Consider the following 57671-nt stretch of genomic DNA (forward strand, 5'->3'; position numbering starts at 1 on the left):
CGCGATATCATATTGCCATATTGCGCGCTGCGTATGTCGCCGGGCTGAGCGAATTACCGTACATCTTGCTAAAGAAAGTCCTGTTGATGAAAAGGTGACCATTTATCTAAATCGCCTGAGTGACTATTTATTTACACTTGCCCGCAAAGTCGGCCATGAAAATAATATACCAGAGAATAAATGGATGCCAAGGGGGGAGTAGGTGAGTGGTTGATTAAGAGAGTGGTTTATTAAGTTTAAAATGTCATTTTTACTGTGAACTACGAACCATTAACCATTAACTGCAACTAAATGAAAAAAAATATTGATAATCGAATAAAAAATATTATACTTTTGCGAAAATGTTAATTTACCGATAAAATAAATTATATAGAATATGTATTGGACACTAGAACTGGCATCACACCTTGAAGATGCACCCTGGCCTGCAACAAAAGATGAATTGATTGACTACGCCATCCGTTCCGGAGCACCTGTTGAGGTTATTGAAAACTTACAGGCATTAGAGGATGATGGTGAGCCGTACGAAAATATTGAAGAGATATGGCCTGATTACCCTACAAAAGATGACTTCTTTTTTAACGAAGACGAGTACTAAAACACCTGTAACTCATAAAAAACCCTGATAAACAGGGTTTTTTTATTTTTACTCTTTTTTGGAATGGGTTTTGGTATTGATGAGCGGTAACATTTATCAACTAAAACTTTACAAAAAATGAGAAGTATTCTTTATTTAATCGCCGTTGTCCTGGTAATCTTGTGGATACTGGGATTTGCCAACAATTATGGTGGCGGCCTGATCCACATTCTTTTAGTAATTGCTGTTATTGCAGTCCTTTTAGGAATTATTAGAAGAGCATAAGTTAGCTAAGAGTCGATAGACCCGGTACCGTAGTTTGATTTCATTATCGAGCATGGTCTATGGTCTATCGGCTTTTCAAAATCGCTTCTGCAATGGCAATATCTTCCGGAAAGGTTATCTTAATGTTTTGGTGGCTTCCTTCAAATAAATTAATTTTTACGCCCGTTTCTTCAACTACACTCGCATCGTCGGTAAATTTTGAGTCAAAGACTTGCTCATAAGCCTTTTTTATTTGTGCCGACTGAAATGTTTGTGGTGTTTGCACCAGGTAGACGTCATCTCGCACCAAACTTCGCGATATACTTACTTCTATCAATCTTACAGAATCCCTGCTTTTAACGGCCGTAACGGCATTGCCATGTTCTGCGGCATATTGATACGTGTTTTCAATTATCGTGCGGCTAATGAGCGGCCTTACAGCGTCGTGCACGGTTATAACAGCATCTGTGTCCGTTATTAAATCAAGACCATTTTTTACTGAATGAAACCGTGTTTCGCCGCCTGTTATCAATTGATGCGGTACTTTAAAGTGATATTCAGCGCATAGCTCTTTCCAATAGGTATGATAGTCGGCCGACAGAACTAAAATAATCGCGGGGTTAGCTGCTGAAGAGTGAAAAGCTTCGATGGTGTGCATTAAAACCGGTTTGCCTGCAAGCAGCAAAAACTGCTTCGGCACGGTGGCCTGCATACGGGTGCCGGTGCCGCCGGCAACTATTATCGCAAAAAACTTAGGGGTTACCGTCATTGTCATCCAAAGCTATAAATCAATCTGCATTAAAAATAAAAAAGCCCCTTTAAATTTTAAAGGAGCCTTGTTTTTTAAATCCGGAATCGAAAATCGAATTTCGAAATTAAATTATCAGCATGGCATCGCCGTAGCTGTAAAAACGATATTTTTCCTTAACTGCCACTTCGTAGGCATTCATTACGTTTTCATAACCGCCAAAAGCACAAACCATCATCAATAAAGTTGATTCGGGCGTATGGAAATTGGTGATCATTGAACTGGCAATGCTAAAATCATACGGTGGGAAAATAAACTTACTGGTCCAGTCGTTTGCCGGCTTGAGCGTTTTATTTGCCGACACAGCCGACTCAATAGCACGCATTGATGTGGTACCAACAGCACAAATTTGTTTTTTACGTTCGATGCCGCGGTTTACAATATTTGCCTGTTTTTCTTCTATAATAAACTGCTCCGAGTCCATTTTGTGCTTGGTAAGATCTTCAACCTCAACCGGGCGGAAAGTACCAAGGCCAACGTGCAGGGTAACTTCGGCAAATTCAACACCTTTTAGTTCAAGGCGTTTCATTAGTTCGCGGCTAAAGTGCAAACCGGCAGTAGGGGCTGCAACAGCGCCTTCGTGTTTTGCAAAAATGGTTTGGTAACGCTCTTTATCCTCGCTGGTAGCTTTACGTTTAATGTATTTTGGCAGCGGAGTTTCACCTAATATTTCCACATTCTTGCGGAATTCTTCGTCGGTACCATCGAATAAAAAGCGGATGGTACGGCCGCGCGAGGTGGTATTATCAACAACCTCGGCAATTAAAAGATCATCATCGCCAAAATACAGTTTGTTGCCAACGCGTATTTTACGGGCAGGATCAACTAAAACATCCCACAGGCGAAGTTCTTTATTTAGCTCGCGCAGTAAAAAAACTTCAATAGTAGCGCCGGTTTTTTCTTTGTTACCGTACATGCGTGCCGGGAATACTTTGGTGTTGTTAAGGATCATTACATCCTTATCGTCAAAATAATCCAGTACGTCTTTAAATATTTTGTGCTCAATTTTGCCTGAATCGCGGTGTAATACCATTAAACGTGCTTCGTCGCGCGTGCCTGCCGGGGTATGGGCAATTAATGATTCGGGCAAGTTAAATTTAAATTGAGATAATTTCATGCTAAAAGATGTGAATTTTCAAGGGCGCAAATGTACGAAATATATTTGGAATTTCACGGATGTAAATTTGATTACACCAATTGCTTATCAATACAAATAATTGTTAATAATAGTTTGAAATAATGTAACTTAAATGATTGCCTGTCGTCTAAAAATCATCAAACCCTGGTATCACTCGGTGCTACCGGTTAAGTCAGAGTAAATAATCGGTGTAATTGCGCGGCAATTGGTGTAATCACAAAAAACAAAATAATGATATTTTTAAAACTCTTTAGGGAAAGCTTTCTGTTTGCTTATGATGCCTTGAGGCAAAATAAGCTTCGTACATTCTTGTCGCTGGTTGGCGTTACCATAGGCATATTCCTGATTATCTTTGTTTTTTCGGCGGTTGATACCCTGAAAAACAACCTGCAAAAGAGTGTTAATAAGCTGGGCAGCAACAGTATTTATATACAAAAATGGCCATGGGTAAATAACGAGGATTCGCCCTGGTGGAAATACCTGCAGCGCCCCACACCAAAATTGCGCGAGTTTGACGAACTGCAAAAACGCAGTCAGACTGCGCTTGCTGTATCGTACGAAATCAGCATAGACAACCGTATAGTAAAATACCAGAGCCATACGGTGGAGGGTGCACAAATTGATGCCACATCGCACGATCATGATAAAACCTGGAACTTTGACTTTGAAGACGGACGCTATTTTACCGAAATGGAATCGCGGTCGGGCAGCCCGGTTACGGTGATAGGGCATGATATTGCTGCCGATCTTTTTCCCGACGGAGGAGCCGTTGGTAAAGCCCTTAAAATAATGGGCCGCAACGTTACGGTAATAGGTGTATTTAAAAAAGAGGGAAGTGATATTTTAGGAATATCGGACGACAAGGAAATTTTGTTACCCTTGAATTTTGCCAAAAACGTGATTGACGTGCAAAACGCAAGCTATAACCCGCAAATAGTTGTGCGGGGTAAAAATGGCTTAAGCGATTTGGAGGTTGAAAGCGAGGTGCGGGGACTAATGCGTTCTATCCGACGTTTAGGGCCTAATAATGAAGATAATTTTGCGCTAAATAAAACCACCATACTTTCTAATCAATTGGATATAGTGTTTAATGTTTTAACCAAGGTTGGCGGCTTTATCGGCTTGTTTTCAATATTGGTTGGTGGCTTCGGCATTGCCAATATTATGTTCGTATCGGTTAAGGAACGTACCAATATTATAGGCATCCAAAAGTCATTGGGCTCCAAAAATTACTTTATTTTACTTCAGTTTTTAATTGAATCTATCGTTTTATGCGTGATGGGGGGCTTATTTGGGCTCGGGATGGTTTTGGCGGTAGCTGCGTTGGTAAAAGCCGGTACCGACGTGCAAATTGTACTCGATATTAAGAACATTATCCGCGGCATATCTTATTCAATAATTATCGGGATGCTCTCGGGAATTATCCCTGCGTATTTTGCGGCCAAGCTGGATCCTGTTGAAGCGATAAGGTCGAATTAAGTCCGAAAAGTCCGGAAAGTCAGTAAAGTCCGAAATATGGATTTTAGTAATTGACTATTATTATTCGAATTTTTGCGATTTCCAACCAGCTGCAGCTTCTTTACCGACTTTCCGGACTTCGGAGTTCCGGACTAGTCTCATCCCTCTGCTTCCATGGCCACGTAATGCCCTGCTATCTTTTCATATAGCGTATCAGGCACAAACGGTTTGGTTAAATAATTACACATACCTGCAGCGAGGGCCTTGGCATGGGTTTCGGGCATCGCATCGGCGGTAAGCGCGATGATAGGGGTCGAGGTATTTGTTTGGCGAATTATGCGTGTAGTTTCAAACCCATCCATTCCGGGCATTTGCAGGTCCATTATTATCAGGTCGTAGTAATTGTTGTTTACCATCTCGACAGCCAGTTTCCCACTAATGGCTTCCTCCGCCTGCACCTGCCATTTTTTAAGGAACTTAGATGCTATCATCAAATTCATTTTGTTATCGTCAACAACAAGCACCCGCATGCCCTGCAGGTTGCGTTCGGTATTGGCTGTAGCAGGCGTTGAAAGGTCGACTGCTTGAACCTGCCTGGCAATACTAAATGTAATTTCGAAAACAAATTGAGTGCCTTTTCCCGGCTCGCTTAAAACTGAGATATTGCTTTTATGCAGTTCAATTAAACGTTTGGTAATAGCAAGCCCCAGCCCCGTACCACCATAATCAACTTCATGATTTTGCGATTCCTGCATAAAAGGGTCGAATATCAGCGCCAGGTTTTCAGGCGCAATACCAATCCCCGTATCAGCTACAGTGAATTTAATGGTGATGTGTTTGTCATCACACATTTGTTTGTTAACCAACAGGCTTACTTTGCCCTCGTGTGTGAATTTAATGGCGTTGCTTAACAGGTTATTAATTACCTGCCCAAGTCTTACCTGGTCGCCTATTAAATATTCCGGGATGCCTGAGTCAACCCCAAGTTCAATTTCAAGATCTTTTTCGGCTGCCCTTGCATAAAACGATTGTTTTATTTTTTGAGCGAGGTTTATAACACTAAATGGCTGCACATTCAGTTCAAGTTTGCCGGCTTCAATTTTGTTATAGTCTAAAATGTCGTTAATTATGGCCAGCAGGTTCTCGCCGGAGAATTTTAAAATATTTAAGTATTCAAGTTGCTCAGGCAGCGGGTTTTCGCTAAGCAATAGGTTGGTAGTGCCTATTACTGCATTCATAGGCGTCCGTATTTCGTGGCTCATTATCGAAAGGAATTCCGATTTAAAGTGCGACGATTTTTCGGCCTGCTCTTTGGCCGAGATGAGCGCCTGGGTAGCTTTCTGGCGGTCGGTAATATCTTCGCCAATGCCTGTAATTTCTTTTATTTTACCGTTTTCATCATAGCTAACCGTGTTCTGCCAGCTGATAATGCGCTCCTCGCCGTTGCGGCACAGTACCGAATTTATAAATTGCGCATCAAACTTGTTATTTCTGAATGATTCGGCCAATGTTTCTCTTTGGTTTTCCGGTACAAATTTTTCAAGCCAGTTTAACCCTAGTATTTCATTTTGGTCGTAACCGAGGATATGAGCCATCTGCTTGTTGCAAAAAATCAGGATGCCTTTTTTATCTATCGATACGGCGGGGAGGTTAATGGTCTCCAGTACCAGTTTATATTTATTTTCGGTGCGCTGGTAATCTATCTCCGCCTGTTTTCTGTCTGTTATATCCTGGATGGTGCCAATAACTTTGCGTACGGAGCCGTCATCGCGCCTTAGCAGTTTCCCAACGATAATGCTCAGGTATTTCACATTGCCGTTTGGCGTAACTATCCTGTACTCGTACGATGTGTTGGTGATGTTCGAAATATCTTTTAAATGCTGTTTAAGAATATGCCTGTCATTAGGATGGGCATATTTTACCAACATCTTTACGATGCTGTTTTCGTTAACCGCGCCCGGTTTGAGTTCGAAAATGTTGTTTATCTCTTCGCTCCAGGTAAGTTTGTTTAAAATAATGTCCCAGTTCCAGTTTCCTATTTTGGCAATTATTTGCGCCTCAACCAATTCGGCCTGGCTTACCTTAATCCGTTTTTCAGACAGGCGGGTTTCGGTAATATCCTGCAAAATGCCAATAATACGTTTTAAACTGCCATCACTGTTTTTTATCAGTTCGCCTTTTAATACCTTTATGTACTTCAGTTTACCACGAGGCGTGATAATTTTGTGCTCGAATTCTCCTTTGCCAATATCCTGTATGTTTGTAAAATAAGCATATGCAGTTTCGCGGTCATCAGGATGGATCAAGCTCAGGTAATAATCAAATTTCTCTATTCCTTCTGGTACACCCTTAACTTCAAGTATGCTGTAGAGGCTTTCAGACAAATGGGTTTCGCGTGTTGCCACATCGAAATACCAGTTGCCAATTTTGGCTATTGATTGTGCCTCGAGCAACAGGTTTTCATTCTCCTTTAAAGCATCGGCATACTTTTTTTGTTCCGATATGTCACTTACAGAAGCAGATATGCGCGAAGTGTATTTTCCGGTCCTGTCAAAAACAGGGCTTACTTTGGCAACCAGCCATTGCCCTGTGCCGAAATCGCTTTGATAAGTGACGGAGGTTGGCTCATGGGTTTTTATAACATAATCTAAAGCATCGTCAAATTTCTTTGCCTTTTCATAACCCAAAACCTCGCTCAGTCTTTTTCCTACGCAGGTTTCGGGGTTAATCACCCGGCCTTCAATTCGCCTGAACCAGGTATTGAGGCAAACTTTATCCTCATCAAACTCAAAAATTACATCGTTTAGCGAGTTGATAAGCGCATCAAGCTTTTTACCGCTCTGACGCAGCTCTTCGTCGTTAATTATAAGGCTTTTATTAAGGTCGATAACGTGGGCAAGGGCCTTTTTAAATCTTAGCTTATAAGCCATCATTACCAGGAATGACACATGGGCGATACAGGTAAACGTGAGTAACAGCAACACCAGCGTAGTAACGGATATGTACAATTTAGGCGCGGTAATGTAAGCTATAATAGTAGCAACTATATTGGCCGAGCATAGGACTACGAACTCCCAGCGTTTTTTGCAAAAAAGGGTGAGGGCGATAAAAATGGTGATAGCGCTGAACAGGTAAACATGTTCGAAGCCATTTTTACTGAGTAATATGCCGTTATTAATTGTTAAAAATGAAATGATCGTCAGGTACTGACTTACGGTATCAAAAAGCCTAACCCGGTATAACGAAAATGCCAGGGCCGCCGCGCATAACCCGCTGCAAACCAGGCGCAGCCATAGTGGATCGTACGAATTGTAGAAACACAAATAATGGAGTGAAGGACTGGCAATAAACAATCCAATCAGTAGTAACTGATAAATGGTATTATCATTTTGAACAAATAACAGCAACCTGCTTTTGAAAGACATACTAACCAGTTTTTTTAATTGTGAATAAGTGGATTGTTTATCAAATTTTGAGACTTAAGTAATACAGGCATGAAAATTTTACAATTGTGAACTATCTTAAGGGCTATTAATACGCAGATTTCGTTACATTTGTTGCAAATAAATATTTTCCTATGTCGGCTACTGCGCAATTAAAAATTGGCGATACAACTTACGAGCTTCCGGTAATAGAAGGCACCGAAGGCGAAAAAGCAATTGATATTTCGAAATTAAGAGACCAATCAGGGTATGTAACTTTTGATACCGGCTACAAAAACACAGGCGCAACAAAAAGCGCTATTACTTTTTTAGACGGTGAAAAAGGCATACTCAAATACCGCGGTTACCCCATAGAAGAGCTTGCCGAAAAATCGAGTTTTATTGAGGTTGCCTACCTGCTTATCCACGGCGAATTGCCGACGGAAAAGGAATTGGCCAACTTTCAGTACGAAATAAGCCGCCACACGCTGGTACATGAGGATATGAAGAAGTTTTTTGATGGTTTCCCGTCAAAAGCACACCCAATGGGGCAACTGTCTTCGCTTGTATGTGCGCTATCGGCATTTTACCCGGAGTCGTTGAAATCGGTACAGACCGAGCAGGAACTGCACTTGAGCATTATCAAGATGCTGGCCAAAATGGCGACTGTAGTTTCGTGGATATACAAAAAGTCTTTGGGCCACCCGCTTATTTATCCTCAAAACAAATACGATTATGTAACCAATTTCCTGTACATGACCTTTGGCCAGCGTACCGAGCAAATTGAGATTGACCCGGTAATTGTAAGCGCAATGAACACCTTGCTGATATTACACGCCGACCACGAACAAAATTGTTCTACTTCCACTGTACGTATAGTAGGTTCGTCCGAATCAAATATCTATGCATCTGTTTCAGCCGGTATTTCTGCATTGTGGGGACCACTGCATGGTGGTGCAAACCAGGCCGTAATTGAAATGCTGGAGAAGATAAAAGAGGATGGGGGAGATACCGATAAATGGATTGCCAAAGCAAAAGATAAAAACGATCCTTTCCGTTTAATGGGATTTGGGCACCGTGTTTACAAAAACTTCGACCCTCGCGCTAAAATTATCAAAAAAGCCTGCGACGATATTTTAGAGAAACTCGGTATTGATGATGAAGTGCTGGAAATAGCTAAAAAGCTTGAGGAAGTAGCCCTGAAAGATCCATATTTTGTTGAGCGCAAGCTTTATCCTAACGTTGATTTTTATTCAGGTATTATCTACCGTGCACTTGGCTTCCCAACCGATATGTTTACTGTACTGTTTGCCCTTGGCCGTTTGCCAGGCTGGATTGCACAGTGGAAAGAAATGAAAGAAAACAAGGAGCCAATCGGCCGCCCGCGCCAGATCTACGTAGGTGCGGTTAATAAGGAATATGTTGATATAAAGAACCGTTCTTGGTAGAATGAGTTCATAGTTGGTGGTTCATAGTAAGAGGGCTTTAGCCTGACTATAATAACATAAGGTCCGCAGTTCATTTATTGAATTGCGGACCTTTTTCTATTGGGATTAAGCTAATTAATAAAAATGATTATACCGCTCGTTACTAATCAGCGTAATCATCTTGCAATCGGTGAAATCATAAAGATTAAAAAAGCCCGCTGGTTATTAACCAAACGGGCCTTTCAATCAATCCAATCAACTCTGTTATTGTTTTATCAGGCTATAGAAGTAAAACGCAGGATGAGTTAAATCAAGCGTCACCTTATAGTCGCCGGTTACAGTAACCGGAATATTTTCGCCACCGTATTTTAAAATACCGTTGGCAGGCTTGTTGTCGCCAAGGTTAATGTCCCAGGCATCGTTGGCCCTGAATTTGCAGAAACCACCTGCAGTTAAATGAATAGTGCCGCCCCAGGTTTGGGTTGCTGAATCAAAAGTAAGTGCAGTACTTGCACCCCAGCCGCCTGGTGTAGCATCGCCTATTATACCCCATTGGGTTTTAGTTACCGACCATGTACTGCCAGTTAAATCTGCTTTTAATAAGTAATAGCCAGTTGATGGAACTGATAAGTTACCACCGCTTGTGCTCAATTTTCCGCTGCCCGCATCACCATAGTTGGTGTGGTTCCAGTCAGGGTCGCTGGTATATTTAAATTCCAGTGAACCGGCATCTGTATAGTTTACATAGCCTTCGTACAGTTTGTTATCGCTTGGCGATGAAATACGCATAGCTGTAGCAGGCGACCATCCCTGGTAAGCTCCCGGTACATACAATGATGCATAAAAAGGGATATCAAAATACGGCGTAACGGTTAACGTCAAAATATTTGAATAAGTGGTTTGAACATTTGTTGCCAGTTCAGATTTAATGCGGGTTTCCAACTGTGCAGGGTTACCGGCAATAAGGCCCATGGAAAGTAACATGGTATTTAAATCGGCACCAGTGTACGCTTTTGATTTAGCTGTTAAACCAATATCTTTACTGTTTGCAAAATTAGCGCCTTTTAAAGCTATCTGTAAGGTATAAGTAACCGCAGATTTGAAGCCATAGTCGGTTGGTGTATAGCTAAAAGAAACTGCGTTATCACCAGCGGTAGCACTGGTTAATACAATTGTTGTTGCCGAAGCAGTTAATGCGCCGGGTTTGCCGGATGTAGCCGTTACCTTGACGCCATCCTTTTTACAGGATGCCAGCATCAGCAGGGCTATACTGCTGAAGGCAAGGAATTTTGTTAAAACTGTTTTCATTTTTAATGTTTTTTAATTTAACTCACTTATTGATAAAGAGGGCTGAACTATATGTTTTAAATTGTTTTAATAATTAGTAACCAGCGTTTTGTTTCAGGTTAGGGTTAACTGCCCTGTCCTGGTCGGGTATTGGGTACAAGTTGCGGAAATCGCCAACGCTTGCACCATTTTTTACGCCACCTTTAAACGGCCACACATAAGTAGCAGTTGTAAACAAGCCGTAACGTATTAAGTCCGAACGCCTGAAACCTTCCCAGAAAAGCTCACGGGCACGCTCGTCTAAAATAAAGTTGGCTGTTAGCTGCCCGCTGGTGATATTACCGTTGGTATTGCCATAAGCACGCTGGCGCAGGTTATTAACGTAGGTTAAAGCAGTTGGAAGATCAGCAGCGCTGCCACTTTTAACTGCTGCTTCGGCAAAAATAAGGTACTGTTCAGCCAAACGGAAGATCGGCATATCCACGTCCGAAAAATCCTTACTGCTTGCATCGGTACCGTTAGCATTTAAGTTCCTGAATTTGGTAACCGAATAACCATCTGTAAATGAGGTGATGTCGTTTATAGCAAGTGTTTGTCCTTGTGTCCAGAATTCTGCCCTGGTATCAGGATTGCCGTTGTTCGGGAACGAGGTTGTAGTATTAGCCGGGAACAAGGCAACTAAAGCGCTTGTTGTACGGATACCGCCCCAGCCACCACCTATACCAAAGCTTGAAGCTGGCATCGAGCCGCCAACAGAAGCATGCGTCATGAAGGTTGTACCACCGTAACCCTGAGTTTTCGCACCATTGTAGTTAATAGTGAAGATAAACTCAGAAGTATTATTGTTGTTATCGGCAGTCATCAGGTTATCATAGTTATTGATAAGTGTATAGCCTGCGCCTATCACTTTTTTCGAATAAGTAATAGCATCTGCATACCGTGGGCTGCCTGTGTAAACGCCGGCATTTAAGTAGATACGGGCCAGGAGTGACCAAGCAGCAGCTTTATCGGCACGGCCATATTCGTTTGCCTTAGGGTCAACTAACAAGGGGTCAATTGCTTTCAGTTCACTTTCAATGTAAGTAAATAATGTTTTACGGTCTGTTTGCGGAGGCAATATTGAACCTACAGCATTAGCATCGGTTACAAACGGAGGGTTTGCAAACAAATCCATCAACACAGAGTACTGGTAAGCGCGTAAAAAACGTGCCTCGGCTGCGAAATGGCGGATGTTATCAGCATCAGCACCTGTAAAACCCCGTTTCGAAATCTCCGCGTCAGTCGACTGGCGGATAAAATCATTTGCCAAAGTAATCTGGTACATTGAGCGGTAGTATAAACCGGTAAGGATTACGTTGCCTGATGACCAGTTCATGTTGTGGAAATCCGGAACACCTGGGTCACCCCAACCAATTACGGCTTCGTCTGTAGGCAGCTCCTGGGCATACCATAGCAGGCGGAAAAAGTCAGAAGTACCTTCGTCAATACCCTGAATGTCACCAGAACCTGCCGGCCCGGAATTTCCGGTTAGCGCAAAGCTGCCATAAACCTTTGCCAGTGATTGTTTGTACCCGGCCGCAGTGCTATACACCGTCTCGGATGTTACCTGGTAATTTGGTGCAAGAATTTTGTTTTTGTTGCACGATATTAAGCTGCTGGCAATCAGGCCCGCAGTTAATAAAATCTTTAGTGAATTTCTTTTCATATTAATGTCGTTTACAATTATCAATCTCAAATTATTTCAATGCCAGGTTTAAGCCCAATGAATATATCCTTGGCCTTGGATAAAAATTATTATCCAAACCGCTTGATACTTCAGGGTCAACGCCTTTGTATTTTGTAATGATAAATACGTTTTGAACGTTTCCGCTAATCCTCAGGTCACCGGCGCCGCTAAACAACTTGCCGAAATTGTAACCTATATGTATGTTATCCATCCTGAAGAAAGAGGCATTTTGAATCCAGTAATCTGATAATACGTCCTGGGCAGAGTTACCTGTTAGACCGCTGTTTAATACATCGCTCGAACCGTTGTTTATAATGGTTAACGGGTTTATAAAGTTACGCTGTACGCCTGTGCTTGATGCTACGTTGTTGTATACATAGTTGCCAAGGCTTGCACGTGCAACAAAACCTATGTTCCACTTTTGGTACCTGAAATCAGAGTTCAAGCCAAAAAATGCTTTAGGGTCGGGGCTGTGATCATGTAAACGGTCTTTATCGTTTATGATGCCATCGCCGTTTTGGTCAACAAACACACCGTCAATTGGTTTACCGTTTGCGCCATACACCTGTTGATAGTCAAAGAAAGTATTTCTTGTATAGCCTGGCTGGTCAATTTGTATGAAGTTACCTGTACCACCCGAAACGCCACCAACTTGTATACCCGGATAGTTTGGATTAGCTATTGTTGTAAGGTTGGTGATTTTGTTTTTGTTATAAGTTACGTTAAAACCTACGGTCCAGCCAATATTCTGGCTGTTAATGATCTTATCATTAATAGAGAATTCAACGCCTTCGTCTGTCATATCGCCTACGTTACCAATAATGGTATTACCGAAGTTTGTGCCCGCAGGTTGCCCGATAACCACCAATAAATTTTTGGTCTTCCTGTAGTAGTAATCTACAGAGCCTGTTATGCGGTCGTTAAGGAAACCAAAATCAAAACCAGCGTTGGTTGTTGAAGTTTGTTCCCAGGTACGGCCGGGGAAATAAGCACCCGGGCGGTATAACTGGTAAAACTGGTTACCAAACTGGTATTGTGCAGTGCTGTTACTTAAGCTGTATTGCGACAGGTACTCATAGTCGCCAATACCTTCCTGGTTACCGGTTACACCATATTCAAGGCGTAATTTAAGGGTTGAAAGCGTTTGGTTATTCTTCAGGAAATCTTCGTTATTAATTTTCCAGGCCAAAGCAACGGAAGGGAAGTTACCAGTACGAATGCCCGGAGCAAATTTAGTTGAAACATCACTACGGAAACTGGCAGTTAAATAGTATTTCTGGTCATAGTTATAGTTTAACCTGCCGTATAACGATGTAAGCTGCGATTCGTTAGTATAGGACGGATAGTTTGAAGCTGAGTTAGGATTCACTGTGCCATCGGCAAATTTGCTGCTGTAGAAGAAACTGCTGTTCGGCAGCGAATAGAAGTTTACGTAGTCAGTTTTCTTAAAATCCTGGAATGAGTAACCTGCAACCGCATCGAAATGGCTCTTTATGCTTTTAATATCTTTAAAATAACTAAAGAAACCTTCGAACAAGCTATTTCCTGTAACTTGTTTGTACTGGCTGTCGTTACCGCTATAGTACTTGCCTGTAGCAGGGTCTTTGTAGCTGTAATAATTTGAGGCCGCGTCGCCAGGTATTTTATCAAAACCTGTACCTCTGGAGCCGTCGTAGGATACGTTAACGTTAGCATGCAAATCAGGAAAGAAATGGAATTTATAATCCAAAGCAAGGCTGGTAATTGCCCTGTAAACTTTGCTTTCGTTATCGTTTTGCTCTAATAAGCCAACGGGGTTAAGCGGAGCTAAGGCTTTAAGTCCGCTCGCGCTGGTTGGGTCCGGATCAAGCGGCTGGAAATAACCGCCATAACGTGAAAATTTGCTATCATCAGAACGTACCGGAACAGTCGGATTAAAATTTACAGCGCTACCTATAATGCCACCTTCGTTAGCAAACCTTTGTTTTACCTGCGCACCCTTGAAATTGAAGTTGATTTTCAAGTGATCGGTAAACAAGCTTGGGCTAAGGTTTATAGCTGCTGTAGTTCTTTTTAATGATGTTGTTTTTAGTATACCGTCCTGGTCGCTGTAGCCAACAGAAACGCGGTAAGGTAATTTACCTGTAGTACCTGCTAAGCTTAAGTTATTATCAGAACCTATTGCCGTACGGTAAATTTCTTTTTGCCAGTCGGTATTGGCGGTACCTAACAAATTAACATACCTTTTGTCGGCAGTATTGTCATTTGCTTTGATGTAAGCGCGAAATTGATCCGGGTTAAGTACAGGAGCCTCTTTTGTTAACTTTGAAACAGAAAATAAGGAGCTAAAGTTGACAATTGGCTTACCTGCCTGGCCCTTTTTGGTGGTAATTAATATTACACCGTTTGATGCCCTGTTACCATAAATAGCAGCAGATGATGCGTCTTTCAATATCGAAAAGCTTTCGATATCATTAGGGTTGATCAAATCAAGCGGGTTAGCCGCACCTGCAATACCATCGTTACTTAGCGGAACGCCGTCAATTACAATCAAAGGGTCGTTGCTGCCGTTAACCGAAGCACCGCCACGTATGCGGATTGTGCTGCCTGCGCCCGGAGCACCACTGTTTGATATAATAGAAACACCGGCAACTTTACCTTGTATTAATTGCTCAGGAGTGGTAACAGACCCTGTATTGAAATCTTTTGCCGTAACTGTGGCAATTGATCCTGTAAGGTCCTTGCTTTTTGCACTACCGTATCCGATAACCACTACTTCGTTCAAATTGGTGTTTTGCGGTTTTAAAGCGAAATCAACTGTAACTACGGAGTTGCCTACTGTTACGGTTTTTTGAAATGCAGTATAGCCTAAAAACTTTGCGGTAACGGTATAGTTACCTGGTTTTAACCCGGTAATGGTATAGTTACCTGCACCATCGGTGGTGGCACCCATGGTGGTTCCGTCAATACTAACGGACGATCCTGGCAAGGGAAGATTGGTTTCATCAATCACCTTACCTTTTATGCCGCCAGATTGCGCAAATGCCATAACTGACATCATCAGGAACGCGCACAAGAGGACATACTTTTTTGAGTAATTTTTTCTCATATACTTAATAGTTTTTAAATTAAAAAAGGGCATTAATATGCCGCGTACAATTGGTTTGTTATTTTTGCTGAACCAGCATGTGCCTAATTTACACTTAGAAGTAATAAAAGCAAATATTATATAAAAGATAATTTTAATGACCTTAATTCAAGCGAATTTAACTTTAAAGAAACATTAAAACGATACTATTTATTTTAAGAAATTTTCAATTTTTACGCATAATTTTGAGAGAAACAAAGTTTTTAATTTTATAAAGTGTCAAAATTACACAATTGGCAATTTTACTAATATGTAACCTATTTCCGGGAACGTTCCCGGAAATTAACTGTTAACCATACACTTATTACCGATGAAAAAAAATATTTTCTGCGCGTTTTTGCTTTTTGGCCAAAGTTTTTTGTTGTTTGGGCAGCAAAAAGTAACCTTTAAAACAGGCATTTTAGCACCTTTAAAAGCTGCCTCTGAACACCTTTTTTTGGCAGGCGATTTTAACGGCTGGAACCAAGGAAATAGGGACTGGGAAATGGGGGCCGACGGGCATGGGGCATACGCCATTGTTAAGAACATGCCGAGGGGGCTTTACCACTTTAAAGTAACGCGCGGCGACTGGAAAACAGTAGAGTGCACAAAAGATGGTAAGCCTACCGATAACCGTACTGTTAGAATTGTAAACGATACCACCATAGTTGTGGATATTGAAAACTGGCAGGACTATTTTGCTGCAACACCGCAAGCCCATACCGCCAGCGCGCAGGTGCACATTATAAGCGAGAAATTTGAAATACCACAACTTGGCCGCGAGCGCAGGGTTTGGATTTACCTGCCGGCAGATTATCGATCAACCAAAAAGAAATTCCCCGTTATTTATATGCACGACGGGCAAAACTTGTTTGACGCTTCAACCTCTGGCTATGGCGAGTGGGGTATTGATGAGATTTTAGATAAGCTTGCCGGCCAAAAAGAGTGCATAGTTGTAGGTATTGACCACGGTGGAGAATACCGCATAACCGAATATGACCCTTATGATTCGAAATACGGGAAGGGCAGGGGCAGTGATTATGTTGAGTTTTTGGTGAAAACGCTTAAGCCTTACGTTGATAAAAATTATCGGACAAAAGCAGATGCGGCAAATACCACCATAGCGGGCAGTTCAATGGGAGGACTAATCTCAATGTACGCTGCATTAAAATACCCCAGCGTATTTGGTAATGCCGGCGTATTTTCGCCGGCATTCTGGATAGCGCCGGACATTTACAAATATGCTGAACAAAAAAAACTGACATCAAAATCGCGTTTTTACTTTGTTTGCGGCGATGCTGAAAGCGACACCATGGTAGCCGACATGAAAAAAATGGCGGCTATTATACGCGGTAAAATATCAAACGAGGCCAACTCGCCTATAGTAATAGTAAAAGGAGCCAGCCATAACGAAAAGCAATGGAACGGCGATTTTCCGGGGTTTTATGAGTGGCTGATAAACTAAGATTTATGAGATTTATAGGATTAAAAGATTGGGTTCGTAATCCTAAAATCTTTTAATCCTATAAATCTTAGTTTAATCCCCGTCCTGGACTGTAAACTGGTAAGTTTCCGTATTACCTATCGGTAAATCAGATATCGCTCCCCGGTTTAGCTGCCACCAGAAACGTTGTCTTGGTTTTTCACGGTTGCCGATTTCGTTCATCGAGTTAGCATCGTACAACCGGCCGTTAACCATTACGTATTTTATTCTTTCGCTGTTCCTGATATCAACAAGGGGGTTGGCGTCCAGTACAATCATATCGGCAAGCTTGCCTAACTCCAGCGAACCAATTTCTTTATCCATACCAAGGTAGGATGCGCCATTCATTGTTGCACAACGGATGGCCTGCAGCGGCGTCATACCGCCTTGCGCCAGCATCCATAGCTCCCAATGAGCGCCCAGGCCCTGTAACTGGCCATGTGCACCCAGATTTACCTTTGTGCCGCCGTCTGCAATTTGTTTTACGTATTTGGATACCTCGATGTGGCCATAATCGCCATATTCCGACGTACTCCTGCGCCGCGACCGTGCATCAACAATTGATTGTGGCGTAAAATTCAGCAAATGCTCATTTTTCCAAACTTCGGTGCGGTCGTACCAAAACGTTTCACCGAACTGGGTGCCATAAGCAACGATAAGAGTAGGGGTGTAAGCCGTTTTGCTGGCGTTCCATAAGGTTTTTACGTCTTTATAAATTGGCCAAACCGGTATGTTGTGCTCAATACCGGTATGCCCGTCTAATATCATACTCATATTGGTAAAAAATGTGGAGCCGCCTTCGGGTACAACTTCCATTTGCAACTGGCGGGCGGCTTCAATAATCTGCTGGCGCTGCTCACGGCGTGGCTGATTATAGCTTTTTACCGAAAATGCCCCTACCGCTTTTAAACGACGGATGTTGGAGAGTGCATCGTCAAAACTATTTATTACAGCCTTAAAGTCGCCATCGGCTCCATATAGTATGGTACCTGTTGAGTAAACCCTGGGACCAACCATGTTGCCGGCCTTTAGCATTTCGTTTTGGCTAAATACCATTTCGGTATTGCTCGACGGGTCGTGGGCGGTGGTTACACCAAAAGCCAGGTTGGCATAATAACGCCAATCCTGCTGCGGAGAGATTCCATCGGGGCTGGTACCCAGGTGGCCGTGTACATCGACGATACCCGGCATAATGGTTTTGCCTGCAAGATCGTAGACTTTCGCGCTATCAGGTACCGCAATTGCATCGGATTTGCCTATTGCGGTTATTTTGTTCCGGGTAACTATGATGGTGCCGTTTTCAATCACCTCATCACCCTTCATGGTAATTATCCTGGCATTTTTAAAGACGATAACACCGTTGGGAACATCGGTTTTTAGCTTCAGGCCGATTTCTGTACCAACTGTATCAACCGGTGGGGTTTTATCCGTTCCGCCATCAACAAAGGGGAATGCATTCCTTATGTCACGCACGAAATATTTCGGGCCAAGCGTCCACATTAGCTTCTGGCTGTCTTTGCTCCAATGCAGGTACGTGCCCGCATCACGTGTTAACTTGCTCAAAGGGAGGGCTTTATTGCCGGCCGATAACTCTTGCGGGCTGCCGGTGTAAATCATCGGGGTGATGTAACAGTTAAAAAGCTCAGTAAAGGCCACCCATTTGCCATCGGGACTTGGGTTAAACTGCGTTGCATATTTCGAGGTATACAAAACCCGCTGGTTGGCGCCGGTGGTGTCCATCACCTTATAGGCTTTTTTGTCGCCCTCGTAACTTTGATAGTATAATTTCGAGTCATCAGCCGAGTATTGCGGCTGAATACCATTGTCGATTATCATTTTTGGCGTGCCACCATTTGCCGGGATGGTGTAAATGCCCGGATTTTTGCCGAACGCATAACCGGACGTACCATTACCTTCGCCTTTCCTGAAAACTATCTTATCGCCTTTGTTTGAAAATTTGGGCGAGTAGTAGTAGCCTTTTTCCGCTGTTAGCCTGGTAACCTGGCAGGTGGTAAGATCGATTTTATTGATGGATGCTTTTAGCTCGTCTGTCCAGTCAATATAAACTAATGATTTACCATCCGGACTAAAGGCAGGCTCGTATTCAAAATCGGGAGTGGCGGTAATTCGGGTTGGTATGCCGTCGGGGAGGGCTTTTATATAAATATACCCGGCAGCATTAAAGGCAACAACTTTACCATCCGGCGATGTTGTCAGCTGCCTGATCATTTTCACCGTAAAATCGTCCTGGAAAACTTTCTGCTGAAAATGAAGGGCGTCGGTAATTGATTGCGTTGAGGTTACTTCGAACGGTATTTGGGTTGCATTAAGCGATGTTATATCCAAATTCCAGATCTTACCTTTCGCATAAAAAATAAGGCTGTTATTATCCGGCGTCCAGTTAAAATTAGGGTACACGCCAAAAATAGCCCAGGTTTCCTGCTGGTCGTGCGATAAGCCATCGTATACAGGCCATTCTTCGCCGGTGGCCAGGTTGTGAATAAATAATACTGATTTTAACCGCACGCGCTTAACAAAAGCCAGTAGCTTTCCGTCAGGAGATATTTGCGGACGACATGCGCCACCGGAACCGCCCGTAACGGTTTCTATGTCGCCGGTTTGGCGGTTCAGGCGTTGTATGGCGTAAATGCCCTGATAAGGGTCTTTATTATATTGAAATGATGGCCCGGGCGTAACATCTTCGCTCCAGTAAACATACTTGCCGTCGGGCGAAATTATTGGTTCGCCTGCGTCCTGCTGGTCATTTTTACGTTTGGTTAGCTGAATACCTTCGCCGCCGGTTTTGTGGTAAAGCCACATTTCGCCCGCACCTAACGAGCGGAAGCCGGTGAAATGTTTGCGGGCAACCAAATATTGTCCATCGGGCGACCACGATGCATTATTCAGCAACCTGAAGTTTTCTTTGGTGATGGAATGCTTGCCACTGCCATCGGCGTTCATTATCCAGATGTTATCTGCGCCTTCCTTGTCGCTGGTGTAGGATATGCTTTTTCCGTCCGGGCTAAATCGTGGCTGCACCTCCCATGCTTTGCCGCCCGCCAACAGGGTTGCTTTGCCGCCAGCAATAGGTATGCTGTAAATATCGCCGAGCAAATCAAAAACGATGGTTTTGCCGTCGGGGCTAACGTCGAGGTTCATCCAGGTGCCTTCGTCGGTGGTTATGGTTACTTTTTTTTGCGGGGCGCCCTGGACGGATTCGATGTTCCATTTTTGGGCGAATAAATTGATTGAAACTATAGAAAACAGGAGAGTAGTATAGATAGCTTTCATTATGCGGGTTTTACCGCCGCGAATTTACACGATTTACACCAAGATTAAACTAAGATTTATAGGATTTGAGGATTATAGGATCCAGGCAGACAATACTTAAAAACAAGAATCTTAAAATCTTTTCATCCTATGAATCTTAGTTTATCTTTACCAACTTCGAATAATTCGGTTCTACAATCCGAAATCGAACATCCGATATCCGAATCAAAGCATGACATTACAGGAAATATTAAAACAGTACTGGAACCACGATACTTTCCGCCCGATGCAGGAGGAGATTATCAAATCTGTTTTATTGGGTCATGATACGCTGGCGTTATTGCCAACCGGCGGGGGCAAATCGGTTTGTTTCCAGGTGCCGGCTTTGGCGAAAGAAGGTATTTGTATCGTCGTATCGCCCCTGATCGCGTTGATGAAGGACCAGGTGGAAAATTTGCGGGCCAAGGGAATTGAAGCGGTGTCGATCGTTTCGGGCATGAGCAAGCGCGAAATTGATATGGCGCTTGATAGCTGTATTTATGGTGGGGTGAAGTTTTTATACTTGTCGCCAGAGCGATTATTGTCTGACCTGGCCCGCGAGCGCATCAAGTACATGAATGTGAACCTGATTGCGGTTGACGAGGCGCATTGTATTTCGCAATGGGGATATGATTTCCGCCCGCCGTACCTGCACATTGCTGATTTGAGGGAATTGCACCCGGATGTGCCGGTGCTGGCATTAACAGCAACCGCTACCGCCGAAGTGCGCGAGGATATTCAACAAAAGCTACAGTTTAAAAACGCGGTGGTTTTTCAAAAAAGCTTCGAGCGGAAAAATATCAGCTACGTGGTTCAAAACACAGAGGATAAATTGCGTAAGCTGATTGATGTGGCGAAAGGCGTTAAGGGCAGCGGGATTGTTTACGTTCGTACCCGCAAGGAAACCGCCGAAATAGCCAAATTTTATTCCACTAACGGCATTAAGGCCGATTATTACCATGCGGGCCTTGAGGCAGCCGTACGGTCGAGAAAACAGGAAAGCTGGAAGACCAATAAGACGCGAATAATTGTAGCTACCAACGCCTTCGGAATGGGGATTGATAAACCGGATGTGCGCTTTGTAATACATAAAGATATGCCCGACAGCCTGGAAGCCTATTACCAGGAAGCCGGCAGGGCAGGGCGAGATGAGCATAAAGCCTACGGCGTATTGTTATATAATTATGCCGACAGGCTGAGACAGGAGAAAAAGTTTGAATTAAGTTTTCCAACTGTTGCTGAAGTAAAGCAGGTTTACCACTATTTAGCCAACTACTACAGCTTAGCCTATGAGGCAGGCGAGGGGACCAGCATGGATCTTGACCTGGGCGATTTTTGCAGCCGGTTTAAATTAGAGCCTATAAAGACGCTGAATGCCCTGAAGTTTTTGGAGCAGGATGATTACCTGTCGTTTAACGAGAGTGTGTTTTTGCCCTCGCGGTTTCGGTTTGAGGTTGGGAACGAGGAGTTGTATAACTTCCAGATACAAAACCCGGGGTGGGACCCTTTTGTTAAAACGATACTGCGCTCATACGGCGGGGCGTTTGACAATTTTGTAAATATCCGCGAATTTGACCTTGCACGGCGCAGCCAGATGAGCGCGCAGCAGGTTATCGAGGGGCTGAAGCAACTTGACGAATACCATATTTTAAGTTACAAACAACAAACCGATAAGCCGCAGGTTACCTGGCTGAAACCCCGCCAGCATAACGAATCGCTATACATCAACAAAAAATTGATTGACGATCGTAAGGCGACCTACCGTAAAAAAATGGAGGGCGTTTTTGCTTACGCCGAAACGAAAAGATGCCGCAGCCAAATGCTGCTTAATTATTTTGACGAGCGCAATGCAGATAAATGTGGTGTTTGTGATGTTTGCCTGGAAGAAAAACGCCAAACCAGCGCTGCCGAAATATTTGATGACATTACAAACGAACTGATAGAGTTGTTAAGTACCTCATCGCACGATATTGCCACGCTGGTAACCACAGCCACCATCGGCACCGAAAAAGAGCGGATAGATACGGTAAGGCAATTATTGGATGCAGGGAAAATTAAGTTTGCGGGGGAGAAACTTGTAATCAGTTAGCAGTTTTAAGTTGGCAGTTGGCAGTCTGGAAAGTCTGAGAGCTTAATATTTTGCAGTTCCACACAAAATGCTTTATATTTGCGTTACTACTTCGTACTAAATTCAACTTTAGCCTCTAATTCCCACCCTTACCGGGAAAAATGTCTGCGCTAATTTTAAAAATCTTCATAAAATATTAACTAACAGGCTTATAAAACTATGCCCCAAGAATTTGATTATAACTCAACCAGGAATAAATTAATCCTGTCTGAGTATGGCCGCAACGTACAAAATATGGTAAAATATATTGTTGCGCTGCCTACTAAAGAAGAACGTAACCGTTATGCACAGGTTGTGATTGACCTGATGGGTTTTTTAAACCCGCACCTGCGCGATGTCGCCGATTTTAAACACAAACTGTGGGATCACCTGCACATTATTTCTGATTTCCAGATTGATGTTGACTCACCTTACCCAAAGCCGTCGATGGAAGCCATCCATTTAAAGCCAGAGCCATTAAAATATCCGCACCAGCGTATAAGATACAAGCACTATGGCAAAACAATCGAGTTGATGATTGAAAAGGCCAAAAGTATTGACGATCCTGATCGTAAACGCCACATGGTGCAGGCTGTTGCCAATTTTATGAAAATGGCCTATGTGCAATGGAACAAAGATTCGGTAACCGACGAAATGATATTGAACGATCTTTATATGCTGTCGGGCGGCACACTTAAACTGGAAGAAAATGTTAACCTGAACAAAGTTGAATACCGTGCCAATACACACAGTAACAACAACCAGAATAATCGCGGCCGCACCAATAATAACAACCAGAATAACCGCGGTCGTACTAACAACAATAACAACAACCCGCGTAACAATAATAACAACCAAAACCGCAACCGTAACAACGGGGGGGCTAAAAAGTATTAACTTGTTCATAGTTCATGGTTGATAGTTCATAGCCGTCTGTGCTCCAACTGTAAGCCATGAACCATGATCCATGAACTATCGACTGACTATGACTAACGCATTTGAAATAATTGGCGGAACGCCGTTAAAGGGCGAAATAATACCGCAGGGTGCTAAAAACGAGGCTTTGCAAATTCTTTCGGCCGTGTTGTTAACGGCGGAGAAAATAACCATCAGCAACATACCTGACATTAAGGATGTAAATAAACTGATTGAATTGCTGGGCGACATGGGCGTAATAGTTGAAAAACTGGCGCCTGATACCTACAGCTTTGAAGCAAAAAATATCGACCTGGATTTTTTCCTGTCGGATGCGTTTAAAGAAAAGGGTGGCGGTTTGCGTGGCTCTATTATGATTGTTGGCCCGCTGCTGGCTCGTTTCGGCAAGGCATCGATACCTAAGCCGGGCGGCGATAAAATTGGCCGCAGACGTCTGGATACTCACTTTCTTGGTTTTGAAAAGCTTGGCGCACAATTCAATTACGACCCGTCAAACGGCTTTTTTAATGTAGACGCATCGAACTTAAAAGGCACTTACATATTGCTCGACGAAGCTTCGGTAACCGGTACAGCTAACATTGTGATGGCAGCGGTGCTTGCAAAAGGTACCACCACCCTTTACAATGCCGCCTGCGAGCCTTACCTGCAGCAGCTTTGCAAAATGCTTAACCGCATGGGGGCCAAAATAAGTGGCATAGGCTCAAACCTGTTAACAATTGAGGGTGTTACTGAACTTGGCGGGACAGAACACCGTTTACTGCCGGATATGATCGAGATCGGTTCGTTCATCGGCCTTGCTGCCATGACAGAATCGGAAATTACCATTAAGGATGTGCATTACCAGGAACTAGGGATGATACCCGATGTGTTCAGGCGCCTGGGTATAAAAATGGAATTGAGGGGCGATGATATTTACATCCCTGCACAAAAGCATTACGAAATTGAGACGTTTATCGACGGTTCTATTATGACTATCGCCGATGCACCATGGCCGGGCTTTACGCCCGACTTGCTAAGTATTTGCCTGGTAGTTGCCATACAGGCAAAGGGTTCGGTACTGATACACCAGAAAATGTTTGAAAGCCGCCTGTTTTTTGTTGATAAACTGCTTGATATGGGTGCCCAGATAATTCTTTGCGACCCGCATCGCGCTACCGTTATCGGCCTTGACAAGCAGGTGCAGCTGCGCGGTATCTCCATGACATCTCCCGATATACGTGCAGGGGTATCACTGCTGATTGCAGCGCTATCGGCCAAAGGCAAATCAACCATCTACAATATTGAGCAGATAGAGCGCGGTTATCAGAATATAGATAAGCGCCTGATTGCTTTGGGAGCGAATATAAAGAGGATATAAGTTAGTGATTGGAGGTTAGAGATGAGATATCAGTTTTTTTTCTAATCTCTAATCTCCGGTCTCTAATCTCTAAACTAATTTTTACCTTTATCGCAAACCCTAAGGATCAAACATGCCCTACCAAAACCGGAGATCGAGTTACGCCTTTTTCATTTTGATATTTGTTGCCATTAAACTTGGGTTAAACCTGCTGGCGATAGCGCATTTTGGTTTTCACCGTGATGAGTTTTTACACCTGGTTTTAGCGGATCATTTGGATTGGGGGTATAAAGAAGTACCGCCGTTTATAGCTATCCTGGCTAAAATTAGCTCCGTTATTTTTGGTGACTCGGTTTTTGCTGCGCGCATTTTCCCAACTATTGCAAGCGGATTTATTGTTTGGTTTACCGGTTTAATAACCGTTGAGCTTGGCGGCCGTAAGTTTGCAATAGCGCTTGCTTGCCTGGCGCTGATATTTGCTCCCGCATTTGCCGCCAGCGGTTACCTGTTCCAGCCCGTGGTATTCGACCAACTTTGGTGGGTAATGGCAGTTTGGCTGCTTACCAAATATTGTAATACATCGGCGGTTAAATACCTGTATTTTTTGGGTTTGGTGGTTGGCGTTGGCCTGCTGACCAAGTACACTATGGCATTCTTCACCTTTGCATTAATTATAGGCCTGGTATTCAGCAAAAACCGCAAACTGTTGCTAAACAGGCATATGATTGGCGCGGCATTGCTTGCTTTGCTTATTTTTCTGCCGAATTTAATCTGGCAAATTCAGCACCATTTGCCGGTGATTACGCACATGCATAACCTAAGGGAGCAGCAGCTTGATTTTATTAAGCCGTCGGACTTTATTATGCAAGAGTTAACTGTAAACGGTATTGCCCTGTTTGTTTGGCTAACAGGGTTTGTTTTCCTGTTGTTTTCGTTTAGGCTGCATAAGTTTCAATTTTTGGCTATAGCATTTGTTTTAATATTCACTTTTTTACTTGTGATGAACGGGAAGAACTACTACCTGTTCGGCGCGTTCCCGATGTTATTCGCTGCAGGCGGCTTTGGCTTTGAGCGCTGGTTGAAAACAAGCGGCCCGGCTCTGCGCGGCTTTGTTATAGCTGTTTTTACAATACCCAATTTATTGTTGTTTCCACTGGTATTGCCGGTTTTGCCGTTAAACAAAACCCTTGCTGCGTTTAGGATTGCGCATGATAAGCTGTCGTTTTTAAGCTTTGCCACCCGCTGGGAAGACCATAAGCAACACGCCACTACCCAGGATTATGGTGACATGATGGGCTGGGACGAAATAACAGCCAACGTAGTAAAAGCCTGGAACAGCCTTACACCTGAGCAGCAAAAGCACACCCAGATTTATGCCGATAATTATGGCGAAGCAGGTGCTGTGCATCATTTTGGTAAGCAATATAACTTACCCGATGTAATTTCTCTGAACAGCAGCTTCACCTTATGGGCGCCAGACAGTCTTAATGCGCAATATATTATTTATGTTGATGACCAGGGCGGCGGCAATATCAAAACGTTTGCACAACACCTGGAGAGCTACCATAAAGTCGGTGAGGTAACCAACCCGCTTGCTGTTGAAAAGGGGACAGGGATATTTATTTTGGTGCATCCCGGTCCGCAATTAAATGAAAGGTATAGTAAGGAATTGGCAAGGAAGAGATTGGAGTAATTTGAGGATGCGTGGGTGCGTGGATGTGCGATGGAAAGGATTTGAAGATTGGCTGATTTGAAACTTTGAAAATTCCCCACGATCATTTATCAAACAAAACTGCTTAATTTTAGTATAGATAGATTAAACATTCATTTATGCGGGGCCTAAAAACCATTATCTTTTTAATTATATCAAACACCTTTATGACATTTGCCTGGTACGGGCACCTGAAGTTTAAAGATTACGACTGGGGCAAAAACCTGGGGCTTATTGCTATAATAGCCATTAGCTGGGGCCTCGCTTTTTTTGAGTACGTATTCCAGGTACCGGCAAACCGGGCCGGCTATAAAGGCGACGGCGGGCCATTCACTTTGGTACAACTGAAGACCATACAGGAAGCAATAACCTTAACCGTTTTTATGCTGTTCAGTATCGTGTTTTTTAAATCGGAAAAATTGGGTTGGAACCACCTGGTTGGCTTCGGACTGATTGTTTTGGCGGTGTTTGTGATATTTAAGAAATGGTAAATCTTGCCAAAACAAAAAAGCCATTCGTTTAAAACGAATGGCCTCCAGAATATATGTTGAACTTTTGCAAAAGTAGTATTAAAGACCAGCTACGTCATTGACGCTTAGCATAGTCATTTTGTTTTCGATGTTATGAGTGGCAGTAAAGTTGCTGCTTTTTACGTTTGACTCGATGTCCCTGTTAAGGTTTAATTCGTTTGCATAACCTTTTAAATCGGCTTTGGCATTGTCTTTTACAGTCACACTTGCGTTGAAGGCATCAAGGTTCAGGCGGGCCGAAGCGTTGTCGTGCAAGTCAACATCAAATTCAATTTTTGAAAGGCTTCCGAATGATTTTACATCTGCATTATCAAAAGCTGATATTGAGCGTAAATCGTTAGCGCTAACCCAAACTACCAGTTTTTCGGGGCTATATGAAGCGATGCGCAACACACCGTTTTTGCTCTGCACCAGGGCACTTTGTGAGTAATATTTGTTGTAAACTATCACCTGATCGGTTGATGCATCTGATACGTAAAGCTCAACGTTTCCGCGAACTTCTATTTTGTTGATGGCGCTCACGTCAGTTAAAACTGTGTAGGCTTGGTCGCCGGTATTTGCAATAGCTGCTTTTGTTGTATTGGCTATTCCTGTTACTAATGTTAGTGCAGTGAATATGGTTAAAAATGCGGTTTTCATGACGATTATATTTTTGAATTGTAATAGTTAATTTTTCTTTGTTTTTAAATACATCTATAAGACGATTGCAACTTAAAAACGTTACACCAAAGTGGTCTGTAATAGGCGTAGGGGCAGTTTTTATCGGCGAACGCCGATATTTTGTCGGTGAAAATGACGGTTAAATTACTTTGGCCGGTGAGCTTAGGCCGGCCGTGCATTGTATAGTTAATTATACATACTTATACACGTTTGCTGCTGTGTTCTTTAACGGAGCGATTTTTGATAACCTAACGCATCTATCAGCATATCACGTAATGGAAAAGCAAATTGAACGTTCACGAATCATACATTTGGGCGATACCCGGCTCCTCAAATTTTTTACTAACAATCTCGACAAGATATATTGCGCCAAGCAACACATGGTAGCGCGATTCCCGGAGATTGCCAACCAGGCATATTTTGAAGATCTGAACCACGCTATAATGGAAACGGTTGATGACGTTAAAAAACAAATCATCCGCATGGACGAGATTTACGACCGGCTTGGTGCTCAAAACAAAGCCACGGGTTGCACGGGCCTTGCCGGGATGATTGAAGAAGCTTTTACAGCGATACACGAACAGAAAGGTGATACAGCACTAAGGGATATGGCAATATTGTTTTACCTTCAAAATATGGAGAGTATTGAGGTCGCATCGTTCCAGGTACTGCAAATGATGGCTGTAAAAATGAAAAATGCGGAGATATTGCAACTGCTGAAAGAAAACCTGGATGAAGCCAAGGACGACAGGATGTTACTATTGTTAATCACAGCGAAATATGTTACCAGTTAAAACATAAATCGAGTATAAATTCCGTTAATCCCGGGCACAAAAAAAGCCACTTGCTTCAAAACAAATGGCTTCCGTAATATATGTTGAACTTTTGCAAAAGTCGGCTTACATGCCTATCAACTCCTGGTTGAAATCGGCGGCGAAACTTAATTTATTTTCAGTGCGGTGAGCAGCAGAAAAATTGTTGCTTTTTACATTCGACTCGATATCCCTGTTAAGGTTTAATTGATTTGCAGTCCCGGTTAACACAGCCTTAGCGTTATCTTTTACAGTTACATCGGCTGTAAAGGCATCAAGATTTAACTTTGCAGATGCACTGTCGTGCAAGTCGATAGCAAACTCAATTTTTGACACGTTACCGAATGATTTTACTTCGGCATTGTCATATGCTGATATTTCGCGCAGGTCATTGGCACTTACCCAAACAACTAATTTTTCGTTTTTGTATGACGTGATGCGTAACACACCATTTTTGTTTTGCACCAGGGCACTTTCTGAATAGTATTTGTTGTAAACTTTAACCTGGTCGGTTGATGCGTCAGAAACAAACAGTTCAACATTGCCGTGAACTTCAATTTTGTTTATAGCCCCTTTATCATTTAAAACAGTGTAAGTGTCATCTTTTATGGTACTGGCGTAGGTTGTTGTTGTTAATCCAAAAACTACAGCTAACATTGTAATTGCGGAAAAAATTTTGGTTTTCATTTTTTTATTTATTATTATTGTGATTCTAAACTTTCTGTATTCCTCTTGTTTTGAAATACATCCATAAGACGAGGCCGGATTTAAAACGTTACAGTAAAAATTACTTAGTAGACCAACGCCTTGTTTTCGACTGCAAAGGTGCGACTTTTATCTACCAACATTTATCATCTTAGTGTAAGAATCACACAAGACTGGCTATTAAATTTCTCAAGCTATTGTTTATATTAAATTCCTGTTTTACAGTTACTTATGATATATTTTTGATAGTAAAAGAGGTCTGGGTAAGGTTTTTTTTAATGTTATTTGAAAAAATGGATTTTTTTGGCGGCGTAAAACCTCGGGGAAGCTGATGTTTTTTTGCCGGATTACCGCGTTTTGCAGTATTTGTAAATTCAGCCAGTATTGATTAAAATTCATGAAATAATAGCCCGCAAAACCTTCGAAGTTTTATCAACTTTGTAAGTTCTGCGGGATATAGTAGAAGAGATAATGTCGAAATTCTTACGGCGGAAAGAAATTAGGCCGATAATTCAGCAAAATATTTATGAAAAAGCGGGATGGTTTCAATTCCCTTATAGTAGTTATACACGTCGTATTTTTCGTTAGGCGAATGCAGGGCATCGCTGTCGAGGCCAAAGCCCATTAAAACGGTCTTAAGGCCAAGTTCGGCTTCAAACAAAGCCACGATAGGGATGCTGCCGCCGCCACGGGTTGGTATCGGGTCTTTACCGAACGATTCCTTTATGGCCATCTGTGCAGCCTTGTAGGCGATACTGTCGGTTGGTGTAACAGCAGGTTCGCCGCCATGATGGGGCTTAACACTAATTTTTACCGATTTAGGCGCAATTTTTTCAAAGTGTGCAGTAAAGAGTTGAGTTATCTCATCCGATACCTGGTTTGGCACCAATCGCATCGAGATTTTTGCAAATGCTTTTGATGGCAATACAGTTTTGGCGCCTTCGCCAATATAGCCGCCCCAAATGCCGTTTACTTCCAGGGTAGGACGTGTGCCTGTACGTTCGAAAGTGGTATAGCCTTTTTCGCCCCAAAGCTCATTAACTTCAAGATCCTTTTTATATTCAGCCTCATCATACGGCGCATTGTTTAAGGCTTTGCGTTCTGCCTCGGTTAGTTCAATTACCTTGTCGTAGAAACCTGGTATGGTGATGTGATTATTTTCGTCGTGCATCGACGCTATCATTTTAGCAAGTATTGTAGCAGGGTTTGCAACCGCGCCACCATATACGCCTGAATGTAAATCGCGGTTTGGCCCGGTTACTTCAACTTCTAAATAGGAGAGGCCCCGCAGGCCGGTTTCCAGCGAGGGATGCTCCATGCTGATCATTGAGGTATCTGAAATCAATACCACATCGGCCTTTAGGCGTGATTTGTTTTGTTTTACAAATATGCCCAGGTTTGATGAGCCTACTTCTTCTTCGCCCTCAATCATGAATTTAATATTACAGGGCAGCGTATTTGTTTGCATCATCAGCTCAAAAGCTTTTACATGCATATAGAATTGGCCCTTATCGTCGCAGGCACCGCGTGCGTATATTTTACCATCGCGGATGGTGGGCTCAAAAGGAGGTGTTTTCCAAAGCTCCAGCGGATCGGGTGGCTGAACGTCATAATGGCCGTAAACTAATACAGTGGGTTTTGAGGCATCAATAATTTTTTCGCCATAAATAATAGGATAGCCGGCGGTTTGGCAAACTTCCACATTATCGGCTCCGGATGCATGTAGTTTTTCGGCCACAAATTCTGCCGTTTTTAGCACATCGGCTTTATACTTCGGGTCGGCGCTTACAGACGGGAAACGAAGAAGGTCAAATAATTCATCCAGCAAACGTTCCCTGTGCTGGTCAACATATTCTTTAATAAGCTGCATAAATAACAATTTGAAGCAAATATAGGATTTGTTTGACGAGATTACAGGGAGCCTATTAACGATTTATAGAGGGTAGGATTAGGTGTGAAATAAAATATCGGGCAAAAAAAATAGCTTCCTAAAAAAGAAGCTATTTCCAATATTAAAAGTCCTTAAAGTCCAAAAAAATTGTTTCAGTAGAAAAAAGTTTGGCAAAAAAATAGCAATTAAGGCTACTTATAGCCAGTAAAAATTGGTATTTAAGATCAGGCTTAAGCTAAGTCTGAGCTTCCGGTGTTGTGCTTGTCTAACAAATCAGAACTTCCGGTATTGTGTTTGTCTGATAAATCAGAGCTACCAGTGTTGTGTTTGTCAGTAGCAGCAAAATCAGAACTACCAGTGTTGTGCTTGTCCATTAAATCAGAACTACCGGTATTGTGTTTGTCTGATAAATCAGAGCTGCCGGTGTTGTGCTTGTCAGCCGCAAAATCGGAGCTACCAGTGTTGTGCTTGTCCATAAGGTCAGAGCTACCAGTGTTGTGTTTGTCTGATAAATCAGAACTACCGGTATTGTGCTTGTCCATAAGGTCAGAGCTACCGGTGTTGTGTTTGTCTGATAAATCAGAGCTACCCGTGTTATGCTTGTCCTGGATGGTGGTTTGAGTTGCAGATACGTTTTTAGCGAGCACCGAATTTGAGAGAGTTGCTGCGCTTAAAACAATCACTGCTGAAAATAGTAATTTTTTCATACTGAGTGTTTAACGATTTTGTTTTAAATATTAATGGTATACTAATTTGTTGTATGCTGTTTAGTGCTGATAAATTAGTTTTATCCACGCGTATCTTTTTTAAAGATGTTTGCGTACAAAGGCGTAGAAACACTGTATGGAAAAATTGCAGGTGGTGCATTGCGCGCCGCTGTGAGATTGTAGCTGCATAAATTTTATGCAATAAATATTGGCGTCAACATAAATTGAAGCCCGCAAAAACAAGATGTGTTAAAAAATCAGGTTTTTAAATACTACAATGTCAAAGTGCTTATTTCCAGGAAGTTAATATTGATTTGAGCGTAGTCGGGGCCTCGTTTTAGTGCGTAAACAGCCTTAATTTAACCCCTTACAACAATTCTTTATCAATTTGACTTCGGTGTCAAATAATTTATCAGCATCAAATGTAGTAAATGTTTTTTAATAAAGCAAATTAAATTCGACTTAATTAATAAAGTACTTTTAAGCCGTAAAATATTTAAAGTAATTTGAATAAATTATAACCTTATAGCCAATTGAACGTAATAGTACCCAATGAAGAAATATTTGATATTTATTTTCTATATTCTGTTTGCTTGTTTCGCCTATGCTGATGATACAAAAGCTGTTGGTAAGGATACAAGCAGCGTGATTGAATTGAATACGCAAGGATTTAAAATGCGCCTTACCAGCCCCGAGCAAACCATTGCCGATGGTACTAAGGCATTGAACATTGCCACCAAAATAGGTTATAAGAGAGGCATGGCCGAATCGCACAGGGTAATTGGTGTGGGATATTATTATATAGACGAATCGGTTAAAGCCATACACAACTATCTGACTTCGCTGAACTACTTTATGGAAATTAAAGATTTGGCAGGTGAAGGCAGAGTGTATAATAATATAGGTAACTTATACCGCAATACCGACTACGACCTTTCGCTTGAATTTTTTAACAAAACCCTGGTTATTGCAAAGCAACTTAACGATAAACCTTTAACTGCCGGTATTTATAACAATATCGGTACTGTTTATTATCATAAAAACAGTTTTTACCAGGCCCTGAATTATTATAATAAAAGCGACCAGCTTTTTACCGAACTAAAAGATTCGGTGAACATTGTGCAACTGATGGAAAATAAAGGTGTAATTTATTTTAACCTGCACCAGTATGATAAAGCCGAGACACTGCTTTTAAAGGCAAATAAGGAAGCCAGGCAATTGGATTTAAACGAAACCGTGGCCAGTATCGATTTAACACTTGCTGAGCTTTACACGGCTCAAAACAGGTTTGTTGACGCCGAAAAAATAATTGAAGAAGGCGTTGTGTTTGCCGGTATGATTAAGAGCGATAAAATTAAATCGGATTTTGAGTACACAAGCTACCAGATGGAACTAAAGCGCAAAAATTATGAAAAAGCTTTAGGTTACCTGCGGCATATTTATGCACAGGATAGCGTTACATTTAAGCAAGGTACCTCGGTACAAATAAAAATGATGGAGGAGCAGGTTAAACAACAAGCCCGCCAAAAGGAAAACGAAATTTTAGTACAGCGCCAGGCTAACGACCGCATCAGGTTTTGGGCGGTTGCTGTAGTTGCCGGTTTGTTGCTGATGCTGGTTGGCTTGCTGATAAGCAACGTAAAACGCAAGGCAAAAACCAACGAACAACTCACCGATCTTAATGCCGAGGTGTCACGACAAAAAGATAACCTCGACCGGATAAACCATCACCTGGAAGAAATTATTGACGAACGTACCAAAGATCTCCAGATAAAAAACAAAAAACTATCCGAATACTCATCTTACCTCTCGCACCAGATACGGGGCCCTATCGCCACACTTAAGGGGCTAATGAACCTGGAGAAAGAAGGGCTTGTTGACCAACCTGAATGTATTAAAATGATGAACAAATGTGTAGGCGAGATCGACAACAAGATTATCGAAATGAGCGATATGTTGCATGATCCTGTTAAGACGAGCCTTTAAGTTCATGGTTAATGGTTCATAGATCATAGTAGAAGAGAATCAAGAACCAAGAGTCAAGAGCCAAGAAGAATCAAGATAGGACGAAATCGCAAAGTTTAATTCCTGGTTAAGTCCGCAACGCCGCCTCCGCAGCTGCCATGAACTGTGAACTATCGCACCATGAACTAAACATCTACACCGCCAGCGGCCAGTTGGAATGGATCTGCGCCTCAATTAAACCAAGATATAAACAATACCAGGCTATCATGTGGAGTATCAGCAGTTCGCGGTGCTTTTTGTAGCCCTTGGTTTCAAACGCAAGGGTTTCGCCACTTGTCGTCACAAAAAAACGCCTCTCGCCATTGCTGGGTATAAAGCGCGATTTTAAAAGATCGACTACTTTTACCTTTAGTTTGCTTTTAGGGTCATGAATAATTTCACCTTGCGGGGTATCGGTTTTTGGAATTGATATCAGATAGTTCGACATGGCAGATGGGTTATTTGCCAGAACATTACAATTTCTACTCCAAAACCGGCCAGAGTTTTATCCCTGGCCGGTTTTTTTGTATAATATTAGTGGAATACGAGTAAAATTTTAAAAAGAAAACATCATCAAACGTCCCCAAACATGTAAGTGTTGAGGACATTAGTGTAATGTTTAATGAACAATCTTGTAAAAGTTAAACCATAGCAGGTATCCTGTTCCTCAATTCTTCGTACAATAATATAACCTTGCGTTGCAGGTTTGCAATCTCGGCCTCACGGTCAACAATCTTCTTTTGGGCAATGCTCAAATGCGAAACCTGCGGCTCCATGTCTTCGGCATCAAGCGCCAAAAGGTTAACCACGTTTACTTCGTAAATGTTTGCGATCTGCTCAAGGCGCGACAGGTTGATATCGGTAACACCGGTTTCAATCTTCGAAAAAGCAGGGATCGAAATGCCCAGACGGTTGGCTACGTCTTCCTGGCTCCAGCCACGCTGATGACGGATGGTACGGATGTTCTTACCAACCGATTTGTTGGTCTTCTTTTTAAGATTTTCAGTCATAATTAGTTTACTCAATAGTTTAAATTATAATAAAGGATTTAAATAAACATTCAAAACCTATGCCATATTAATTAATGGGTAAACGGCATTGCTATTCAATTAATAAATGTATTATGGGGAAAATGCGGGGAATGTTTTCTACAGACGTAGGAAAAAATTTGCTTAATTGTTAACTATCCTGAGCTTTGCAAACTTTAACAGCAGTTGTTTCTGGCCTATTTCCTTAAAGAAGATCGTAGCTTTTATATCGGGTTTATTCCCCTCAAGACTAATCACCTTACCAAACCCGAACCTTTCATGTTCAACTTCCATACCAACCTGTAATCCCGACGTGTCTGACGGGGCAAAACCCGGGCTCGGCACATGCGCCTTTGCCAGTATCGAGGTGGTTTTTACCACAGGTGCTTTTGGTTTCGAAAAACTGTCGGCGCCGGCATTGTTTTTACTCGTCCAGGCGGTGCGTTCCTGGTCGAAAAACGGGTTGTTGCTGGTTACCGGCTTAGCAGTAAAGTCGAGCTCGAGGTATTTGGCGTCAATCTCATCTAAAAAACGGCTTGGCTCGCAGCTTATCAGCGTTCCAAATTTAAAACGCGAGGTAGCATAGCTTAGCGTCAGTTTAGTTTCGGCGCGGGTGGTGGCCACATAAAACAGGCGGCGTTCCTCCTCCAGGTCGCTGCGCGAGTTAAGCGACATTTGCGATGGAAACAAATTCTCCTCCAAACCCACCACATACACCTGCGGAAACTCCAAACCTTTCGACGAGTGGATAGTCATTAGCGATACCGTATCGGCATCTTTATTTTTATCCTTGTCGTCATTGGTTAGTAGGGCCACATCCTGCATAAACACATCAAGGCCTTTCTCTTCAATATCTTCGCGCTCCGAAAATTCCTTGATGCCGTTCAGTAGCTCCTGTATGTTTTCATAACGGTTCAATCCCTCTACCGATTTATCCTCATACAAGTCCTTCAGCAGGCCCGAGTGCTGTGCAATGTGCAAAGCCGCATCATAAGCCGACTGGTTTTTTGTGATAACCTGGAAGCTCTGTATCAGCGTGGCAAACATGCTCACCTTTGCTGCAGTGCGACCTTCAAGGTACTGCGCGGGATTAATGATCACCTCAAACGCAGTGATATTATGCTTATCAGCGCTTACAATAATATGGTCGACGGTAGTATCGCCGATGCCGCGTTTGGGGTAGTTTATTACGCGTTTTAGCGCCTCTTCGTCGTTAGGGTTAAAAGTGAGCCTGAAATAGGCTATCAGATCCTTTATTTCTTTACGCTGGTAGAAGGAGAGGCCCCCGTATATTTTATAAGGCGTGCCCATTTTGCGCAGGGCTTCCTCCATCGAGCGCGACTGCGCGTTGGTGCGGTACAGTATCGCGAAATCGTGCCAGTTGAGGCCCTTGGTGCTGCGCTGCTGCATAATCTCTTCTGCAACCAGCTTGCCTTCTTCGTTATCGCTGAAGGCGCGCATCACCTTAATTTTTTCGCCGGCTTCTTTTTCGCTGAAAACGTGTTTTTTAAGCTGATCTTTATTATTGGCGATGATGCTGTTTGAAATATTTACAATATTTTGGGTCGACCGGTAGTTTTGTTCCAGTTTAAATACTTTCAGGTCAGGGTAATCCTTTTCAAAGTTCAGGATGTTCTGGATATTGGCGCCGCGGAAAGCGTAGATACTTTGGGCATCATCGCCCACCACGCAAATATTTTCGTTAACGGCCGCAAGTTTCTTCACAATAAGGTATTGCGAAAAGTTGGTATCCTGGTACTCGTCCACCATCAGGTACTTAAACTTGTGCTGGTATTTGTTAAGCACTTCGGGGTGCAGTTTTAGCAGTTCGTTGGTTTTGTACAGCAGGTCGTCAAAATCCATGGCGCCGGCGCGGTAGCAGCGGGTAGCATAGTTTTGGTATATCGTACCCAGCATATTCCTTTTGGTGGCAATATCGTCAGCCTGTATCTGGTCGTTTTTCTGGTATTCCATCCAGCTGATCAGGTTGTTTTTGGCGGCCGAAATACGGTTAAGCACCAGGTTTACCGCATACAGCTTATCGTCGAGGTTCATTTCCTTGATGATGGCCCTTAGTACGCTTTTACTGTCGTCGGTATCGTAAATGGTGAAGTTGCTGGGGTAGCCAATTTTCTCGGCTTCAATGCGCAGCAGCTTTGCAAAAACCGAGTGAAAGGTACCCATCCAGATGTTTTTGGCATCGGGGCCCACAATTTTGGTAATACGGTCGCGCATTTCGCGGGCCGCTTTGTTGGTAAAGGTAAGCACCAGTATATTAAAGGCGTCAACACCCTTGTTGATAAGGTGTGCCACCCTGAAAGTAATAACCCGTGTTTTGCCCGAGCCTGCGCCCGCAACAATCATTACCGGTCCTTGTATTTGCTCAACTGCTGCCCTTTGTTCGGGGTTTAATCCCTGTAGATAATCCAAAATTCTGTTCCTCGTTTCTGCAACCGCGAAATTAGTTTTTTTATATGAAAGGTTATTAACAGTGGAAAAGTTCCCGTGAGTTCATGGTTGATGGTTCATAGTTCATGGGCGGAAATTTCTCCTTCGAAGTTTTGATGCCCTTGTTGGTGTTGTCACCAACAAGAATGGGTATGCAGTCATATTACCTGAACGATCCACCCGCCGGCATTGTCGTCCAATAAAAAAAAATCGTGTTGTTGGTGACAACACCAACAACGGCGAACAATCTACTAACCGTGATGCTAATATTGACCTTACAATGGTTCTTTGATGCCCTTGTTGGTGTTGTCACCAACAAGAATGGGTGTGCAGTCATATTATCTGAACGATCAACCCGCCGGCATTGTCGTCCAATAAAGAACCATCCTGTTGTTGGTGACAACACCAACAACGGCGAAACGAAAAATCTTCGAACTCCCATGGCTCATTATTACTAAACCGTGACCTGTGCGAAACTTACGTATGATTACATTTGCTGGTGAATAATTCAGCTAATAATGAAGAAAATAGGATTTTTATCATTCGGGCATTGGGCCGACCATCCCAGCTATCAAACCCGTACTGCGGGCGATACTTTGCTGCAATCTGTCGAACTGGCTGTTGCTGCTGAAGAAATTGGTTTGGACGGCGCTTATTTCCGGGTGCATCATTTTGCGCGGCAGCTGGCGTCGCCATTTCCTTTGCTTTCGGCTATAGGGGCAAAAACCAGTAAAATAGAGATAGGTACCGGTGTTATAGATATGCGTTATGAAAACCCCCTATATATGGTGGAAGATGCCGGCGCGGCCGACCTGATCTCGGGCGGACGTTTACAATTGGGCATCAGCCGCGGGTCGCCGGAGCAGGTGATAGAGGGGTGGCGTTATTTCGGCTATGAACCGGAGGAAGGCAGGGATAGTGCCGATATGGGCCGGCAAAAAGCTTTGGAATTTTTGGATAAATTAAGCGGTGAAGGCTTTGCCGAGCCTAACCCTAACCCAATGTTTCCGAACCCGCCGGGCCTGTTGCGGCTGGAGCCGCATTCGGAAGGATTGCGGGAACGCATCTGGTGGGGGGCGGCTTCTAACGCAACCGCAGTTTGGGCGGCCGAAAATGGCATGCACCTGCAAAGCTCGACCCTGAAATTTGACGAAAACGGCAAACCTTTCCATATCCAGCAGGCAGAACAGATCAGGCTGTACAAAGAGGCCTGGAAAAAAGCCGGGCACCAGCGCGAGCCAAGGGTATCGGTAAGCCGCTCCATTTTTGCACTGGTGAATGACCAGGACCGATATTACTTCGGCCAGCAGGGAAAAGCGACCGACAGCTTTGGTTATATCGAAGCTGACCAGCGGGCCGTGTTCGGCAGGGGCTATGCAGCCGAACCCGATCAACTCATTAAAGAACTGGCGCAGGACGAGGCGATACAGGAAGCGGACACCCTGTTATTGACCATACCGAACACTTTGGGCGTTGATTACAATATCCATGTGCTGTCGGCTATTTTGGAGCATGTTGCGCCGGGGCTGGGTTGGAGGTAAATTAGGCGGTATGGGTTTTAAATGTTTTGGCATTTGAAGGCAGCCGCTCTGTTAAACAGGGCGGCTTTTTTTGAGTGATAAAAGCAGGTGGGGCCCTTATTGCTGACACCACCAACAACCGCGGAAACGGGGAGACAGCGTCTCCGGGCATAGTGGTTCGTAGTTTGGAAACTACGAACAGCGGAGCGGTTCTTTAAGAGGATGCACCTGAAGGATTCTTGAGGAGGCGACAATAGAGAAATAGCTTTTTACTGCTTTATCCCTGCTTTTATAAACAGTTCGGCATCTGTCATTTTCTGCAGCTTGCCGGCTGCGTCTAATTGTTCAACCTGCCCATAGGTCCACAATTTGGTTTCATTATCATTAAAGCTTGTTAAAATAAACATGTTATTAAAGCTTATTTCTTTTGTTGTGGGGTAGCTTGTATGATATACTGCAATTGTATATTTCCGGGTGTCGCTGTCTGCAATATCTGTAAAAAGAGAATAAGGCGAAAGCAGGATTAGTGTTCCATCCGGTGAAAAACTGGCATCACTTGATAAATCGACATTCTGCCCGAAATTTTGCGAGGTTTTATTGTTAAGGTCTACAAGCAACGTAATAGGTTCGCGATAAACCTCTTTGGATGTTATGCCCCTTTGTTGTTGCTGCTGTTGCTGCTGTTGCTGCTGCTCCCTGCTTCCGGTTAAACTTATTAATAATTTGGTGCCATCCTGCGAAAATACCGCCACTGAGGCGTTCGTATATCCTTTTTGTAAAGCATTAAGCTTTATCGGATCGTGAAACTGTCCGTTATTATCCCAAAAAGTTAAAACCCCATCTGCAACACATAAAATCTCGTTTGATTTTGGAATGATAAAATAATTAGAGAATTTCTGTCCCGAAGAATGATCGGATGTCCGGTGGATCAGCTTTCCCGTTTCCAGGTCATAGATAGCGCCCCCCTCATCCGAGGTAGTAAATAGTTTAGTTCGGTCGCTGGAAACGGCATATAAAAACTCATCCCCTGTCGGTATGCTGTAAAGGGACGTCTGGCTGTCATTTTTCCACAGCTTAACACTTTGTGCCGCAACGGTTATAAACCTGTCCGGATGGAATGGCAGAAATGAAGCAAAGCTCAATCCGCCTTCAATAACCTTTTTAATAAGTTTGCCATTAGTCAAATCGAATAAATAAGCAGTTTGCGCTGACGTGAAAAGGCACCGTTTGCCATCAGGCGAAAACTGGGCCGACAATATAGGAACGCCATCGCCTGGCACTATCCTAAATAGCAAGTCCCCTTGCAAGTTAAATAACCTTGCCGCGCCGCCCTTTGAATCAATTGCGATAAAGGAATTTCCATCCGGGGCAAATTTCGAATAGCGACCGGCAACGGTTGTTACTTCAAAATGCTTTTTATAACGTTTTACGCTGTCGAGAAAATGCGAAACCGCTGAATTTTCAGGATCCTGCTTATGGGCCAGTTGTGCAAGCCTGTATGAAGCGGCGGGCTCGTTGTTTGCAAAGTTTTTAGCAGCGGTTAGCAATTGGCCTACATTGGTTGCTGTATTGTATCGCGTAATTAATCCTTTTACACTATCCAACAAATGATCGGTTTTCGTTTTTTCGACAGCAAGCCTGGCTGCCGCGTCAAATGCCAGATTTTTCTGCATCTTTGCGACATCTGCTTGTTTATAGGCATAATTTAGGTTTTTTATTGCTTGCTTACGGGCAGCCTCTATCTGCGTATTTTTATTTATAAGTTGGTGGTTTAAAAGCGCCAATACCTTTGCGCTATCTTGTTGCGCTAAAACCAAGCGGGTCACCTTCGCTTTTTCAACGGTTAGCGAACTATTTATTTTATTAGCTAAAACAACCTTTTGGTTTGCGATATCCCTCTGTTGCTTTGCTTCCCGAAAAGAAAAAACTGCTATCACGGCAAATAATAATAATACAAGAGCGGCAATCATTGTCCATCGCTGCGTCTTTTTCTGAGCTTTTATTTTATCCTCTTTGTCACTTACTTGCTGGTCGGCAAATGCGGCCCGCGCTTCCGATAACTTTAAGCCTTCCGCAATTTTCTGCTGTTTTAACTTCTCCTGGTCTTCCAGCAGCTGCAATTGCTCCCTTTCGGCCTTCGTTCTGAAGTCGCGGTTGCTTTTAACCGCCAATGCGTATTTGTCATGAATAATTTCAATTACACGCCGCCCGTCTATCGAATAACGCTTTAATATTTTCTTATTCTCCAGCGCCCTTATTTTGTCCTCCCTTACGGCGCCGTTACTATAGGATAGGGCGAGGTCTAAATATACCGGCCACCGGTAGCCTTCCGGCGACAGCAGGCGCTCTTCCAGCAATCGTATTTCGCTGTCATTCAACTCAAGCTCTTTAATGCCGCTATTGTACTCCTCGTCAATTACCGACTGGATATCGACTTTTTTTATATGCTCGGCCAAAATTTGAGGCCCTTGGCCGGGCTTGAAATTTTCAATCTGGTTCTCGCAAAAAACACTCAGCAAAAAGGAATCTATATCTCTTTTCTCAGCATCTTCGTCGGTTGCCGATTCGGAGATCACTTTTAATATTTCCTTAATAGCCCCTTCTTCAAATAATCCGCCACCGGCAGCTTTGATAATATCATAACCCTTTTTATAACTTAAGGGTGTTAGCTTATACTGTAAATTACTGTAGGCAATTGATGGGATGTGGGTCGACAGGCTATAAAAATCGCCCAGATACTCCTCTCTGAACGAAAAAACAATTTTTACCCGTGGCTGTCCCTGCCCATACTTATATTGAAGCTCGAGCCGCGTGGTTTCATCCAGGTATTCAGGGGGGCTGTTCTCTATCAGGTCCGATAAAAATTCTATAAACTGCATGGTGTTTTTTCGCAGCTCGGTTGATTTATCTTCTGTACCGATTGTAAATATTTCTTCAAATTGGTCAAATACCAATACCGGGATTTGTGTTTTTTGGTCTGGCTGTGCTAATGGGTCGGTATGAAAATACTCCCATAAGGTCTGCTTACTTTTAATTTTTTTGTGCGCGACCTTTTTTTTCTCCCACTCGCCCATTATTATGCGCTCCACATCCTTTACAAAATCATTCACCGGGTCGCGATAGTTGGGCCTTATATAAATTGGGACGTAGTTGCCGTTTCTTAATTTCGGAAACAAACCAGCCTGTAAAACCGAAGTTTTACCCAGGCCCGATTTACCATACAATAAGGTAAACGTATTTATATTAACCAGCTGAAAAAGGTCATTGGCTTCATTATCGCGGCCAAAAAAGATGTCCTTATCTTTCTCTTCATATGACCTTGCCCCAATAAATTTATTTTGTGCCGATTCCGCCATTTTTACATTTTGTTTTTGATATCGGATATGTTATCCCCCGTTAGCCCTTCTTCATTAAATTTTATATAAAAAACGTTGCCCGCTGCGTCTGGAAACAATTCGTTTAAATGAACGCCCAGTGCACCAAGGTTCAGGTTTTTATCTATTAACGGGATTATTTTATTTGCTCCCTTCAATTCAGTATTGTAGTATGTCCACTCCTGCCTAACATAGTCGTTCGGTTGTTTCTTCGCGGAGTTTTCTGTTATTATGGGTAAAAAAAGCTTACAGTTTTTTAACGCGATCTTAATATCGTCGTCGATGAGCGAACCCGGGAATAGTTTTATCCTGTCAAACCATATATTCATTTGTACAGACAGCTGACAGATTATTTTCTGCACAACTTCCAGGTCGTCCCTGGTGTAGCTTACAAATACAAAATCGTCCCTCCGGTTTATATCAAGCGCAAACCTGTTCTTGCTTAATGTTTTATAAAGGTTCTGCATAAAAGGCACGGTCTGCAGGTCTTTTTGAAATTGAAGTTTGTGCTTGTTCAAAAAGAATATTGTTGCATTATCGTTGCAAAAATCCACAAACACCTTGGTTTGCAGGCTGTTCATCGAGTCTAAAAAGCCCGGGGCCAGCGTGTTGATCAAAACCCGGAGCAACCAGTCGGGATATTGACAGCCAAGAAATAGTAACGACGAATCCTGGATAGCCTCTTTATAATTTTTCAAGTCAACGTCAAACCGTTTATTAAATTCGGAAATAAAGGTTAGCATGTCATCGTCGGAGTAGTAGTAATTAAACCTGATGTTACCGTTGGCGTAAGCAACGCCGTATAAATTATAAATTGTAGCTACAAAGCCGCACTCGTTTTTCTTTAAATCGTCCGGCCTTCGCGGATTTTTTAATATAAACGGAAAAGATGTTTCATTAACGGCGAGCTTGGGGAACGTGCGGTTATGTTGAATTGCCTCGGAAAGGTGCGTGGTGAACGTTAGGTTTAAAAAATATTTGAATGGGAAAATGGTCGTTATTTTTTCCAGGTATGAGCTATCAACCATGTGGTGAATAGCTCGTGCATAATCGGAAATTAAAAGCGTAGTGATCCTTTTATTAAACTGATTTTTGAGCAGAAGCTGATGGCTAACATCATTAAAAAGATCGAAGCCGCTTAAATCCTGGTTCATATCCAATCCCTTATCTGCGGCTATCCTTCCCGCCAGGAAATCAAGATAAGGCACATGCTTATCGCCGTCTTTCACCGGTATGGCATCAAAGCCAATTATTGGTAAAATGTTTTGCTCATTTACCAATGCCAATCTTATGCTTTCTATCAGGTCATTTACAATTTCGTCACACATTGCATCAGTTTATGCTTTTATACTATGGAGTTTTCGGTAATCGTTTTGTCTGTAATCCAACCTAATACCGGCTCGGTTGCAAGGCCGCTTTTTGTTATAAAAACATCATTACAGACTTTATAATTCGAAATAAGTGTTTTCGCGTCCGACAGGTTGGCGTCTTCTTTAACAAACTTTATCCCGTCTTTTAAAATGTCCTGTACATTTGCATTGCCTTTTGCCTTAAGATCGGCAAAGGTTAGCGGCGGCAATGCCACGGTGGTTCCCGCAGCAGCGCTTTTTTGCGTGGCGAAATACTGTTCGGCAATAAAGCCTTCAATGGTGCTTTTGTGTAATACATATTTTGCCACTTTATTTTCATCGAGCAGTATTACCCTCGAAATTTTATTGGTATTAATAAAATCCAAAAACTTGGTGCTCAAATCAAACGTTGTGTCGTCGGCACCGGTTTTATATTCCACATACACCAATTTATCAACCTGGATCATCACGTCTTTAGCTTTTAAAGTTTCCAGCTTGGTGCTTGAAGTAAGGCTGGTGACCAACGACTTAACTGTTTGATTTGCAGCCGCCAGGTTTTCTTTCGAAAAGTAGTAGGCCAATATGGTGCCTATCCAAGTGCCAAATAACGGCAATATGGTGGCGAAGAGGGTTTGCAAAACATCCTTAGCTTCACTAGTTTTGCCTTTGGCTGTATCAACAATTGCTATGCTAATGCCCAATACGCCCAATACGCAGGTACCTATTAATACAATCCTAGTTACGTTGTTAGCCACCACCGCTTGGGGTGTGTTTGATTCATTTGAGTTCTCCATTGTTAATTAGTTTATAGTGATAATGGTTTTAGGTAATTGCATTACCCGGAGATATACGTTACACCCAAAATAATATACTGCATAAACAGGCGACTGCAATTGCATTTTCCATTAAAGCGAATGCATTGTTGATTAGCTGTTTGTATGATTAAGCTTTGGTTTATAAATATATACATTCTTATTTATTTACAAAAAAATATTTAATCTGTGGTTATTGTGGTGTTTAATATTGGGGTTTTACGGTTTCCGTTTATTCTTTCGGCGAAGAGGGATGCCTGTTTTATGAAATTGAAAAATTTTAGCTAAGTCCAGCAGACGGACCTCCAGCGGGCTAAGGGAATCAAGTTCGATGTAAAGGTTAATGCTGTATCAATTGGTTATCAGCTACTTATATTTATGAAAAGATGAAAGACGCTGATAATCAGCATATTTTACAGCGTTCCACCTGTTCCGCATAAAAATGGAACGCTTGCGCCCCCGCGCTTAGGTAACCCACCTGCACAGCTCCTCAATCATTTAATAAACCAATAATAACCGCCGGCAACGCCAATTACACATCAACGGGCCGCCCCCATAAATCAGGGCAGCCCGGCGCATTATCATAACCACTAGCGTCTACCTGCCCTGCTGCACAGTAAATGTATTATCGGGGTTAAGCGTAACCCTCATATCGTACACATTTCCCGGGAAAACTATTTGTACGGCGTTAACCATGCTGTCAACATCCAGGACCTGGCCCTGCTGGTAGTTGCCGAAGGTAAGCCAATAGGAGGGGTGCGGCGTAAACACATTGGCGTAGTTTGGCTGTGCCTGCACGCCAAAAGTGCCCGCGCCCGACATGCCGATGCCAAAAGTGACCGTGTTTGGCGGTATTGTTGCATCACCGGTGACATAAAATGTACCTTGCTGTGGCCGCTGTTGCGGGTTATCGAACTGAAAATTGTATGGCGCCGGTGAGGTTAATACGATGCTGTTGCTGTCGCGCGGATCGGCAGGTATGGTCTGGCCGGGATTAACCTGCACGCCGGGCCTTAAAACGCCTGTTTCCGACCAATAAAAGCTGTAGTCTATTGTCCAGCTAAAAACGGTCGACATATTTGGCCTGGCAGGCCTGGCCATCCATGCCAGCGACATTGCACCGGGGCCGTAGTGGCCTGAATCCTGCTGGTATAAACAAGCCGTACCAGACTGGGTGGAGTTGTTTATGAAGGTGATGGAATAGGGATAACTCATAATGTTTAGGGTTTTAATTTTTACTTACTCTATTACGGCTTTTCGGTTTCCGCCGGGGGGGGTGAAGTCCTGAGTCTTAAGTCTTGAGTCCAGAGTCTAAAGTCTAAAGTCAGAAAATGCAGGACTCCGACTTAGGGCTTCTGACTAAAGACTATTGACTTAATAAAAGTCGGAAGTCCTAAGTCTAGAGTCCAAAGTCCAAAGTCAGAAAAGGCATGACTTCGACTTAATGCTTCCGACTAAAGACTTTAGACTTAAGACTATCGACTTAAAAAAAAGGTGGTTTATGCGATAACCGGTTCAGGTATGTTCATCTCCACCCAAATATAATGGAATTTGGATAAAAAAATATTCAGGGAAGGAATTTGTTTAATTGGGGCTAATCAAATTGTTGGCGTGCATTTGTTACGCACCTAAAGAAGCGAAAATCATCCATTCGAATTAATTCTACCAATATTAGGCTCCTAACGGAGCCGCCTGCTTAAACAGTGTAGTAAGATGTGGGTACACGGCAACTCTGAAAACCGACGGGTGGTGCATAACAGAATCGGCTTTAGCCAAATTTGGCTATACGATATCATATAACGCAATATAAAACACTTTGCGATAATTTGATTTGCACCCGGCGCGCGGGTATTCCTGCACCCGGGCGCCTAACTGCTAACCTGCAGGTTAGTTTACGGTCTTTTTCCTGGTAATCTTACCTTTGCCATTTGCTGATTTTCGGCCATTTGCCGGCGACAACTGTTCGCCCTTGCTGTTTACCGCTTTTCCAGTCAAGTCGAAGTAAAATAGCTTGCCGTTTGATTCTACCTTTATAATCCCGCCTTCAAAGCCTAAAAAATTATCATAAACCGGGGGCACAATTTCCTGTCCGCTGCGGTTAATGTATCCAAATTTTTTGTTGAGAACAACCGGAGCTATGTCGTTATAAAAATCGTATATCCCGTTATATTTTATCGGTATAACTACAGCCCCGGTGTTATTGATATAGCCCCATTTACCATCGAGCTTTACCCGGGCCATTCCACTCTCAAAATCGAGGGCCTGTTCATATTTATAAGGTATAACTAAGTTGCAGTTGTTATCCATATAGCCATATTTCTCTTCGACTGCTATTTTTACCAACCCTTCGCTAAAAACGGGCCTGGTGGTGTATTTAATAGGGATGATTTCGTAACCTAACCTGTTAATATATCCCCAGTTGTCTTTTATGCGCACCGCTGCCATATCACCTGTAAAAGATTGGGCCTCATCGTACCGGAAGGGAATTATTTGCTTGTTTTCGGCGTTGATATAGCCCCAGCTACCGTTTAGCTTTACTGCTGCCAGTCCCCGGTGGAAACTTTCGGCGGCATCAAACCGCATGGCAATAACCACGGTGTTATTTTTATCAACAAATCCATACTTCCCGGTTAGCTTTCTGCGTGCCCGGCGTACGGCAGAAAAATAGTCTGCATCGTCGTAGTCGTCGTATTTTAAAGCGTTGGGCAGCTTCTTTTCTTCTTGTTCTGCTTTTTCGGCAGCTACCCGGCCAATTGCGGCATTACGGATAGCAGCGCGTTGTTCTAAATACTCCTGCTGTTCAGCAGGGGTTCTTGATTCTTTGACCGCATTGGCAGGCGCAGGTCTGTATCTCGGGGCCTGGTTGTTTCTTGCTTCCTCAGCATTCCTGTCGGCCGAAGACCGTGGCTTGCCGTTTGCATCGTACGCCGAAACATACTGGGCACTGGCCGGCCGGGCGGACAATAAAAGCATAACTGCAAATACAGTCATGTATACGGGCAATAAATGTTTCATACGCGCGGCGTTTAAGATTGCCGGGGGAAGGTCGGTATTATAAACCGGCAAAAAGTAGTAGATTAATGTGATATTCATTGCCAGCGGCCGGGGCGCCGGAAAGTAGCCGTTGGCATTCATGTGTCCTCCCAACCTGGGGGATACATCCGAAAAAACAGCTTTTATATTTGCCGGTAAATATCGAAAGCAGCACTGGTCAACAGTTATCGCTTAAGCACCTTTTCGGCAAGGCAGACTAATGCTAAAAGTGCGGGTCTGCATACTGCCGCCCTGCTAAAAGTGTGTAAGAAATTCCCCGAAAATTGTTTAATTAGTTGATTATCAATATATTGAAAATAGGTAAAAATCAAAGTATCTGATAATCAATATGTTCCATAGCGTTCGGGGTGTTCCGTGAGCAAAAATGGAACGCTTGTAAGCTGCCCTCATTAGTTAATCCAATAAACAAGTTGAGAACTCGCTGCAGACCTGTGGTTACCAAGCATCCGGCTGTAAGTTCCTATCATCATGAAGGTTCGCTGATTGTCCTGTGTAGAGGTTGCTTTCCCGAAACAAGTTCGGGACAGGCTGTTCCTTGCAATGACGCGTTGGTGAGTGAGCATTACGGCGAACCCACCCCTGCCACAACACAAATCCATCGCACCCCCTCCAGGGAGGGGAACTGGATGTCTTGATAATCAGCATGTTTCATAGCGTTCGGGGTGTTCCGCGTGGGAAAATGGAACGCTTGAGGCCTGATCTCAAACAAAAAAGACCTGCCTTTCAACAAAGCAGGTCTTTTTTTTCTTACTAAAGACTTCGGACTTTCGACTTCAGACTTTACTTAGCCGGCCACACATTATTCCTTCTTTCCACATCGGGCAATTGGTGGTCAGGGTCAATCTCTAACGATTGTATGGTTGCGGTTGATGGGTAGATAAATGTCCAGGTGCCTTCGCGCTGCCAAACGTTTACGGGCAGGTGCAAAATTTCGGTTTTGCCATTGGTTTGGGTAACTTTTAAGTCGACAGGCATCGCCAGTTTTTCTTTGTTTACCAAAGTAATCAGTGCGCCATTGGCAGGGTTATCTTTTACATATTTTACGCTTTCAACAGCCTGGTCAACTTTGTCGGTGGTGAAAAACCATGGTTTAAAAAACCAGTTCAAATCCTCGCCCGAGGCATCGTTCATGGCGCGGAAAAAGTCGTAAGGCAGTGGGTGTTTAAATGCCCAATGCTTAATGTATTGGTTAAAGGCATAATCGAAGCGATCAGCGCCAAGCACCACGTTGCGCAAAATGTCGAGCCCTACAGCGGTTTTGTTATAATACTGGCCATAATCGTTAAGCCCCATAGCTTCGGGCGCAACCATTAACGGGTCTTTTGCCGTTGTCATAAATTTTACAATGCCGTTGGCAGGGCGGCCCTTGCTGTTAAAGTATTCGCCGTTATTGAATTTCTCGGTCGAGTATTCGTTGATGAAAGTGTTAAAGCCTTCACCCATCCACATGTATTTACGCTCGTTAGAGCCCACGATCATCGGGAACCAGTTGTGGCCGATCTCGTGCGTTACATCGCCAAAAAGATCGCCGTTTTTAAGATTGCTTAAGCAGAAAATAGCGCCGGGATATTCCATACCCAATGCTACGCCCGATACGTTTACGGCCGAATTCCATGGATATTCAAAATATTTAGCGGAGTATATTTCCATGCTGGCCTTCAAATATTCCGTAGAACGCCCCCACGAGTTACTGCCCGAACTTTCGGCCGGGTAAGCGCTCATGGCAATACATTTACGCCCCGATGGCAGGTTTACCTTAGCGCCATCCCATATAAATGCGGTTGATGCACCCCAGGCAATGTCGCGGGTGTTTTCCATTTTATAGTGCCAGGTCAGGTTGCCTTTAAATGGATGGGTAGCTGCCTGCCCAACTTCGTCAGCGGTGATAATGGCAACGGTTTTGTCGCTCTTGCGCATCTCGTCATACCTTTTTTGCTGTACATCGCTCAATACCTGCGATACATTCTGCAGATCGCCCGAGCCTACAACCGTCATGTTTGCCGGTGCGGTTATGTAGTAATCAAAGTCGCCGTACTCGCAGTAGAACTCGCCCAGGCCCATGTAGGGCAGGGTGTTCCAGCCTTCCACGTCGTCATAAACGCACATGCGCGGGTACCATTCGGCAATTTCATAAACATAGCCGGCTTTAAACTTTTTGCGGCCCATACGGTCGGCGCCATAAAAGGGGATAGCAAAGCTGTAGTTTATTTTTACCTGTATTTTTTCGCCTTTGGCGCCCATTGGCTTGTTCAACCTTACCTGCATGCGGGCATCAGTAATAACCGGCGTGGTGGCATAGGTGTCGCCTTTATAGGTAACGGCTACCGACTCGATATGATAACCGCCCTTGCTGAAGCCACGCACGTCAAAACGGTCGCCGTCTATAGGGGTAGTCGCGGCACCGCGCGATCCCGGCTTAAACAGGTTCTGGTCAAGTTGCAGCCAAAGATGGTCAAGCTCATCAGGGCTGTTGTTGGTATAAGTTATGGTCACTTCACCAGTAATGGTAGTATCCTGCGGAGTTTCGTTTAAAGATGCCTTTATCAGGTAGTCGGCGCGGTTTTGCCAGTAATGCTGACCTGGCTTGCCACTTGCTGAGCGGGTGCCATCGCCGGTAACCGGCCAGGTAATTGGCCCGAAGGCGTCGAGGTGATTGTATTTAGGGGTATCGGTTTGCGCCGATGCTGAAGCAGCCATAAGCAAAAGGCCCAGTCCGCTTAGCAAATAGTTAAGTTTTAAATAACGCATTTTAATATTTGATAATTTCGGGTGCAAATTAGCGAATTAAATTATGAAATTGGTAAAGGAGGGATGTGCGAATAACACCAAGTGGTGCTGTTGCTATTGTGTATCTGCTTTGATATCTCTGGTCTCCTGTCGCCAAACTCTCCTCATATCATTCTTCCTTTTTGTAAAACTTTTATCAAATCCAATTGATATTTAATTATGTGCATTTAATATTTGCAACTTTGCCGGCTAATAATCTGCTATGAACCATCTTGCCAACTCCACATCGCCATACCTGCTGCAGCATGCCAATAACCCGGTTAACTGGTACCCCTGGGGACCTGAAGCGCTACAAACAGCCAAAGCCGAAAACAAGCTGATATTGGTGAGCATTGGTTACTCTGCCTGCCACTGGTGCCATGTAATGGAGCACGAAAGCTTTGAGGATGAAAGCGTGGCCGCGGTAATGAATGAATACTTTATTTGTATTAAGGTAGACAGGGAAGAGCGTCCCGACGTTGACCAGGTGTACATGAGTGCGATACAACTAATGAGCGGGAGGGGAGGGTGGCCACTCAACTGCATCTGTCTGCCCGATCAGCGGCCTATCTATGGCGGTACCTATTTCCGTAAAAACGAATGGACAAGCCTGCTTTTTAACCTCGCCGATTTCTATAAAACCAAACCCGCTGAGGCTGAAGAATATGCCACCCGGTTAACCGAAGGTATACAACAATATGAATCGGTTCCCTTTGTAGCAGAGCAGCCCGAGTATACCAAAGCCGATTTGGAGTTGATTATCAACAGCTGGAAAAAATACTTTGATAAAACCGAAGGCGGGCTTGGCTCTTCGCCAAAATTCCCGATGCCGAATAACTGGCAGTGCCTGATGCGTTACGCCCATTTAATGCAGGACGAAAGTGTTGCAGAAGCGGTAAAATTAACCCTTCACAAAATGGCTTTCGGCGGGATATATGATCATGTGGGCGGCGGCTTTGCGCGTTACTCTGTCGACGACCACTGGCACGTGCCGCATTTTGAGAAAATGCTTTATGATAACGCGCAGCTGATTAGCTTGTATGCTGAGGCTTATACCTGGCAGCCGGATGAACTTTATCCGCAAATTACTAATGAGATAATTGAATTTTGCCAGCGTGAGTTGATGTCGCCCGACTATGGTTTTTACTCGGCGCTTGATGCAGATAGCGAAGGCAAGGAAGGCAAATTCTATATTTTTACAAAGACTGAGATTGAAGATATATTGAGCGCGGATGCTGAACTATTTTGTATTTACTATAACATAACCGACGATGGCAACTGGGAAGAAGAAAACTCCAATGTCCTGTTCCGAAAAGAAAGCGATGCCAAATTGGCTGAAAAGCTAGGCCTACAGGTTGATGAACTGCTCGCTAAAATACAATCATACAAACAAAAAGTATTCGACTCCCGCAGCTACCGCATAAGGCCGGGACTTGATAATAAAATACTGGCGTCGTGGAATGGGCTGATGTTAAAAGGCCTTTGCGATGCTTACCGGGCCTTTGATAAGCCGGAATACCTTGACATCGCGCTTAATAATGCCGGTTTTATCCTGGATAACTTAATAACCAAAGATGGGCGACTAACAAGAATATTTAAGACAGGTGATATAAACCAAGTTGCTTTTCTCGATGATTACGCCAATATAATAGATGCCTTCATTGCGCTGTACGAAGTAACTTTTGACGAACAATGGCTAACCCACGCAAAAAGCCTTACAGATAAAGCAGTCACCCATTACTACGATGCGGAAAAAGGAATATTTTATTTCACCGCTGCTGATGACGAGCAGTTGATAGCCCGCAAATCTGAAATTATGGATGGGGTGATACCGGCCTCCAACTCGGTAATGGCGCGTAATTTGAAGAAACTTGGCTTGTTATTTGATAATGAAAATTACGATGAAATATCGGCACAATTGCTGCGAAACCTGGTGCCGCATTTGGCGCGATACGGCTCCAGCTATTCAAACTGGATAATGCTGCTGATTGAGGAGGTGTTCGGAACTTACGAAATTGCCATTGTTGGCGATGATTTTGAGCGCCTGAGAAAAGAAATTGAAAATAATTACATCCCTAACAAAATTATGTTGGGTGGTAAAAAAGGAAGTTTACCTTTGCTGCAGGATAAGTTTGGCGCTGGTACACAAATATTTATTTGTAAAGATAAAACATGCGGATTGCCTGCAACTAATACAAACGACGCTCTGACCGGGATTAACGGGTTTTGAAAATTTGACCCGGATGAATTTTAATACATAATAGCATAAAATAAATATAATCATATAACACAGCCGCGAGCATCCGATAAATCCAGCAAATCCACTGAATCCGGGTTCCGGTCAAAAACACATTTACAATGAAGATTAACCCCCAACACGTAGTGTCATTAACTTACGATTTGTATGTTGACCAGGATGGCTCGGAAGTATTGCAGGAAAGCGCAACCGAAGAACAGCCGCTAACTTTTTTATACGGCGCAGGACAAATGCTGCCAAGATTTGAAGAAAACTTAAGCGCCCTTTCAACTGGCGATACTTATGATTTTCGTTTATCGGCCGAAGACGCTTATGGCGAATATGATGAAGAAGCCGTTGCAAACCTTCCATTAGAAATGTTTAAAGAAAGCGGCACCCCCGAAATCGGTACCGTACTTCCTTTACAGGACAATAATGGCAACCGTTTCCAGGGAATGGTAGTATCAGTTGCTGAAGATTCGGTAATCGTAGACCTTAACCACCCGATGGCCGGACAGGAATTGCATTTTAAAGGCAACATCCTTAACGTTCGCCCTGCAACTCCTGAAGAACTATCTCATGGCCACGCACACGGTGCCGATGGTCATCACGCACACTAATATTTAATCTGAAGCCTTGAGTCATTAGTCTGTCGTCGTTTTGACTTACGATTTAGCACTCAAGGCTTCAGACTTTCTACTCGTAGAACCCCTTATAATAAGCACAGGTTTAATATCAATAGTTTTGGGTATTCCGCCGGTATCTGTGTTATTTAGTTCATCAAAATACAGATTTGCTACAGCCCTGCCCATATCCATACTAAACTGGTCTATTGTGGTGATTGACGGGCTTGTTATCTCTGTAAATGCCTCATTCGAATAACCGCAAATGCCCAACTGCGAGGGCACCTTTATTTGCATACCGTTAGCTACTTCCAATACGCCGAGGGCCGAAAAATCAGACGTCGATGCAAATATGGCATCGGGTGCATCTGGCAGGTTTAACAGTTTTTTTGTAGCCGCAGCACCCAATTCTTTGGTCCAGGCGTTTTCCACTACGTACATGCTATTTACCGGTACGCCGAACTTTTTTAACGCCCTCAAGTATCCGTCTTTTCGCTGCCGGAAGATGTTCAGATTCTGGGGCCCCTCTAACAATGCTATTTTTTTGTAACCCTGTTCAAGCATATGGCACACTGCCTCGAACGATGCCTGTTCATTATCATTTATTACTTTTAAGGTCTGCAGTTCATCTGCCACGCGGTCAAACTGTATCAGTTGAATCCCCTGGTCTATTACATTTCGTAAATGATCGTAATTAAGGCTGTCTACAGAAACCGAAATCACAATGCAGTCAACATGCTGGTTAATTAATGTATTAACACATTTTACTTCCTTTTTATATTGCTCGTCCGACTGGCAGATAACCAGATTATAACCTTTCTGATAGGTTGAATCCTCAATACCTGCAATTACGTTTGCAAAAAAGTTTTGGTTAATACGCGGCACTACTACGCCAATGGTTTTGCTTTCACCCTTCCGTAAATTGGAGGCAAGCGTATTGCGTTTATAGTTTAGTTCCGCTGCTGTTTTTTGTACCAGCAGCCTTGTGGCTTCATTTACATAACCGTTATTGCTAAGCGCTCTGGAGACCGTAGACGCTGTTACATTAAGCTTTTGAGCTATGTCATAAATGGTTACCCGTTTCTTCTGCTTCATAACTTTTGTAAATATGCAGAAATATTTTTCTGCAATCGATTGCATATTGAAAAATTAATTTAAATTCGTCGCTGTAAATAATTTATAAACCACCGCTCGCCGGGCTACTTGTTGTGCACATGTTATTATTAGGTATTGATATAGGTACGTCTTCCATAAAAGTTTCAGTTGTCGATGCCGCATCGCAAAAAGTGGTGGCATCAGCCCAATACCCCGATGAAGAATCGCCTATTATAGCGCTAAAACCCGGCTGGGCAGAGCAGTCTCCCGATACCTGGTGGGAGCAAACACAAAAAGCTATACAGCTTTGTAACAAAACTGCCGCTTACAATCCTGCGGATATTGCTGCCATAGGTATCGCCTACCAGATGCATGGTTTGGTTTTGGTTGATAAGGAACAGAACGTGCTGCGCAACAGTATCATCTGGTGTGACAGCCGAGCAGTTGAAATTGGCGATAAAGCGTTTGACGCTATAGGGCAGGAGCAATGCCTGTCGCATTTGCTTAATTCTCCAGGTAATTTTACCGCATCAAAGCTGGCCTGGGTAAAAGCCAACGAGCCGGAGGTTTACAGCAAAATAGATAAAGCCATGCTGCCCGGCGATTTTATCGCCATGAGGCTCACCGGCGAGGTTACTACTTCCATATCCGCACTTTCCGAAGGCGTTTTTTTTGATTTTAAAGCGAATAGCCTCTCGAAAGATATCATCAACTATTATGGGTTTGATGAAGCGCTATTCCCCGAAGTGAGGGAAGTGTTTTCGGCCCATGGCAGCCTGCAGGCATCTATCGCACAAAAGCTAAATTTAAAACCCGGTATACCGGTAACTTATAAAGCAGGCGACCAGCCCAATAATGCCTTATCTTTAAATGTATTAAACCCCGGCGAAGTCGCCGCGACAGCAGGCACCTCGGGTGTAATATACGGCGTTACTGACCAGTTGGGTTATGATAAACAATCGCGTGTTAACACATTTGCTCACGTAAACTATACCACGCAGCAACAGCGCCTGGGCGTACTGTTGTGTATCAACGGCGTTGGCAGTATGTACCGCTGGCTGAAACAAACTTTTGGAGCAACAGAAAGCTACCTGCAGATGAATGCTAAAGCTACCGAAGCCCCGGCCGGGAGTGATGGCCTTTGCGTTTTACCATTTGGGAACGGTGCCGAGCGCATGTTGAACAATAAAATGGTTGGTGCTCATTTTCATAATATCGATTTAAATATCCATACCCAGGCGCACGTAATACGGGCGGTGCAGGAAGGAATAGCATTTTCTTTCCGCTACGGACTTGATATTATGCGCGAAAACGGCATGAACCCCACTGTTATCCGCGCGGGCAAAAACAACCTGTTTTTAAGCGACCTGTTTACCGAAAGCTTTGTAAACATAACAGGCGTGCCCGTCGAGCTTTACAAAAATGATGGCAGCGTAGGGGCAGCCCTTGGTGCAGGCATAGGTGCGCAAATATTCTCATCGCCACAGCAGGCATTTGAGCATATGCACGCCATACAGATGGTTGAGCCAGTCGGCAAACAACTTGAATCCGCTTACCAGCAATGGAAAGCATTCCTTGAAAAACAATTAACAAACTAAATATTAAAAGTAATCGGTGAAATCATTCTCCAATCGGTGTAATCAAAAAAACAATAATCATGAGCATAATCTTAGGCGAAAAAGAATTTTTTAAAGGAATAGGTCAAATAAAATTTGAAGGGCTGCAGTCAGACAACCCGCTTGCTTTCCGTTGGTATGACGAAAATAAAGTAGTTGCCGGTAAACCGATGAAAGACCACCTGCGCTTTGCCTGCGCGTACTGGCATTCGTTCTGTGGCAATGGCGCCGACCCGTTTGGCGAGCCTACCCACCTATTCCCCTGGAGCGTAAAAAGTGATGCAGTTGAACGCGCGAAAGATAAAATGGATGCCGCGTTTGAGTTTATCACCAAAATGGGCATGAACTACTACTGTTTTCATGATGTTGACGTGGTTGACTACGGCAACGATGTAAACGAAAACGACCGCCGCCTGCAGGCAATGGTTGATTATGCCAAACAAAAACAAGCCGCCAGTGGTGTAAAGCTGCTTTGGGGCACCTCAAACCTGTTCAGCAACCGCAGGTATATGAACGGCGCCGCCACCAATCCCGATTTCCATGTGTTGAGCCATGCTGCTGCACAGGTAAAAGCCGCGCTTGATGCCACCATCGCGTTAGGCGGCAAAAATTATGTGTTCTGGGGTGGGCGTGAGGGCTATATGACCCTATTGAACACTGACATGAAACGCGAGCAGGAACACTTGGCCAAATTTTTACATACGGCAAAAGATTATGCACGTAAACAAGGCTTTAAAGGCACATTTTTTATCGAGCCAAAACCATGTGAGCCAACCAAGCACCAGTATGATTATGACGCAGCAACCGTTTTCGGCTTTTTACAGAAATATGATTTGCTGAACGATTTTAAATTGAACCTTGAAGTTAACCACGCAACATTGGCCGGTCATACTTTCCAGCATGAATTGCAGGTAGCTGCCGATTCAGGTTTGCTTGGCTCGATTGATGCCAACCGCGGCGACAGCCAGAACGGCTGGGATACCGACCAGTTCCCGAACGATATTAACGAGGTTACTGAAATAATGATGATTATCCTTGAAGCAGGTGGTTTCCAGGGTGGCGGCATAAACTTCGACGCCAAAATACGCCGTAACTCAACCGATCCGGCTGATTTATTTTATGCCCACGTTGGTGGCATGGATGTTTTTGCAAGGGCATTAATTACTGCCGATAATATTCTCCAAAAATCAGATTATCTTAAACTGAGAAAAGATCGTTATGCATCTTTTGATACCGGCAAAGGCAAAGAATTTGAAGAAGGAAAGTTATCATTGGAAGACTTACGCGCCTATGCTGTTGAAAACGGCGACCCTAAAACAACAAGCGGCAAACAAGAATATATCGAAAATTTGATAAATCGATATATATAGTTTATAATTGTCAAACCAACATTAAAAACCAAATACAATAACTAATGAACCTGAAAACCCTTTCTTATGGCGATTATGCTGTATTCCTTGTCTATTTTGTAATAGTATCCCTCTACGGCTTTTGGGTATACAAGCGTAAAAACAAAAGTGATGGTACCTCTAAAGGTTATTTTTTGGCCGAAGGTTCTTTAACCTGGTGGGCAATAGGCGCCTCGTTAATTGCTTCTAATATCTCGGCCGAACAAATGGTGGGGATGAGTGGTTCAGGTTTTAAGATGGGGCTGGCCATTAGTACTTACGAGTGGATGGCCGCTGCGACATTGGTTATCGTGGCTGTATTCTTTATACCGGTTTACCTTAAAAATAAAATAGCCACCATGCCGCAGTTTCTACACCAGCGGTATAACGGTACAGTGGCCATGATCATGGCTATATTCTGGTTAATGCTGTATATCGTTGTTAACCTTATGTCGATAATTTATTTGGGCGGGGTGGCAATAGCAGGCATTTCAGGATTAGATTTGAAACTGGTTATTACTTTACTAGCCGTTTTTTCAATCATTATCACCCTGGGCGGCATGAAGGTTATCGGCTATACCGACGTTATACAAGTGTTTTTCCTTGTATTAGGGGGGCTGGCAGCTACTTATATAGCGCTTCACCTGATAAGCGAAAAATCCGGCACAACCGGCCTTTGGAATGGGTTTAAATTGCTGCGTGCAGATGCCGCCGACCACTTCCAGATGATATTCCATAAGAACAATGCAAATTACCTCGATTTGCCGGGCCTTTCTGTACTTATAGGTGGTATGTGGATTACTAACTTAAATTACTGGGGTTGTAACCAATATATTACCCAGCGGGCGCTTGGTGCCGACTTGAAAACAGCCCGGGCAGGTATTCTTTTTGCAGCTTTCCTAAAGTTGTTGATGCCTGTGATTGTGGTACTGCCGGGTATAGCAGCTTATGTGCTTTA

The 57671-nt window shown here is 43.3% G+C and carries 40 protein-coding genes (2 of these 40 running past the window's edge); 19 read left to right on the plus strand and 21 right to left on the minus strand.

Annotated elements, in window-relative coordinates; genetic code table 11:
* The 3 genes from Q0R52_RS12590 to Q0R52_RS12600 all read left to right on the plus strand — a co-directional run.
* Positions 1–202, plus strand: the final stretch of a protein-coding gene (locus Q0R52_RS12590; protein WP_295795023.1) for a cob(I)yrinic acid a,c-diamide adenosyltransferase. It extends 350 nt beyond the left edge of the window; only the last 202 of its 552 coding nucleotides appear in the window; its start codon lies beyond the left edge, outside the window; the stop codon is at positions 200–202.
* A 174-nt stretch (positions 203–376) separates the two neighbouring features.
* The gene (locus Q0R52_RS12595; RefSeq protein ID WP_002996718.1) at positions 377–598 is read left to right on the plus strand and encodes a DUF2795 domain-containing protein; all 222 of its coding nucleotides are present in this window, start codon (positions 377–379) and stop codon (positions 596–598) included.
* 117 nt (positions 599–715) lie between these two features.
* Positions 716–862, plus strand: a complete 147-nt coding sequence (locus Q0R52_RS12600; protein ID WP_252791702.1) for a lmo0937 family membrane protein — start codon at positions 716–718, stop codon at positions 860–862.
* 64 nt (positions 863–926) lie between these two features.
* Here the strand turns inward: Q0R52_RS12600 and Q0R52_RS12605 are convergent, their stop codons facing one another.
* Together Q0R52_RS12605 and queA are read right to left on the minus strand one after the other, a co-directional pair.
* Complete coding sequence (locus tag Q0R52_RS12605; RefSeq protein WP_295795024.1) at positions 927–1610, minus strand: 2-C-methyl-D-erythritol 4-phosphate cytidylyltransferase; 684 nt, start codon at positions 1608–1610, stop codon at positions 927–929.
* A 106-nt stretch (positions 1611–1716) separates the two neighbouring features.
* A complete protein-coding gene (gene queA / locus Q0R52_RS12610) occupies positions 1717–2766 on the minus strand; it encodes a tRNA preQ1(34) S-adenosylmethionine ribosyltransferase-isomerase QueA (protein ID WP_252791704.1) in 1050 nt (349 codons plus the stop codon).
* A 252-nt stretch (positions 2767–3018) separates the two neighbouring features.
* On the opposite strand from queA, the gene Q0R52_RS12615 reads away from it, so the two are divergent.
* A complete protein-coding gene (locus tag Q0R52_RS12615) occupies positions 3019–4266 on the plus strand; it encodes an ABC transporter permease (protein ID WP_295795025.1) in 1248 nt (415 codons plus the stop codon).
* A gap of 137 nt (positions 4267–4403) precedes the next feature.
* On the opposite strand, the gene Q0R52_RS12620 is transcribed toward Q0R52_RS12615, so the two are convergent.
* Positions 4404–7670, minus strand: a complete 3267-nt coding sequence (locus Q0R52_RS12620) for a PAS domain S-box protein (protein ID WP_295795026.1) — start codon at positions 7668–7670, stop codon at positions 4404–4406.
* A 152-nt stretch (positions 7671–7822) separates the two neighbouring features.
* Here Q0R52_RS12620 and Q0R52_RS12625 point away from each other — a divergent pair, with 152 nt between their 5' ends.
* Positions 7823–9115, plus strand: a complete 1293-nt coding sequence (locus Q0R52_RS12625; protein WP_295795027.1) for a citrate synthase — start codon at positions 7823–7825, stop codon at positions 9113–9115.
* A 243-nt stretch (positions 9116–9358) separates the two neighbouring features.
* Here the strand turns inward: Q0R52_RS12625 and Q0R52_RS12630 are convergent, their stop codons facing one another.
* The 3 genes from Q0R52_RS12630 to Q0R52_RS12640 form a co-directional block, all read right to left on the minus strand.
* Positions 9359–10402, minus strand: coding sequence for a SusE domain-containing protein (locus Q0R52_RS12630; RefSeq protein ID WP_295795028.1), 1044 nt, complete (start codon positions 10400–10402; stop codon positions 9359–9361).
* A 73-nt stretch (positions 10403–10475) separates the two neighbouring features.
* Positions 10476–12086 (minus strand): RagB/SusD family nutrient uptake outer membrane protein, encoded by a 1611-nt coding sequence (locus tag Q0R52_RS12635; protein ID WP_295795029.1) that lies wholly within the window; start codon positions 12084–12086, stop codon positions 10476–10478.
* A gap of 31 nt (positions 12087–12117) precedes the next feature.
* Positions 12118–15195 carry a TonB-dependent receptor gene (locus Q0R52_RS12640; protein WP_295795030.1) on the minus strand — a complete coding sequence of 1026 codons (3078 nt, stop codon included), beginning with the start codon at positions 15193–15195 and terminating at the stop codon, positions 12118–12120.
* 349 nt (positions 15196–15544) lie between these two features.
* Between Q0R52_RS12640 and Q0R52_RS12645 the strand changes: the two genes are divergently transcribed.
* Positions 15545–16678 (plus strand): alpha/beta hydrolase-fold protein, encoded by a 1134-nt coding sequence (locus Q0R52_RS12645; protein WP_295795031.1) that lies wholly within the window; start codon positions 15545–15547, stop codon positions 16676–16678.
* Positions 16679–16750: 72 nt separating this feature from the next.
* Here Q0R52_RS12645 and Q0R52_RS12650 read toward each other — a convergent pair whose 3' ends face one another.
* Positions 16751–19987 carry an amidohydrolase family protein gene (locus tag Q0R52_RS12650; protein WP_295795032.1) on the minus strand — a complete coding sequence of 1079 codons (3237 nt, stop codon included), beginning with the start codon at positions 19985–19987 and terminating at the stop codon, positions 16751–16753.
* A gap of 211 nt (positions 19988–20198) precedes the next feature.
* On the opposite strand from Q0R52_RS12650, the gene Q0R52_RS12655 reads away from it, so the two are divergent.
* From Q0R52_RS12655 to Q0R52_RS12675, 5 genes are all read left to right on the plus strand, one after another.
* Positions 20199–22094 (plus strand): ATP-dependent DNA helicase RecQ, encoded by a 1896-nt coding sequence (locus Q0R52_RS12655; protein WP_295795033.1) that lies wholly within the window; start codon positions 20199–20201, stop codon positions 22092–22094.
* Positions 22095–22292: 198 nt separating this feature from the next.
* Positions 22293–23009: a DUF4290 domain-containing protein gene (locus Q0R52_RS12660; protein ID WP_295795034.1), complete on the plus strand. Its 717-nt coding sequence runs from the start codon at positions 22293–22295 to the stop codon at positions 23007–23009.
* An 88-nt stretch (positions 23010–23097) separates the two neighbouring features.
* A complete protein-coding gene (murA, locus tag Q0R52_RS12665) occupies positions 23098–24405 on the plus strand; it encodes a UDP-N-acetylglucosamine 1-carboxyvinyltransferase (RefSeq protein WP_295795035.1) in 1308 nt (435 codons plus the stop codon).
* 112 nt (positions 24406–24517) lie between these two features.
* Positions 24518–26077: a glycosyltransferase family 39 protein gene (locus Q0R52_RS12670; protein WP_295795036.1), complete on the plus strand. Its 1560-nt coding sequence runs from the start codon at positions 24518–24520 to the stop codon at positions 26075–26077.
* 137 nt (positions 26078–26214) lie between these two features.
* The gene (locus Q0R52_RS12675; RefSeq protein ID WP_256484349.1) at positions 26215–26586 is read left to right on the plus strand and encodes a DMT family protein; all 372 of its coding nucleotides are present in this window, start codon (positions 26215–26217) and stop codon (positions 26584–26586) included.
* Positions 26587–26664: 78 nt separating this feature from the next.
* Here Q0R52_RS12675 and Q0R52_RS12680 read toward each other — a convergent pair whose 3' ends face one another.
* The gene (locus Q0R52_RS12680) at positions 26665–27264 is read right to left on the minus strand and encodes a DUF2807 domain-containing protein (RefSeq protein WP_295795037.1); all 600 of its coding nucleotides are present in this window, start codon (positions 27262–27264) and stop codon (positions 26665–26667) included.
* 296 nt (positions 27265–27560) lie between these two features.
* Between Q0R52_RS12680 and Q0R52_RS12685 the strand changes: the two genes are divergently transcribed.
* The gene (locus tag Q0R52_RS12685; RefSeq protein WP_295795038.1) at positions 27561–28079 is read left to right on the plus strand and encodes a DUF892 family protein; all 519 of its coding nucleotides are present in this window, start codon (positions 27561–27563) and stop codon (positions 28077–28079) included.
* Positions 28080–28184: 105 nt separating this feature from the next.
* Here Q0R52_RS12685 and Q0R52_RS12690 read toward each other — a convergent pair whose 3' ends face one another.
* The 3 genes from Q0R52_RS12690 to Q0R52_RS12700 all read right to left on the minus strand — a co-directional run bounded on the left by Q0R52_RS12690 (position 28185) and on the right by Q0R52_RS12700 (position 31400).
* On the minus strand, positions 28185–28784 hold the full coding sequence (locus Q0R52_RS12690) for a DUF2807 domain-containing protein (protein WP_295795039.1): 600 nt from the start codon (positions 28782–28784) through the stop codon (positions 28185–28187).
* Between the two features lie 517 nt (positions 28785–29301).
* Positions 29302–30672 carry a dipeptidase gene (locus Q0R52_RS12695; RefSeq protein WP_295795040.1) on the minus strand — a complete coding sequence of 457 codons (1371 nt, stop codon included), beginning with the start codon at positions 30670–30672 and terminating at the stop codon, positions 29302–29304.
* A gap of 251 nt (positions 30673–30923) precedes the next feature.
* Entirely contained in the window at positions 30924–31400 is a 477-nt protein-coding gene (locus Q0R52_RS12700) for a hypothetical protein (protein WP_295795041.1), read from the minus strand.
* Positions 31401–31952: 552 nt separating this feature from the next.
* On the opposite strand from Q0R52_RS12700, the gene Q0R52_RS12705 reads away from it, so the two are divergent.
* Positions 31953–33386: a tetratricopeptide repeat protein gene (locus Q0R52_RS12705; protein WP_295795042.1), complete on the plus strand. Its 1434-nt coding sequence runs from the start codon at positions 31953–31955 to the stop codon at positions 33384–33386.
* A gap of 172 nt (positions 33387–33558) precedes the next feature.
* Here Q0R52_RS12705 and Q0R52_RS12710 read toward each other — a convergent pair whose 3' ends face one another.
* The 3 genes from Q0R52_RS12710 to Q0R52_RS12720 all read right to left on the minus strand — a co-directional run bounded on the left by Q0R52_RS12710 (position 33559) and on the right by Q0R52_RS12720 (position 36862).
* Entirely contained in the window at positions 33559–33852 is a 294-nt protein-coding gene (locus Q0R52_RS12710) for a hypothetical protein (protein WP_295795043.1), read from the minus strand.
* A 193-nt stretch (positions 33853–34045) separates the two neighbouring features.
* Positions 34046–34429: a helix-turn-helix transcriptional regulator gene (locus Q0R52_RS12715; RefSeq protein WP_366520894.1), complete on the minus strand. Its 384-nt coding sequence runs from the start codon at positions 34427–34429 to the stop codon at positions 34046–34048.
* A 147-nt stretch (positions 34430–34576) separates the two neighbouring features.
* Positions 34577–36862 carry a UvrD-helicase domain-containing protein gene (locus tag Q0R52_RS12720; protein WP_295795044.1) on the minus strand — a complete coding sequence of 762 codons (2286 nt, stop codon included), beginning with the start codon at positions 36860–36862 and terminating at the stop codon, positions 34577–34579.
* A 536-nt stretch (positions 36863–37398) separates the two neighbouring features.
* Between Q0R52_RS12720 and Q0R52_RS12725 the strand changes: the two genes are divergently transcribed.
* Entirely contained in the window at positions 37399–38421 is a 1023-nt protein-coding gene (locus tag Q0R52_RS12725; protein ID WP_295795045.1) for an LLM class flavin-dependent oxidoreductase, read from the plus strand.
* Positions 38422–38669: 248 nt separating this feature from the next.
* On the opposite strand, the gene Q0R52_RS12730 is transcribed toward Q0R52_RS12725, so the two are convergent.
* From Q0R52_RS12730 to Q0R52_RS12755, 6 genes are all read right to left on the minus strand, one after another.
* Complete coding sequence (locus tag Q0R52_RS12730; protein WP_295795046.1) at positions 38670–41756, minus strand: hypothetical protein; 3087 nt, start codon at positions 41754–41756, stop codon at positions 38670–38672.
* A gap of 2 nt (positions 41757–41758) precedes the next feature.
* Complete coding sequence (locus Q0R52_RS12735) at positions 41759–43102, minus strand: toll/interleukin-1 receptor domain-containing protein (protein ID WP_295795047.1); 1344 nt, start codon at positions 43100–43102, stop codon at positions 41759–41761.
* Positions 43103–43119: 17 nt separating this feature from the next.
* A complete protein-coding gene (locus Q0R52_RS12740) occupies positions 43120–43917 on the minus strand; it encodes a hypothetical protein (protein WP_295795048.1) in 798 nt (265 codons plus the stop codon).
* 615 nt (positions 43918–44532) lie between these two features.
* On the minus strand, positions 44533–45150 hold the full coding sequence (locus Q0R52_RS12745) for a hypothetical protein (RefSeq protein WP_295795049.1): 618 nt from the start codon (positions 45148–45150) through the stop codon (positions 44533–44535).
* Between the two features lie 672 nt (positions 45151–45822).
* Entirely contained in the window at positions 45823–46950 is a 1128-nt protein-coding gene (locus tag Q0R52_RS12750) for a WG repeat-containing protein (RefSeq protein ID WP_295795050.1), read from the minus strand.
* An 819-nt stretch (positions 46951–47769) separates the two neighbouring features.
* Positions 47770–49737, minus strand: a complete 1968-nt coding sequence (locus Q0R52_RS12755; RefSeq protein WP_295795051.1) for a M1 family metallopeptidase — start codon at positions 49735–49737, stop codon at positions 47770–47772.
* A gap of 241 nt (positions 49738–49978) precedes the next feature.
* Between Q0R52_RS12755 and Q0R52_RS12760 the strand changes: the two genes are divergently transcribed.
* Together Q0R52_RS12760 and Q0R52_RS12765 are read left to right on the plus strand one after the other, a co-directional pair.
* Positions 49979–51985 (plus strand): thioredoxin domain-containing protein, encoded by a 2007-nt coding sequence (locus Q0R52_RS12760; protein WP_295795052.1) that lies wholly within the window; start codon positions 49979–49981, stop codon positions 51983–51985.
* Positions 51986–52113: 128 nt separating this feature from the next.
* Positions 52114–52611, plus strand: coding sequence for a peptidylprolyl isomerase (locus Q0R52_RS12765; RefSeq protein ID WP_295795053.1), 498 nt, complete (start codon positions 52114–52116; stop codon positions 52609–52611).
* A 45-nt stretch (positions 52612–52656) separates the two neighbouring features.
* Here the strand turns inward: Q0R52_RS12765 and Q0R52_RS12770 are convergent, their stop codons facing one another.
* The gene (locus Q0R52_RS12770; protein ID WP_295795054.1) at positions 52657–53709 is read right to left on the minus strand and encodes a LacI family DNA-binding transcriptional regulator; all 1053 of its coding nucleotides are present in this window, start codon (positions 53707–53709) and stop codon (positions 52657–52659) included.
* A 119-nt stretch (positions 53710–53828) separates the two neighbouring features.
* Between Q0R52_RS12770 and Q0R52_RS12775 the strand changes: the two genes are divergently transcribed.
* The 3 genes in view from Q0R52_RS12775 to Q0R52_RS12785 are tightly spaced (at most 59 nt apart) and all read left to right on the plus strand, a layout consistent with a single transcriptional unit that may run on beyond the window.
* The gene (locus Q0R52_RS12775; protein ID WP_295795055.1) at positions 53829–55307 is read left to right on the plus strand and encodes an FGGY family carbohydrate kinase; all 1479 of its coding nucleotides are present in this window, start codon (positions 53829–53831) and stop codon (positions 55305–55307) included.
* 59 nt (positions 55308–55366) lie between these two features.
* Positions 55367–56695: a xylose isomerase gene (gene xylA, locus Q0R52_RS12780; protein WP_295795056.1), complete on the plus strand. Its 1329-nt coding sequence runs from the start codon at positions 55367–55369 to the stop codon at positions 56693–56695.
* 44 nt (positions 56696–56739) lie between these two features.
* On the plus strand, positions 56740–57671 hold the 5' portion of the coding sequence (locus Q0R52_RS12785) for a sodium/solute symporter (RefSeq protein WP_252792479.1). The gene runs 760 nt beyond the window's last position; the window shows 932 of its 1692 coding nt (coding positions 1–932); its start codon is at positions 56740–56742; its stop codon lies off the right edge, out of view.

Source organism: Mucilaginibacter sp., assembly GCF_025359345.1.
Lineage (GTDB): Bacteria > Bacteroidota > Bacteroidia > Sphingobacteriales > Sphingobacteriaceae > Mucilaginibacter.

What these genes read in the sequence shown, in the direction of transcription:
- Q0R52_RS12595 (WP_002996718.1), top strand. Translation starts at nt 377, where the DNA reads ATGTATTGGACACTAGAACTGGCATCACACCTTGAAGATGCACCCTGG.
- Q0R52_RS12600 (WP_252791702.1), top strand. Translation starts at nt 716, where the DNA reads ATGAGAAGTATTCTTTATTTAATCGCCGTTGTCCTGGTAATCTTGTGG.
- Q0R52_RS12605 (WP_295795024.1), bottom strand. Translation starts at nt 1,610, where the DNA reads ATGACGGTAACCCCTAAGTTTTTTGCGATAATAGTTGCCGGCGGCACC.
- queA (WP_252791704.1), bottom strand. Translation starts at nt 2,766, where the DNA reads ATGAAATTATCTCAATTTAAATTTAACTTGCCCGAATCATTAATTGCC.
- Q0R52_RS12615 (WP_295795025.1), top strand. Translation starts at nt 3,019, where the DNA reads ATGATATTTTTAAAACTCTTTAGGGAAAGCTTTCTGTTTGCTTATGAT.
- Q0R52_RS12620 (WP_295795026.1), bottom strand. Translation starts at nt 7,670, where the DNA reads ATGTCTTTCAAAAGCAGGTTGCTGTTATTTGTTCAAAATGATAATACC.
- Q0R52_RS12625 (WP_295795027.1), top strand. Translation starts at nt 7,823, where the DNA reads ATGTCGGCTACTGCGCAATTAAAAATTGGCGATACAACTTACGAGCTT.
- Q0R52_RS12630 (WP_295795028.1), bottom strand. Translation starts at nt 10,402, where the DNA reads ATGAAAACAGTTTTAACAAAATTCCTTGCCTTCAGCAGTATAGCCCTG.
- Q0R52_RS12635 (WP_295795029.1), bottom strand. Translation starts at nt 12,086, where the DNA reads ATGAAAAGAAATTCACTAAAGATTTTATTAACTGCGGGCCTGATTGCC.
- Q0R52_RS12640 (WP_295795030.1), bottom strand. Translation starts at nt 15,195, where the DNA reads ATGAGAAAAAATTACTCAAAAAAGTATGTCCTCTTGTGCGCGTTCCTG.
- Q0R52_RS12645 (WP_295795031.1), top strand. Translation starts at nt 15,545, where the DNA reads ATGAAAAAAAATATTTTCTGCGCGTTTTTGCTTTTTGGCCAAAGTTTT.
- Q0R52_RS12650 (WP_295795032.1), bottom strand. Translation starts at nt 19,987, where the DNA reads ATGAAAGCTATCTATACTACTCTCCTGTTTTCTATAGTTTCAATCAAT.
- Q0R52_RS12655 (WP_295795033.1), top strand. Translation starts at nt 20,199, where the DNA reads ATGACATTACAGGAAATATTAAAACAGTACTGGAACCACGATACTTTC.
- Q0R52_RS12660 (WP_295795034.1), top strand. Translation starts at nt 22,293, where the DNA reads ATGCCCCAAGAATTTGATTATAACTCAACCAGGAATAAATTAATCCTG.
- murA (WP_295795035.1), top strand. Translation starts at nt 23,098, where the DNA reads ATGACTAACGCATTTGAAATAATTGGCGGAACGCCGTTAAAGGGCGAA.
- Q0R52_RS12670 (WP_295795036.1), top strand. Translation starts at nt 24,518, where the DNA reads ATGCCCTACCAAAACCGGAGATCGAGTTACGCCTTTTTCATTTTGATA.
- Q0R52_RS12675 (WP_256484349.1), top strand. Translation starts at nt 26,215, where the DNA reads ATGCGGGGCCTAAAAACCATTATCTTTTTAATTATATCAAACACCTTT.
- Q0R52_RS12680 (WP_295795037.1), bottom strand. Translation starts at nt 27,264, where the DNA reads ATGAAAACCGCATTTTTAACCATATTCACTGCACTAACATTAGTAACA.
- Q0R52_RS12685 (WP_295795038.1), top strand. Translation starts at nt 27,561, where the DNA reads ATGGAAAAGCAAATTGAACGTTCACGAATCATACATTTGGGCGATACC.
- Q0R52_RS12690 (WP_295795039.1), bottom strand. Translation starts at nt 28,784, where the DNA reads ATGAAAACCAAAATTTTTTCCGCAATTACAATGTTAGCTGTAGTTTTT.
- Q0R52_RS12695 (WP_295795040.1), bottom strand. Translation starts at nt 30,672, where the DNA reads ATGCAGCTTATTAAAGAATATGTTGACCAGCACAGGGAACGTTTGCTG.
- Q0R52_RS12700 (WP_295795041.1), bottom strand. Translation starts at nt 31,400, where the DNA reads ATGAAAAAATTACTATTTTCAGCAGTGATTGTTTTAAGCGCAGCAACT.
- Q0R52_RS12705 (WP_295795042.1), top strand. Translation starts at nt 31,953, where the DNA reads ATGAAGAAATATTTGATATTTATTTTCTATATTCTGTTTGCTTGTTTC.
- Q0R52_RS12710 (WP_295795043.1), bottom strand. Translation starts at nt 33,852, where the DNA reads ATGTCGAACTATCTGATATCAATTCCAAAAACCGATACCCCGCAAGGT.
- Q0R52_RS12725 (WP_295795045.1), top strand. Translation starts at nt 37,399, where the DNA reads ATGAAGAAAATAGGATTTTTATCATTCGGGCATTGGGCCGACCATCCC.
- Q0R52_RS12730 (WP_295795046.1), bottom strand. Translation starts at nt 41,756, where the DNA reads ATGGCGGAATCGGCACAAAATAAATTTATTGGGGCAAGGTCATATGAA.
- Q0R52_RS12735 (WP_295795047.1), bottom strand. Translation starts at nt 43,102, where the DNA reads ATGTGTGACGAAATTGTAAATGACCTGATAGAAAGCATAAGATTGGCA.
- Q0R52_RS12740 (WP_295795048.1), bottom strand. Translation starts at nt 43,917, where the DNA reads ATGGAGAACTCAAATGAATCAAACACACCCCAAGCGGTGGTGGCTAAC.
- Q0R52_RS12745 (WP_295795049.1), bottom strand. Translation starts at nt 45,150, where the DNA reads ATGAGTTATCCCTATTCCATCACCTTCATAAACAACTCCACCCAGTCT.
- Q0R52_RS12750 (WP_295795050.1), bottom strand. Translation starts at nt 46,950, where the DNA reads ATGAAACATTTATTGCCCGTATACATGACTGTATTTGCAGTTATGCTT.
- Q0R52_RS12755 (WP_295795051.1), bottom strand. Translation starts at nt 49,737, where the DNA reads ATGCGTTATTTAAAACTTAACTATTTGCTAAGCGGACTGGGCCTTTTG.
- Q0R52_RS12760 (WP_295795052.1), top strand. Translation starts at nt 49,979, where the DNA reads ATGAACCATCTTGCCAACTCCACATCGCCATACCTGCTGCAGCATGCC.
- Q0R52_RS12765 (WP_295795053.1), top strand. Translation starts at nt 52,114, where the DNA reads ATGAAGATTAACCCCCAACACGTAGTGTCATTAACTTACGATTTGTAT.
- Q0R52_RS12770 (WP_295795054.1), bottom strand. Translation starts at nt 53,709, where the DNA reads ATGAAGCAGAAGAAACGGGTAACCATTTATGACATAGCTCAAAAGCTT.
- Q0R52_RS12775 (WP_295795055.1), top strand. Translation starts at nt 53,829, where the DNA reads ATGTTATTATTAGGTATTGATATAGGTACGTCTTCCATAAAAGTTTCA.
- xylA (WP_295795056.1), top strand. Translation starts at nt 55,367, where the DNA reads ATGAGCATAATCTTAGGCGAAAAAGAATTTTTTAAAGGAATAGGTCAA.